We start from the raw sequence: 56,939 nt of genomic DNA on the forward strand, positions 1-56,939 counted from the left end.
CGCCGTCTTGCAATGTGGCGTCAGCCTCCAGCTGCAGGCGGGGTTTCAGAAAGTCGTAATCGCGGCGGGCCACACGGTCCGGGCGGGTAGCAGCAGTCAGGCTGAAGCGTTTGACTACAGGTTGATCGGCCACCAGACCGGTGCCCTGGCTGTAGCCGATCTCGGGCAGGCGCGGGTAGCAGGTCTGGTCATCGCCAAACACCAGGGTATGGCCGTCACGCTGGTGCTCAAAGTGAAAGTGCAGGCCCTCTTCCTCGCACAGGCGCTGGATAAAGTGCAGGTCGCTCTCATCGTACTGAGTGCAGTAGCGCCGCGTGGGCAACGGCGTATTGAGGCTGAAGCGGTAGGCGTCGCTGTGGATGCCGTGCTCCTGCAGTACGGCGGCGATAATCTCGGACGCCGTGCGGTGCTGGAAGATGCGCTGGTTGATGCGGTGCTGCAGGTAGCCCAACTGCGGCTGCAGACGCAGCTGATAGCGTGTCAGCCGGCAACCGGACTCACCCTGGGTGAGCTGATCGATAAAACCGTGAAAACCGCTACCGGCACCGGTATCCAGCCAGACTGGCAGGTGCAACAGGCTTGAGAGGTCAATATCTGGACGTTCGCTGACCAGCGTCAGCAGCACCGCATAGGGCTGGTTAAGCGCTTCATGGGCAGTGAACTCGAGTACCTTGAAATCGTGTTCGGCGCCGTCGATTTCGAGGCTGAAGTGCGCCTGGTTGGCGGGGGAGAACATCCGTTGTTCCTCGGCAGAGACAAATGCGAGAGCCGAGATTACGGATCGAGGGCGAGCTTGGCAGGTGATAATCCGGCAAAAGGCGATGCAGTGCGCATTTTGCCGCGCAATCGGCGCTTGGCTATTGCCAGGTAGCGAACCAGGCAATCAGCAACGAGCACACCGCCGTGATACTAAGCGGCCTGCGCAGGGCCGGGTACCAGACGGGGGCGACGCCGTGATCAACGGCCCAGAGGTCGGCAAAATACAGGGCGGCAAAGGCCAGCAGAATAACCGGCAAGCCCAAGTCATTAGGTAGCGCCAGGGCAAACCAGCCCAGCAGCGGCGGGATAACCGAAAGCCCCAGTTGCACCGGCGCCTTGTCACTGTTCTCTTCCGCGCGCATCGCCAGGCCCCAGTGGATTGCACCGAGAAACGCGAGCGTAATTGCCGCGTAACTCAGCAACTCCTCCAGTACGCGCTCGCGCCAGGCCTCAGGCGTCACCCACAGCCCCAATGCCCCGGAGACAAAAGGCACAAGGCCCGCCAAGCCCAGCGCAAAAGCGAGTTTGGGGGGCTGTGTCGCATTGAATGGATGCATGCAAACTCCGCTGCAAAGTTGTCCCGAGGTGAGTCTGATTATAGGGCGCTGCGGCGGCCAGGCAACAGCGCTAATCCAGGGCCTGGCTAGGCGCCGGCGGGCGCCGTCTGGGCAAGGATCGCAGCAGCGTCTGCAGCGCGGGCTGCAGTTGAGCCTGCGCCTCACCCGGCTGACGCTGCGCATAGCTCTGCTCTATAAAACGATCAAAAAAGCCGTCGATGGCCGCGCGCTGCTGCGGCAACGCCTGTCGCAGACGCGCCTGCCAATCCCGCGGCCCCTCACCGGCGCGTACGCCAAGACCCAGTTTGCCCAGGCGCTGATCCAACCGTTGCCAGGCCAGTTGCGCAGGCGAACCGGCCAGGCGCCGGGGCCGTAGCCAGATCAGTGCCTGCACCACCATGACCAGACCAACCAGCGACAGCACCACTACACCGATGCGCCGCCAGTCAGCGGTGCCCAACCAACGCTTGAACAGCGCCAGCTGCTCTTCGGACTGAAAATTGAGTACGCGCAGCTGCCACTGGTAATTGATGTCGTCCCAGGTCAGACGCAGGTTATTGACCCAACCGATATCGCGGTAGCGTGAGCCGGCCAACGGCGCGTCAGCCAGAAAACTGCCCTCCTCGCGCATGGCCTCTTCCAGCCCGCGCTCAATGCGGCTTGGAGCCACCTGAAAGGTCGGATCAAAGGATTGCCAGCCCTGCCCCGGCAGCCACGCTTCAATCCAGGCGTGGGCATCAAACTGATGGACCAACAGATAACCACCGCGGGGGTTCAGCTCGCCGCCCTGATAGCCGGTCACCACCCGGGCGGGAATGCCGGCGGCGCGGAGCACAAAGGTCATGGCGCCAGCATAGTGCTCGCAAAAGCCGCGCCGGGTATCAAACAGAAACTCATCATTGCTGTGCCTGCCCAGGGTGGGCGGACGCAAGGTGTAATGGTACGGCTGCTGGTTGAAATGCCGCAGCAATGCATTCACCAGCTCAGCGTCAGAGGCGTAGCGCTGGCGCAGCTCCTCGGCCCAGGCGCGGCTGCGCGGGTCACTGTCCTCTGGCAGTTGCAACAGGCGCTGACGCTCATCGTCCGGCAGGCCGTCGCGCTGACGCTGGACGTGCTCAAAGGCAGTAGCCGTATAGCCGAAGGTGCTGCTCAGCGGGCGCTTGGCACGCAGGGTATCGTCACCCATTGCACGTAGTTCAGGACTATCCGAGACACTCCCGGGCAAGCTGTAAAGCCAATTGCGGCCTGTGGGTTGTGCGACGACCTGGTACTCCAGCGCAGCGCCACTGCGCTCCACAGCCAGCGGCTGGCGCCCCTCCAGCAAACGGTCCTGCGACCACACCCTGCCATCAAAGCGGCTGAGGGTCATAGCGCGCCAGTAGAGCTTGCTGGGCGACGGGATATCCCCCTCAAAGCTCGCGCGGAACGCCAGTTCAGGGGACTGCGCCAAATTAGCGATATCCGCCGGCGCCATGGTGTCAGACAGCCCGGTGCGACTCTCGGCGCTGGGCAGGTTGATCGTCCACAGCGGCGCCAGCCGGGGAAAGAACAGAAACATCAGCAGCATCAACGGCAGCGCCTGCAGCAACATGGCTGCCGCGCTGCGCAGCGCGCGCCAAGGGTCATTGCGCTCAGGGCTTTGCTGCAGGCCGATCAGCGCCGCCACCAGCACCACGGCACCAACGCACTGATAGAGCGTCAGAGGAATACCCTGATCAAACAGAAAGGCTGTGGCCAGGATAAAGAAGCCCAGATAGATAACCACCAGCGCATCACGCGGGTTACGCATCTCCAAAAGCTTGAGCATGAACAGCAACAAAAGCAGCATCACGGTGGCGTCGAGGCCGATCAGCGTGCCCTGGGTGAAGAACACCGCAACCCCTGTCAGCAGCAACCCACCGGCCCGCAGGATGCGCCCGGGATACCCCCAGCGCATGCGCTGAATCTGCACGCGCCAGGCCGCACAACCAAGCCAGAGCACGGCTACCCACCAGGGCAGGCGCGGCAAATGCGGCAGCAGCACCACCACTTGGGCACCCAGCAGCCAGGCCAACGCATTACGCGGAATCAATGCCGTGCTCACGCTCGCGCCTCCAGCCCATAGAGTGCCAGCGCTCGCAGACAAACCTCGCGGTGGCTATCGCCCTGGGCCGGCTCGATACGTACACCCGGCAAGCTCAGGCCGTAAGGGCGCTGTTCACGCTCCATCTCCAGCACCCAGCCGGTCAGAACACCCAGACACTCATCCAGGTCGCGGCCGGAAGCGGCGGCCAGATCCAACCACAGGCTTTGCTGCTGTGGCTCGGCAAACACCTTGCTATGCAGCCCCTGACCGCGAGACCAGGCGCGCCAATCGAGGCGTCTGCGCGAGTCACCCGGGCGGTAGGCACGTAGCCCCTGAAAGTCGGCAACCCCTTCCTGCTGTGCAAGGGGCTGGTCGTCCTCCTCGCCATCAGGTGCCGCGCCTACCGGCAGCGGGGCACTGACCGGTTTGGGGTACACCAGTACCTGCCAGTCCAGATCAACCAAACTCCAGGCAACAAACCAGCCGAGCGGGTAACGGGTTTCAATGCGCAAACGCTCCAGCGCCAACCAGCCGCGGCGCTCGGTGGGGTGAAACAGCGTCAGCGCCTGCTCTCCACCCGCCGGTACGTCCACCGACACGGCATCCAGCCCGGGCCACCGCAATTTAAGCGCCTGGTGCTCGCGGCGCTCTGAGCGCAATGTCAGCCCCAGCGGCACCTGCTCACCGGCAAACACGGCGCGCCCGCCGGTGGCTCGCAGCTGCACGGCAGCCAGATTGCGATAGGTGTGGTGCAGGGCAACCCAAAACAGGCTTAGCAAGGTGAAGGTAAGCCCGTAAACCAGACTATTCTGGTAGTTGATGGCGCCGATCAGCATGATCAGCAGCAACAGCAAAAAGGCCATGCCGGCGCGACTGGGCAGGATAAATATCCGCCGATGGTCCAGCCGCAGAGAGCGGGCTGGCGGGATTCTGCGACGCAGCCAGCCCTGGTGCCAGCGCCGTGCCCTGGCGCGGATAGCGGCAGTCACACCGGCGAGACCTCGTTAAGCAGCCAGCGCGCCAGGCTGTCACCGCCATGCCCGGTCGGGTCGTTGGTTGCACGCAAGCGGTGGCTGACAACCGCGGGCAGCACCGCCTGCACGTCTTCAGGAATCACGTAATGGCGCTGCTCCAGCAAGGCCCAGGCCCGCGCAGCCGCCAGCAAGCCCAGGCTGGCGCGTGGAGACAAGCCCCAGGCGCAGCTATCGCTGTTACGGGTGTGGTTGACCAGGCGCAGAATGTAATCGACCAACGCCTCGCTGGCGGTCACCTGCGGCACCTGCGCCTGCAGCGCACGCAACTGCTCATGCCCCAATATCGGCTCAACCGCGTCCAGGCGAGTGCGGCGCTCGGCTCCCATCAGCAGATTCTTTTCAGCTGCCTCGCTCGGATAGCCAAGCGACAGACGCATGAGAAAACGGTCGAGCTGGGACTCAGGCAGCGCAAAGGTGCCGGACTGCGATACCGGGTTCTGCGTGGCAATCACAAAAAACGGATCGGGTAGCTGGCGAGTTGCACCGTCTACCGTTACCTGCCCCTCTTCCATGGCCTCCAGCAGTGCGCTCTGGCTTTTGGGTGTGGCGCGGTTGATCTCGTCAGCGAGAATCAACTCGGCAAAGATGGGCCCCGGATGAAAGACAAACTGGGCGCTGCTGCGATCAAACACCGAGGTGCCCAGGATATCGCCGGGCAGCAGGTCGCTGGTGAACTGAATACGCTGGTAGCTCATGCCCAGCACCCGGGCTAGCGCTTGCGACAGCGTGGTCTTGCCCATGCCCGGCAAATCCTCGATCAGCAAGTGCCCCTTGGCCAGAATGCATGCCAGTGCCAGCTTGATCGAATGGGACTTGCCCAGCAGTACCTTGTCTATCGCGTCCTGCGCCGCGCTTAACGCATCCTTCATGCTCACCTCTTCTCCGGGCTACCATGCCATGGTAGGTGCAAGCGCTCCTGCGCGAAAGACAAACGCAATAGCTTGTAACAGCCTATACGCTGCTCATCATGCGAATGTGAGGGGGTTCCATGCGGTTACTGCGCACTCTGTCGGTGCTGCTCACGATGTTGCTGGGCGGCTGCTCAGCCTTAGCACCGGTCAACTGGCTGGTGCCGAGCAGCGGCTACGACACCCTTGCAGGCCTCAGCTATGGTGAGCTGCCGCGCCAGCAACTGGACGTTTACCTGCCAGTAAAGTTGAAACCGGACGCCCCTGTGGTGGTGTTCTATTACGGTGGCAGTTGGCGCAACGGCGAGCGCGCTGACTATCGGTTTGTCGGGCAGGCGCTGGCCAGTCGCGGCGTGATCGCCGTGATCCCCGACTACCGACTCTACCCCGAGGTGCGTTATCCCGAGTTTCTGCGCGATAGCGCCAAGGCGCTGGCCTGGACGCAGGCACACCGAGGCGAATGGAGCAGCCCGAACGGCCCGCTGTTTGTCATGGGCCACAGCGCCGGCGCCTACAACGCGGCCATGCTCGCGCTGGATGAGCGCTGGCTGGCGCAGCAAAGCCTCTCTCCCGAGGTGATCAACGGCTGGATCGGCCTGGCCGGCCCCTATGATTTTCTGCCGATCATCAACCCCGACGTGCAGCCGGTTTTCTATCACCCGCAAACGCCGGTCGACTCGCAACCGCTAGTCCACGCTAGCGCAAAGAGTCCGCCAGCACTGCTGCTGGCCGGCGCAGACGACGACCTGGTTGACCCGCAGCGCAATACCGAGCAGTTAACCCAGGCGCTGCAAGCGCAGGACGTGAGCGTCCAGAGTGAGGTGCTGGCTGATCTCGGCCACATCAAGATCCTGCTCACCCTGGCCGCTCCCTTTCAGCATTGGGCGCCGGTGATCGAGCAGGTTACCTGCTTTGTTAGCGCTCAGGCCGGCGAAGGTTTCTCGCCGCCCTCTTCCTCGGCCTGCAGCGTCTCCAGCCGGTAAATCATGTAGCGCACGTGCAAGTGCAGGCTGTAGAGCTCGTGGGCATAGGAGAGCGGAACATCAACGTGGTTCAGCTCCGACTCCAGCGCTTTCAGCCCCTGTATCTGCTCGGCGTATTGCTGCTTGATCTTGCCGCTGTAGATCAGCTTGTCGATGCGCCGCAGGTGCTCGTACCAGCGATACACCCGAGCACGCACGCGCCAGCGATACAGCGGCCCCATGGTCTTGAGTAGCGGAAACATGATGGCGATAAAGGGAATGATCAGCACGACATAGCGATCAATCGCCGAGGCCACCTGAAACGGCAGGTAGCGCTGCAAAAAAGGCATCCCCTGGCGGTGGTAGTAGTCTGCCTCCTTGCTCAGCTCAAGCCCCATGGGCTCACCGGCCGGAAAACGCCCCGGTTTGTCGAGCAGGTTGCCCTCGCGCAACACCTTGCGCGCAGCTTCCAGCACCACCGCTGTCAGCGCCGGGTGAAAGTCCTGATTTCCTACCAGCGTGGCAACCGGTGACAACACCTTGGTGTCTTGCTGAGGCATGTTGGTTGCGATGTTCAGCAGCCCCGTGGGCACCTCCAATGCCTCCAGAAAGTGCAAGCGCGCAGCAAAGGCATCGGCTTGGGCGAGATTGACCAGGGAGATGTCCGGGTTAGCCGCCAGGCGCGTTACCAGCCGGTTGTCAGCGGGCAACACCAGAAAAGCCGCGTCGAGCTCACCGGCCAGGAGCGCGTCGGTCGCGGCAGAACTGCCCATCTTGCGCCACAGGCCGTTGTTGAGCAGATCCAGTCGCGAGCCATCCTGACGCTGTTCGAACAAGCCCCTGAGCACCGCCCAGGTGCCGCTGCCTTCACTACCCACCGCCACGCGTTTGTCCTGCAGATCCGACAGGCGGGTGATGTCCACACCCTGACGCTGAAACAGCCACAACGGCTCGTGATACAGCGCCGACAAGCCGATCAACTGGTTACGCTGTCCTGGCTCCAGCAGCAGCTCGGTGCCACTCTGGATCAGCCCAAGTTGTACCTCCCCTGAGCCATCGGTCAGACGCTGCAGGTTATCCAGCGACCCGCGGCTGGGGCGCAGCTGCAATTCCAGATCCTGGTTCGCCAACTCCCGCTGCATGGCCAGGCCAAAGCGGTGATAGCTGCCCCCTTCGCTACCTGTAGTCATGACCAGCACTCGAGGTGGCGCCGGGTCAAGAAAGCGAAACAACAACCACAGCACCAACAGCGCCAACGGGACAATCCACAAGTTAGTGCGAACAAAGAGCCCTATCTGCTTCAGGTTTTGCATCCTGCTACTCCAGAAACGATTCGTGCTGACAGTCTACCCCGCTTGGGCGCAAAGCACCGGCCAGACGCCAAAGAAGCGCCGACCAGCCTTCCTGGATCTGCTGCGGTTCGAGCTGCGCTATTCGACCACTACACCTGCTGAAGGAGCAGTCTGGTAGGCAGCCGTGCCCCACAGCGGCACGGTGGACAGGCTGTGTTTGAAGCTGCCGGTGGTTTCCTTGGTGGAGTAGGACAAATACATCAGCGTCTGGTGCTGCGGATCGTAAATGCGCCGCACCTTCATGGTCTTGAAGAAAATGCTCTTGGACTGCCTGAAGACAATCTCACCCGAGTCACTTTTATCAATCTGGGCAATCATCTGCGGCGTTATCTCGCCGGTCTGACGGCAGGAGATTGCGCTGTCGCTGGGGTCTGAAAAGCTGAGGTTTGCTTCAATAGAGGCGATATGGCAAGTCACACCAGGCACCTCGGGGTCTACCAGCGAGTGCAGCTTGATGTCCTTGAGAGTAAATACCCCGAGTGATACATCTCCGACCTCGTTGTTATCCGAACACCCCGCCAGCAGGCCGACCATAGCTGCCAGTACCAGTACTTTTTTCATTTTCACTCCGTTTCGCCATCCACACTGCATTCAGCCGCTAGTGTACGCGGCGCCTGCAGCCCGAGAGAAACGAGTTTCCCGAAAACGTGTCATGAGTCCGGCATAAAAAAGCGCTGATCCCCCGAAGCCCTTGGCACCGGAGCTGATCAGCGCTTTTAAAATAACTTACTGGCCGACTGCTTCGCTCGGCGGGGCCTTCAGCATGCCTTGGGCGGCGATGAACTCGATGATCTGCTCTACGCCCTGACCGCTCTTGAGGTTGGAGAATACAAACGGACGCTCGCCGCGCATCTTCTTGGCGTCGCGATCCATTACATCCAGATCGGCACCAACCAACGGGGCCAGGTCAGTCTTGTTGATGATCAGCAGGTCAGAACGGGTGATACCCGGGCCGCCCTTGCGTGGAATCTTGTCGCCGGCAGACACGTCGATCACGTAGAGGGTCAGGTCAGACAGCTCCGGGCTGAAGGTCGCAGCCAGGTTGTCACCGCCGCTCTCCACCAGCACCAGTTCCATGTCCGGAAAGCGCTCCTGCAGCTCGGCCACCGCGGCCAGGTTCATGGACGCGTCTTCGCGAATCGCGGTGTGCGGGCAGCCGCCGGTTTCTACCCCCAGAATGCGATCTTCCGGCAGCGCCTGATGGCGCAGCAGAAAATCGGCGTCTTCGCGGGTGTAGATGTCGTTGGTAATCACGCCCAGGTTGTAGTGCGGATACAGGCGCTCGCAAAGGGTGCGCACCAGTGCGGTCTTGCCGGACCCGACCGGTCCGCCGATGCCTACCCGCAGTGCAGGTCTGGAAGTCATGTGTCAGTGCTCCTTAAGATCGAAATAATCGGGTGTATTGATGTTCATGGCGGGCGCTGGCAAAGGCCAGGCCCGGTAATCCTGCGCCGAGATCATCGGCGGACAGTGTGGCGGCGGTATCCACCACCGCAGGCAAATCGGGCAGCATGCGATCCAGCAACCGCTGGGCGTCGGTCTGCCCGAGCGGAATCAGCTTGGTAGCGGCGCCGGTCTGGTTTTCCAGCCAGCTCCAGAGCGCACCCAGCGCCAGCGCGCGAGCGCCGGTCTGCCAATGCTGGCCGGCCATTGCCAGTGCGGTCATCAGCGCAATCGGCTCGCCCTGCGGCCATTCGATCGCCGCCGGCACCGCCAGCGACTTGAGCAGGCGCAGCAGCGCCCCACCCTGCTGGCTGTCTTCCAGATAAAGCTCAGCGGTTTCCCGGTTGGCCAGCAGCCAGTCATTCCAGGAAAACAGCGCGCCTTCGTCGTCGCGCTCCAGCGCGTCGTACTGGCGCAGCAGCAACGGAATATCCAGCTTCGCCAGCGAGTGACCGAGCAAACCGCCCAGCCAGTGGGCGGCACTGTCGATGTCACTCACCCAGTTCTGCTCAATGGCGTACTCCAGCCCTTGCGAGTAGGCGTAGGCACCAATCGGCAGCGCCGGGCTGGCCAGCTGCAGCACACGCAGCAGGGCGAGATCAGCGACCGGGCTCACCTCAGTCATGGGCATGCCCAGCGAGGCGCAGCAGCGGCGCGGCCGGCGTGGCTACGCTGTAGCTGTGGTTGTGATACGCGCCCTTCTCCGGGTTGAACGGCGCGGTGATCTGCTCGACCTCCAGCCCGAAGCCAACCAGCATGGCGTCCAGCACGTGATCGCACTGGTAGCGCAGTTCGGTGACGTGCACTTCCAGCGCCACGTGGCGGTTGCCCATGTGATAGGCAGCGCGGGCCAGTTTGAGGGTGTCGTCACAAACCACCCGCGAGAGTTTTTCCGGCGCGGCGGCGATCATCAGCACACTGCCATCGAGGCACTGCAGACGGTCGCCCTGCGCCAGCACGCGGCCACGCGGCAGAAACAGACCCACTTCATCACCGGCGACCGTCTTGGCGCGCAGGCGGCTGCGGGTGCGCAGTTCGTAGGTCAGCTCCAGTACGTGGTCATGGGGGCCAGACTCATCTTCCAGCCAGGCATGACATTCCAGCATCGTGCTCTCCTTAAAACAGGTAGTAACGCTGCGCCAATGGCAGCTCGTCAGCCGGCTCGCAGAGCAGCTCAACGCCGTCGGCCTTGACCACGTAGGTCTGCGGATCGACGCTGATGTCCGGCTGATAGTCGTTCAGTTTCATGTCGGCCTTGCTGATATTGCGAGTGTTGCGCACCGCTTCGAGGCGACGCTTGAGCCCCAGCTTTTCGGCAACGCCACCGTCAATCGCGGCCTGCGATACGAAGGTCAGGCAGGTGGTGTCCATACCCCGACCGAAGGCGCCAAACATCGGCCGGTAATGCACCGGTTGCGGCGTCGGGATGGAGGCATTCGGATCACCCATGGGCGCAGCCGCAATGGCCCCGCCCTTGAGAATCAGGCTCGGCTTGGTGCCGAAGAAGGCAGGCTTCCACAGCACCAGATCCGCCAGCTTGCCGACCTCAATCGAGCCGACCACATGACCGACGCCCATGGTGATGGCCGGGTTGATGGTGTACTTGGCGATATAGCGTTTGACCCGCGCGTTGTCAGACCAGTCGTCGTCCCCTTCCAGCGGGCCGCGCTGCACTTTCATCTTGTGCGCGGTTTGCCAGGTACGGGTAATTACCTCACCGACGCGGCCCATGGCCTGGGAGTCGGAGGAGATCATGCAGAAGGCGCCCAGGTCATGCAGGATGTCTTCGGCGGCGATGGTCTCGCGGCGAATGCGAGAATCGGCAAAGGCCACATCTTCGGCGATGGCCGGATCAAGGTGGTGGCAGACCATCAGCATGTCGAGGTGCTCGTCGACCGTGTTGATGGTGTAGGGCCGCGTCGGGTTGGTCGAGGACGGCAGCACGTTGGATTCGCCGCAGGCCTTGATGATGTCCGGCGCGTGACCGCCACCAGCGCCTTCGGTGTGGTAGGTGTGAATCACCCGGCCGTTGATGGCCGCCAGGGTGTCTTCCACAAAACCGGATTCGTTCAACGTGTCAGTGTGGATCGCCACCTGCACGTCAAAGGCATCGGCCACGCTCAGACAGCAGTCGATCGCCGCCGGGGTGGTACCCCAGTCTTCGTGTAGCTTCATGCCCATGGCACCGGCCTGGATCTGCTCTTCCAACGGGTCCGGCAGGCTGGCGTTGCCCTTACCGAGAAAACCCAGGTTCATCGGGAAGCATTCGGCCGACTGCAGCATCTTGCCGATGTGCCAGGCACCGGGCGTACAGGTGGTTGCGTTGGTGCCGGTGGCCGGGCCGGTGCCACCACCAATCATGGTGGTGACGCCCGACATCAGCGCCTCATCAATCTGCTGCGGGCAGATGAAGTGAATGTGCGCATCGATACCACCAGCGGTGAGGATCATGCCCTCACCGGCGATGACTTCTGTACTCGGGCCAACGATGATATCGATACCGGGCTGAATGTCCGGGTTGCCCGCCTTGCCGATGGCCTGGATGTTGCCATCCTTGATCGCCACATCGGCCTTGATCACGCCCCACCAATCCACAATCAGGGCGTTGGTGATGACGGTATCCGGCGTCTCGGCGCGGGTGCGCTGGCTTTGGCCCATGCCATCACGGATGACCTTGCCACCACCGAACTTCACTTCTTCACCGTAGCGGGTCAGATCCTTCTCGACGCTGATCCACAACTCGGTATCACCGAGGCGGACGCGGTCGCCGGTGGTCGGGCCGTACATTTCCGCATAGGCCTGTCTGCTGATTTCCATTGCTCGCTTCTCCCAATCTGTTCAGAGACTGCCCATGACGTCGCCACGGAAGCCATAGACCTTGCGCTCACCCGCCAGCGCAACCAGTTCTACCTCGCGGCTCTGGCCCGGCTCGAAGCGCACCGCGGTACCGGCAGCGATGTTGAGACGAAAGCCGCGTGCCGCGTCGCGATCAAACTGCAGCGCCGGGTTGGTCTCGGCAAAGTGATAGTGGGAGCCAACCTGCACCGGGCGGTCGCCCGCGTTGGCAACGCTGATCACCAGCGTTTCGCGGCCTTCGTTCAGTTGCAACACGCCGGGGCGGGTCTGCACTTCTCCTGGAATCATGTTGGGCTCCTCACGGAATCGGGTTGTGAACGGTGACCAGCTTGGTGCCGTCCGGGAAAGTGGCTTCGATCTGCACCTCGGCCAGCAGCTCCGGTACGCCTGGCATGACCTGCTCGCGGGTCAGCAGCGTGCGGCCATAACTCATCATGTCGGCCACACTGCGGCCGTCACGTGCGCCTTCCATGATGGCGGCGCTGATATAGGCCATCGACTCGGGGTAGTTCAGCTTGACGCCACGGGCCAGCCGGCGCTCGGCCAGCAGCGCAGCGGTGAACAGCAGCAGCTTGTCTTTCTCGCGGGGTGTCAGCTCCATGAAGAGGGCTCCGTCTCAAGTGTTCCAGATGCGTGGTGCACAGGGTTCACGGCCGTTGATCAACGGTCGCAGCTGCCGCCACAAACGAATAAAGGTGTTGCGTGCATGCTCGGCATGCACACCCAGATAACGGCCAATCAGCAGCCCGTTACGCTGAGTCAGCGCCAGCTCGGGGCAGTCGGTCAGGCTCTCGCGCAGGTCATCCATCTGCTGTCGGTCCAGCTGCACGGTCGCCAGCCAGGTGCCACTGACGCCACAGCCGCCAAGGCCCCAGCGCGCTTCGAGCAACGGATCGCCGCCGACAAACTGGTTACGTTCAATGTAGATCGGGCGGCCATCGCGCCAGACGTCGAGGCGCTGGTCTACCTGACCATAGCTGAAGCCCTCTCCGGCTGCCGGGCGCCCCAAGCAAAGCAGGTCCCAGGCAACGCAGCGGGCGTCTGCCGCCAGATCGATACGGGTAATCATGCGGGCATTGCAGCCCTCAAAGGCGATGGTGTCCTGCGGGAGGTATTCCAGGCTGCTGCCTTGCGCCAGCGAAAAACGGTTGTGCTGCACCTGCAGCGTGCCGTTGTCGCGAGCGCGGTAAAACTTGCCGGAGGACGGCGTGGTTAGCACCGCGCAGGCATCCTGCTGCATGTCGGCCTGCAGACGCAGATTATCGCCACTGACCATGCCGCCGGGCGGGTGAAGAATATACAGGTGCGGACAGCCCACCCCTTCCGGAGTAAACGGGCGCTGCACGCGCAGCGGGCCGCGGTGACTGGTATGAGCGAGCTGGGTGCGCGCGCCAGAGCGAGCAAAACCAAGCCGTAGCCCTGCCTGCCAGTTTAGTGCGCTGTCGAGCTGCTCAAGGTGCCAGGCGTGTGTCATGCGTACTCGTTTCCAGCCAATAAACGCCGATTATAGAGCAAGTGCCATGCCACTTGAGTGCTCCCGAATTCCGGGAGACGCACGAGGACAGCGCACAGAACAATGCACCAAATTAACGCATTGACCATTTGGACAGCTTTGTATTGCACCGCATTGGCGCACAATTAGACACACTCCCTACCTTGTAAGTAAACGCCAATCTGGTAGGGTCGGGAGGTCGGTGTTCTGCCGACGTTTTCCTATTTATTTTTTACCCAACTCTGCTCAAGGAGTAATGCCGTTCGCCATGAACAAATCCCCTGCAATCGTCATGACACGTCTGGACATTCAACGTCTGGAAAAGGTAATGGCTGACATACCAGCCCCTCTGGAAATGCTCGAAGCGCTGGAAGACGAGATGCTGCGCGCACGGGTCATCGGCCACAAGCAAATTGCCAGCGACGTGGTCACGATGAACTCAACGGTGAGGTTTGTCGATGAAGCCAGTGATCGGGAGTTCGTGCTGACCCTGGTCTACCCGGATCAGGCGGGCCGCCCCGGCACCATTTCCGTGCTGGCGCCGGTGGGTATGGCATTGATCGGGTTAAAGGTCGGCCAGAGCATCAACTGGCAGGGCCCGGCCGGGCGTCCGCTGCGGCTGAAAATCATTGATGTGCTCTATCAGCCGGAAGCCAACGGTGACTTTCACCTCTAATTGATTGCCCCTGCGCGGGGCAATGCACCGTATCAGGGCGTTTCTTCGCTGCGCTCGTGTGACAACTCGAGCGCAGCGCGGTCAGTCCACTCCTCGCTGAGTTCTGCCTTGACCGAGACACCCAGCTCCTTGAACTCGTTAACCTGCTTGACCAGATTCCCGCGCCCATCGACCAGTTGATCCCGCGCCTTGCGATACGCCTGTGAGGCTTTTTCCAGGCTGCCCTCGATGCCATCCATGCTCGCCAGGAACGTACGCAGCTTGTCGTGAATCTTGCCCGCCCGCTCGGCCAGCTCGGCGGTATGGCGGTTCTGGTCTTCAAAGCGCCAGAGCTGACGCACGATGTTCAGACTGGTGAGCAGCGTGGTCGGGGTAGCCACCAGCACGTTCTGCTCAATCGCCTTTTGGAACAGCCCTTCGTCAGCCTTCAGCGCCTCGACAAAGGCTGACTCGATGGGGATAAACATGAACACCATTTCAGGTGCATTGAGCCCCGGCAGCTCGAAGTAGTTACGATCCGACAACTCACGAATGCGGTCGCTGACCGACTGCACGTGCTCGCTCAAAGCGATGCGCCGTTCGGCTTCATCTTCGCTGTTGATGTAGCGGGTGTAGGCGTTGAGCGACACCTTGGCGTCGATGATCAGGTGTTTATCCTGCGGCAGGTAGACCAGCACGTCCGGGCGCTGACGTTTGCCCTCGGCGTTGTTGATGCTGACCTCGCGCTGGAAGTCCTTGCCCGCCCGCAAACCCGATCGTTCCAGCACGTTCTCCAGAATCAGCTCACCCCAGTTACCCTGCGTCTTCTTCTGGCCACGCAGCGCGGTACTCAGGTCATGGGCTTCCTGGGTGATTTGGCGGTTCAGCTCTTTCAGGTGATTCAGCTCAGCCGACAGCGTGGCCTGCTGCTGGGTGTCCTTGTGGTGAATGTCTTCGACCTTGGCGCGGAACTGCTCAATCTGTTCGCGGAACGGTTTGAGCAGCGCGTTGAGCGACTCCTGACTGGTCTGCGAAAACGCCTGCCCCTTGGACTCGAATATCTTGCCAGCCAGCTGCTCAAACTCCATCTTCAGCTGATCGCGGCTGTCCTTGAGCAGTTGCTGCTGTTCAGCAAAGTGCTGCTGGCGTTGCTCCAGCGAGCTCTCCAGGGTGGAGTGGCGCACCTTGAGTTCTTCATATTCGTGCTGCACGGCATCCAAACGCCCCTGCAGCCGCTGACGCTCGCTGCGCAGCTCATCCAGCTGCCGCCCCTGCTCTGTTCCCAGCGTTTGCGCGCGCTCGGCCTGCAGTTGCCAATACTGTTGTTGAGCCTGCTGCTCGCTGAGCCGGGATTGCAGGTTTTGCTGCTGTTCGCGCAACTCGGCCAATGACTCTTGCAAATGCTCGATACGGGTCAGCTGCGCAGCACGCTCACTGCCCTGCTGATGCAGTTCCAGTTGCGCTTGCTGCGCCACCATCTGCGCCTCGCTCTGTTTCAGCTGAGCCTCGGACAGCTGCTCCTGCAAAGCGGCGCTGCGGCGCATCAGCAGCCAGGCAGTGAGCCCCCAGCCAGCCAGCAGGGCAAGTGAAATCAGTGGCAACAACAGAGTCAGATCAAGCGCGGGCATTCAGTTCTCCTTTAACAGCGGCCATTATCCCTGTGCTCGCGGTCGAATGTAACCGCCCTCAGCGACTGCGCAGCGAACCCAGCAACCCGCGGACGATCTGCCGACCAAGCTGCGTGCCAATAGAACGCATGGCACTGCGGCCAAAAGACGTGATCATGTCCGTCAACTCATCAGCCATGCTCTTTTCCTTGCGCGCTCGTCCGCTGCCCTGCGTGCGCGTCTGCGGCTTTTCTTCAGACAACGAGCGTTCGGCCTGCTTCTGCAGCAGCTCGTAGGCGGACTCACGGTCGACCGCTTCGTCATACACGCCCTTGAGTGGCGATGCGGCAATCATCGCAGCGCGCTCCGCATCAGTGAGCGGCCCCATCTGGCTGTCCGGCGGCCGCACCCAAATCTGCTGCACAATGGACGGCGAGCCCTTCTCGTCCAGCACCGACACCAGCGCCTCACCCACGCCCAGCGCGGTAATCACTGCTTCCGTATCCAGTGCAGGGTTGGCGCGGAAGGTCTGCGCTGCTGCACGCACGGCCTTTTGATCACGCGGGGTAAAAGCGCGCAGCGCGTGCTGAACCCGGTTGCCGAGCTGCGCCAGCACGGTGTCGGGCAAGTCCAACGGGCTTTGCGTGACAAAGTAAACACCCACGCCTTTGGAACGAATCAGCCGCACGACCTGTTCAATCCGGTCGAGCAACGCTTTGGGCGTGTCGTTGAACAGCAGGTGCGCTTCATCAAAGAACAGGACGAAGCGCGGTTTGTCCGCATCCCCCACTTCGGGCAGTTGCTCAAATAGTTCGGACAACAACCAAAGCAAGATGCAGGCGTAGCCCAGCGGGCTTTCCCGGTACAGGCGTTCGGCATGCAGGATGTTGACCACGCCCTGGCCGTGTTCATCCACCTGCAAAAAATCATCCAGCGAGACGGCAGGCTCACCAAAGAGCTGCTCACCGCCTTGCTGCTCTAGGCGCAGCAAGGAGCGCTGAATAGCACCGACACTGGCCGGCGAGATGTTGCCGTAGCGCGGGCCAAGCTCAGCACGCTGCTCGTGTACATGATTGAGCATCGCGCGCAGGTCTTTCATATCGAGCAGCAGCCAACCCTGATCGTCGGCAACGCGAAACAGAATGTCGACGATCCCGCTCTGGGTTTCGTTCAGCCCCAGCAGGCGCGACAACAGCTGCGGACCCAGCTCGGAAATGGTCAGGCGCAGCGGGTGCCCTTTCTCGCCGTACACATCCCAAAACACCGCCGGCGCGCCTTTGGGCTCAAGCGCTTCTATGCCCACCCGTTGGGCGCGCTGCTGCAACTTTTCAGACACCACGCCCGGTTTGGCGATCCCGGAAAAGTCGCCCTTGATGTCCGGCACCAGCACGGGCACACCCTGCTGGGAGAAGGCCTGCGCCAGCACCTGCAGGGTGATGGTCTTGCCGGTGCCGGTGGCCCCGGCAATCAGACCATGTCGATTGGCCATACGGGGTTGAATCGCAACAGCGGCAGTGGCGTTGGCGCCAATAAACAACGGGGAAATGGTCATCTGCACCTCTCCTTGAGACCGGGGCTCGTACTCCGTTCGCATTATGTACCAGGGCGCTCACGACGCAAGCACGGCGGGCTTTCAGCTGACTGCACAGTCATTCTCGCGCTCCCCCATTAGGGGGGGATAAACCACCCAGTCATCCGCTTAGAGTCGATCACAGCGATGTTTGATGGACGGCCAGCGCCTGCTGTCAGCCCGCGAGGTTCCTCAATAACAACAAGCGCTCGACGCGAGGACAGACATGAAAAGCATAAAAACAAAAACCAACGTGCAAAGCAGCCTCAAGCCCATGGTCGTCGCCATCGCCATGGCCGCCGCCCTGCCCGCCCACGCCGTACGGTTTGATATTGGCGAGGTCGAGGGGCAATTCGACTCCAGCATTTCAATAGGCTCAAGCTGGGCTACTGCCAGCCCGGACAAAGACTTCATCTGGGCAAACAGCGGCGGGAACGCTAACGCGGCCAACACAGACGACAATAGACTCAACTTCGACAAGGGTGACGCCTTCTCGACCATCTTCAAGGGTATCCATGACCTCTCGCTGCAATACGGCAGCACTGGGGTTTTCCTGCGCGGCAAGTATTGGTACGACTTTGAGCTCAAAGACGGCCACCAAGACCTGTACGACATCAGCGATGACAACCGAAAAACCGCCGCGAAAGGGTCGGGTGTCCAGCTGCTTGATGCCTTCCTATATCACAACTACTCAATTGGCGACATGCCGGGCTCAGTGCGCATCGGCAAGCAGGTAGTGAGCTGGGGTGAAAGCACCTTTATCCAGAACGGCATCAACAGCATCAACCCGATTGACGTAGCTGCTTTCCGCCGTCCAGGTGCCGAAATCAAGGAAGGCCTGATTCCGGTCAACATGCTCTATCTGTCCCAGAGTCTGACAGACAATCTGGGTATGGAAGCCTTCTACCAGCTGGAGTGGGATCAAACCGTTATCGACAACTGCGGCACCTTCTTCTCACCGAGCGACACCCTGGCTGACGGCTGCTATCAGGTCGGCGTTGGTGGCAGTCAAAACGGTGCCAACGGAGACCCGACGTTCGTCTACGTGCCACGCGCTGGAGATGTGGATGCCAAAGACGAGGGTCAGTTTGGCGTCTCCTTTCGTTACTACGCCGAGCAACTGCATCAGACCGAATTCGGTCTGTATTTCATGAACATTCACAGTCGTCTACCAACCTACAACACCATTTCAGGTGGCGGTCAGACGGTGATCGGAGCAGAACCGAATTCTCAGACCGGGCAAGTTGATGTGGCTCTATTGGGCAACTACTTTCTCGCCTATCCCGAGGACATTCGCATCTATGGCATGAGCTTCCAGACCAACCTGGGCGGCACCGCCTTGTCCGGTGAGGTCAGCTACCGCCCTAACCAGCCAGTACAGATCAGCTCAAACGACCTGACCGGCGCCGCGCTGGGCAACAGCGCCACACCACTCACCACCAGCGGTCATGTACCAGGCGCGGTTCTTGGGGTACCGATTCCGGCCGGCACTGTCATTCAAGGGTACAAGCGCCTGCCAGTTACCCAGGCTCAGGTGACCGCTATCCGTATCTTCGACAACGTCTGGGGTGCGCGCAGCATGACGGTCATTGGTGAGGTCGGGTACAACCACGTCAGTGGTATCAAGAAAGGTATTAACGAGCTTCGCTACGGACGCGACTCGCTCTACGGCTCCGGACCACTTGCGGTGCCCGGTGTGTGCGAGGGCCTGAACGCTGCCGATCCGTCCGAGTGTACCTATGACGGCTTCTACACCAGCAGCTCATGGGGTTACCGCGCACTGGTCAACATGGAGTACGACGGCTTCGCAGGCATTGCACTCAAACCCAGCTTCGCGTTCTCCCACGACGTAGATGGTACCGGGCCGAATTTCGTCGAAGGTTCGATGGCTGCCAGTGTCGGCCTGACCGGCGTGTACAACAACAAGTACAACGCCAGCATCAACTACACCAACTTCTTCGGTGGCGATTACAACCCCAACACCGACCGTGACTTCGTCGCCCTCAGCGTCGGCGTTAACTTCTAATAAGAAACGGAGCAAGCGATGAAAATAATGAAAAAACGATCCCTGCACCTGCTTGGCGGTGCCCTGCTCAGCACCCTGGCGCTGTCGGTCAGCGCTGCCGTCTCCCCCGAGGAGGCCGCCAAACTACAAACCACCCTGACGCCCATGGGCGCAGAGCGCGCTGGCAACGCCAGCGGCACCATTCCGGAATGGACCGGTGGCATGGCTACCGACGCTGCAGCCGTTGACGGCGATGGCTTCTTTGCCGACCCCTTTGCCGGCGAGCAGCCGCTGTACACCGTGACAGCGGCCAATATGGATCAGTACGCCGAGCTGCTGACCGCAGGGCAGAAGGCCATGATGCAGCGCTATCCGGACACCTACAAACTGCGTGTATTCCAGAGCAACCGCAGCGCCACCGTACCCCAGGAGGTGTTCGATGCCGTAGCGCGCAACGCGGTCAACACCCGCCTGGCCGAAGGGGGCAACGGCCTGGAGAATTTTGATACCGCCTACCCCTTCCCCATCCCGCAGAGCGGCGTTGAAGTTATCTGGAACCATATCACCCGCTACCGCGGCGGCAGCTTCGAGCGAGTGATTGCCCAGGCCACACCGCAGGCCAACGGCTCCAACACCATGGTCATCCTGCAGGACGCCTTCAGCTTTGCCACCGCGCTGACCGATTACGGCCCGAAGATTTCCGACAACCTGATGTTCTATTTCACCCAGCGTATCCTGTCACCATCGCGTCTGGCCGGTGACGTGCTGCTGGTGCACGAGAACATCAACCAGTTCAAGGAGCCACGTGCCGCCTGGATGTATAACGCGGGCCAGCGCCGCGTACGCCGCGCCCCGCAGGTTGCCTATGACGGCCCGGCGTTCAGTGCCGACGGCACCCGCGTGTCGGATAACTACGATTTGTACAACGGCTCACCTGACCGCTACGACTGGAAACTGGTCGGCAAACGCGAGCTGCTGATCCCGTATAACAACTTCGCCATCGCCTCGCGTGAGCTGAAGTACGATGACATCATCCAGCAGGGCCACATCAATCAGGATCTGGTGCGCTACGAAGTGCATCGCGTGTGGGAGGTGGAAGCCACGCTCAAGGAAGGTCAGCGGCATGTTTATGCCAAGCGCCACTTCTTTATCGATGAAGACAACTGGCAAGCCGGCGAAATTGACCACTACGATGGCCGTGGCGGCCTGTGGCGGGTGGCCGAGGCGATTGCCCTTCAGCGCTTTGACCTCAAGATCCCGGGCTACGCACTGGAAACCCTGTACGACCTGCAGAACGGCCGCTACATGGCGCTGGGCATGACCAACGAAGAACGCAAGAACTACGACTTCAGCTTTGAAGCCTCCTCAGCGGACTTTACCCCGAACGCGCTGCGCGCCGCCGGTATCCGCTAACCCCCTGCGCTCCCCCTGCCGTTTCCGCTGCTCCGGGCGGCACGGGGGAGCCTTCTTTCTAGCGGCAAGCTGCAAGCTTCAAGCGGCAAGCCGATCTCCGCCACTCCCCCGCCCTGCTTTTGGTCTTGGCTTTTGGTCTTGAATTTTGGTCTTGGCTTTTGCTTTTCGCTTGAAGCTTGCGGCTTGCGGCTTGCGGCTTGAAGCTCGCGGCTTGCGGCCGCAAGCCGCTACGCCTGCTGCAACATCACCGCGGCCTGTGCACGGTTATCGACCTTGAGCTTGGCGAAGATGCTTTTCATATGCGATTTGATGGTCTCGGGAGTTACGCTCAGGTCGCGGGCAATCTGCTTGTTCGACTTGCCCTCCGCCACCAGCTGCACAACCTGGCGCTCCTTGACCGTGAGCGCCAGCAGCGCCTCACTGCAGTGCTCGCCCTGTGTCGCAGCATCAATGCCCAGCAGGTTGGCGGCCCGCTGCTGCAGCGTCGGCGGGCACAAACGCGCCAGCAGCGCGCAGGTATCCTGGGTTGGCAGGTCGGTCAGCAGGCTGGTAGCGCCGCTGCGCTCCAGCAAATCCAGCACTGACGAGAGCAACGTAAGCGCCGCGCTGGCGCCTTGTTCGCGGCTGAGCAGCAAGCCGGTGACGGCTCCCAGCTCAAGGTAATGAAGCCAGATGCCCGACGCTTTCAGGCGCTCCAGCAGCGTGGACGCCTGCTCCAGCAGATCCGGCTCGCAGGTGTCCTCATCCAGCGCCAACCAGAGGCGCGCGAGCAGCGCAAAGTACTCGCGGTCGACCCACTGATCCGGCCATTCCAGGCTGGCGAGTTGCTGCAACAAGTTGCAGCACACCTGAGCCTCGCGCGGCTTGCGCTCCAACAGGTGCAAACGCACCCGCTCAAGCAGCGCACGCGCCTGCAGGCGCGGCCAATCCCGCGCCAGCGCAAGCGACTCCAGATCATCCAGCAGGCGCCGGGCCTGAGCAAAACGTCCCTGCTGCGCCAGCAGGCGCACCTGTGCGGTGTAGGCCAGCGCCGTGCATTCGATAAAGCTGCCCGTTTTGATGTAGGGCAGGCACTCCTGCAACAGGTTTTCTGCCTCGGCATAATCACCAAGCAGGTAATGCCCAAACGCGCCCAGGCCTTTAGGTAACGCCGTCAAAACCGGGTTAGGCCGGCGCAAGTCAGCAGCGCGCTGGTTATCCGCCTGCTCCAGCAGCTCATCCAGCGCTGCGATTCCCTGCACGATACGGCCCTGATACATCTCGGCCAGGCCATACAGTGACTGGCGATAGCATTCATGCAGGAAGTAACCGCGATTGCCCTGACTACGGCGCTGGGTGGGCGGCAAGGCGTACAGCTGATCCCACTCGCACGCGCGCATGTGCGCGCCACAAATTACATTGAGCAAAACGTGCGCCGCCCACTGGGTGCAACAGCCTGACTCCACGCACTTGCGGGCCAGCGGCGCCGCCAGGGCATAGCGATCATCCAGCGCCCAGAGCATGGCCTTGATGGCCTGCACTTCCCAATAGATAGCGCTGGACTCTTCGCCAGCGCCCTGCTGCTCGATTTCCGCCTCCAGCTCCCGGGTCAGCCGCATTGCTGGCCCGTGCTCCAGCGCAAGGCCCATAGCCCAGGCGCGGGTGACTTTGAGCGGCAGCGGGCTGTCGCTCGCCTGCATCTGCCAGCGCTTTTCCAGCACAACCAGGGTGCTGAAATCACCCTGTTCGATGAGTGTGGTGGCGCAATCCTGAATCCATTCACGCAGCTGTGCGACATCACCACTGTCCATGCCCAGCCTGATGGCATCAAACCAGAGTTGTCGCTCGGCAAACCAGCACGCGGCCTGCAGCATCAGCTCGCGTGCCGCCGCCTCGTCATGTCGCAGGCAGGCAGTGCGCAAATGCTCACGGAACAGCGGATGCAGACTGAACCAAGTATCGTGATCATCCAGCACATTGATGAACAGCTGGCGTCGGCGCATGAGCAGCAGCAACTCATCGGCCTGCGCTTCGCCGAACAGCACCTGCAGCAAGCCGGCGCTGAACTTGTCGAGCACGCCAACCGCACACAGACAGCGCGCCAAGCGCTCAGGCAACTGGGCCAGAATGTCATCGAACAGGTGGGTGATGCTGCGTGGCAAATGGCGCCCGGTGCCCTGCGCGGGGGTCAGCAGATAGGCCCGCAGGGCCGCGATCCAGCCGTCTGATGCCTGTTGGATGATACAGATATCGCCGCCAAACTCCGGCTGAACACCGCCCTTGCGAAACAGGGCTCGGGTTTCCTCCAGCTCAAAGCGCAGCATGGCGCTGCCGATCTCCAGGCGGTCGTCTGCATACAGGTGCTCGACAATCGCCTCCGGCAGATCCTTGCGCCCCACCAGCACGAGGTGCACGTGCTCAGGCGCGCGCTGCACAAATACGCGCAGCGCCTCCACCAGCACCGCGTCGTCTATGCAGTGGTAGTCATCCAGGAACAGGGTCAATGGCACCGGCTGCCTGGCAAGCTCATCAATCAGCAGACAGCTGAGCGCTTCGGCGCTGAAAAAACCGAGCTCGGCACCCAGATCAAGGCAGCGCCGTCCCACCTCCGGCAAGACTTTATTGATTGCCGCGCAGATGTAGTACAGCAGCCGCTGGGCGCTGTCATCCTCGGCGTCCAGCGACAGCCAGGCGACAGTCTGCCCCAACGCACTCAGGCGCTCTGCCCAGATGGTTGCGAGGGTTGTTTTGCCAAATCCGGGGGGCGCCTCCAGCACCGCGAGGCGACGCTCCAGCAACTGGTCTGCGTAGTGTTCAAGGCGGGGCCGGGGCAGAATGCCTCGACCACGGCGTGGGGGGGATATCTTGGTGGCCAACAGCAAAGGCAGTTCGTTCCCCCAGTTCTGCCCGGGGGCGGATTGCGGCGCAATCCAGGCTACGCGATTCCTGTTCATGAAGTCAGTCCATGCCGAGCACGGGCTGCCTGAGGCAGCCTTTTTATTGTTATTCGCACCAACAACCCTAGCAGGGGATTGGCAAAGCGCCTAGCAGGAACACCGGGCAATCCGGGGGGTGACCTGCCAGCACGGTCACCCCATCATACGAACGCCCTTGTTTAGAGTAAATACTCAATTAGCGCAACCGGTCACGGTCTGACCACCGGCAGCCTATTGGGCCTGCTCCTTCTGCGTGTCCGCCCAGCTCTCGTATTCGCGCTGCATGATGTAGAGCTTGATCTGCTGAGCCTGCTCGGCTGAAAGGCTGTCAGCAAAGGAGGCCATGCCTTTGCCACGGAAGGCGCCCTGCAAAACAATGGCCTCCCAGGCGTCGCGCACCGCATCACTGGAATAGCGCAGATCAGGAATGGTGCCACCGCCGACCGCACCCACACCATGACAGACCGTGCAGTAAATGCCGTAATTCAGCTCGCCCTGCTCAATGTCGCTGGCGGCCGCGACCACCGGCTGCGGCACCCGGTCAGGCGTCTGCAGCGGCGCAGGCGTGGAAAGCTGCGCCTTGCCATCGAGCTTGAACACCAGCATGCGGCTAACGTTGCGCGTGCCTGTGGCCACTGCCGCATCGCCGCCAAACAGCGCCGCCGCACCGCCCCACCCTGCCATCAAGGCCACATATTGCTGACCATTGTGCTGATAGGTCATGGGCGCAGCGATGACCCCGGTCTGGGTCGGGAACTGCCAGAGCAGCTCGCCCTGATCCGCGGTATAGGCCTCCAGCTGACCGGCAGAGGTGCCTTGAAACACCAGGTTGCCGGCTGTCACCAGGGTGCCGCCGTTCCAGTGATTGGGCCGTTCCACACGCCAGGCTGGCGCCTGCTTTTCAGGGTCCCAGGCGATCAGCGCGCCGGTGGCATACTCGCGCGGCAACGAACGGTTTTCCAGGCCCGACCCGGTATTGAAGGCGTTGCGTACGACAAAGTTGCCACCCTCGTTGGCGTAGGTCGCGGGGATTTCCTGATACGGCAGGTAAACCAGCCCGGTCAGCGGGCTATAGGACATCGAGTGCCAGTTGTGCGCACCAAACGGGCTTGGCCAGATAAGCGCAGGCTCATTTTCATAGCGCGCATTGGCGGCCTCAACCGGGCGCCCGGTCGCCATGTCGATACGCTCGGCCCAGGTCACCTTGCCGAACTTTTCGGCCGACAGCAGCTCGCCTGTGGCGCGATCAAGCACATAGAAAAAGCCGTTCTTGGGGGCCTGCATGATGACCTGACGGGGTTTGCCATCGATCTCCAGCTCTGCCAGGGTCAACTGCTGCGTGGCGGTGTAGTCCCAGCTGTCCCCGGGGGTAGTCTGGTAGTGCCAGACCAGCTCTCCGGTTTTCGGTCGCAGCGCCAGAATCGACGACAGATACAGGTTGTCGCCGCCGCCCGGGCTGCGCACTTCGCGGTTCCACGGCGAGCCATTGCCGGTACCGACGTACAACAGATTCAGCTCGGCGTCATAGGCCATGCTGTCCCATGCGGTGCCGCCCCCGCCCAGGTCCCAGCGCGTCTGGTCACTCCAGGTCTTGAGCGCGGTCTCCAGAGCCGGGCTATCCTGCGGACCATCGGCCGGATTCGCCGGCACGGTGTAGAAGCGCCAGCGCAACTCCCCCGTCGCCGCGTCGTAGGCAGAAAAGTACCCTCGCACGCCGAACTCGGCGCCGCCGTTGCCAATCAGTACCAGATCCTTAAGTACCCGGGGCGCGCCAGTAATGGTGTAAGGCTTGCTGTCATCGGTGGTCTGCTGGGTCCACAGCGGCTTGCCGGTTTTGGCGTCCAGCGCGATCAGGCGGCCATCCAGCGTGCCGACATAGACCTTGCCTTGCCAGAGCGCGACACCGCGGTTAACCGCATCGCAACAGGCCGAACGCCCCTTCGCCTTGTCTACGCCCGGGTCAAAGCTCCAGAGAATCTCGCCACTGTCGGCGTCCACCGCCATCACCCGGCTCCATGACAGCGAGGTATAGAGCACGCCCTCGTGATACAGGGGCGTGGCCTCCAGCCCCCGGGTGTTGTCCAGGTCGATTGACCAGGCCAGGCCCAGTTGCTCGACATTCTCGGTGGTGATCTGGTTCAGCGGGCTGAAGCGCTGTTGGGCCCAGGTACGATCGTAGCTGAGCCATTGGCTACCGTCGGTTTCGCTGGCCAGCATGGCTGCGGTATCCACTGGCGCGGCTTGCACGGCGCCAGCAAGGGCAAACAGGGGAAGGATCAGACTATTGCGCAGGGCGCGGGTTGTCGGGTGTGTCATGGGCTACTCGTCTGTGATTGTTTTTATTGTGCAGACCTGATGGCATGCAGTGATCAGGTCGTTTTGCCGACAAAACGGCGAATGGCTTCGGCCACCTGGCCGGGTTGTTCCAGGGCAACCGAGTGTCCTGCGCCAGCAACCACCTGGCAGTCGCCCTGGCCGCTGTACTCGATAATCTGCTGTGACTGGGCAACGCTGTAGGCATGGTCCTGCTCGCCCGCCAACACCAGCAATGGCACCCGCAGGCCGGCAAGCTCCGGCAACACCGAGCGCCGATGAACGACACCGCGCGCCGCCTCGCCAATACCGGGCCCCAGCTCGCGCATGCGTGCCCGCCAGCGAGCACAGAGCGCCGCCTGCGATGGGCTACGTAAGGTGTCGTCACCAAACATGATGAACATCAGGGTGTCGATCTGATCGGCTGCGCCGTCGCGGGCCAACTGCTCAACCAGCGGTTCGAATTCCGCCAGCTGCCGTTCCAGATCGGCGCTGCTGCCCATCACGATGCAGCCGGCCAGTCTCTGCGGATAACGTGCCGCCAGCCGCAAGGCAACAAAGCCCCCCATGGAATTGCCGGCGAAGTAACAGGGCGCGAGCTCCAGCGCGTCGATCAGGGCAAGTGCATCCTCGGTCAGGGTGTCCATGTCCAGATTGCCGGCGCAGCTGCTCAGCCCCTGCCCTCGGTGGTCGTAGACCAGCATCTCGAAGTCCTGGTGCAGCTGTTCGATCAGCGGCTCAAACATCCGCCAGTCAAAGAACAGAGAATGGCTCAGCACCAGAACCGGCTTGCCGGGCTGAGGGTAACGCTCGAAATGCAGGCGGACGTCGTTCACCATCAGGTACGCCATGGGCGCATGCTCCGGTCGGCTAATCAGACCCTGATGCTAGAAGACGTCACCCGAGAGGATTCACCCCCCTGTTGGGGGATATAGGGGAGCTTGATAGGCGGGTACAGAACGCGCTCAGTTAGTCTGGCTGCCGTCCAGGGCAAAGAACTGGCCACAGCTCCAGACGCCGGTGCGGTCAGTGCCCTGCTGCTCATGCTCTACCGCCAGCTCGGCCAGCTCGTAAAACACGTTTCGCCCGATCAGCGCTTCGAGATTGCCGCGCACCAGAATGTAGGGCGCTGGCTCCTGGGTGTCCGGGTCGACCTGCACGCGCAGCGGATGCTCGGCGTCCAGCGTCACGTCATCTTCCAGGTTAGTGGTGAAGTGCAGCCGCTGCTGCTCGCCCTGCCCCTCAACCCGCAGGCGAGTGGCAACAAAGGGCGCATCATCGACCTGAATGCCCCAGCGCTCCACCGGCGTTACCAGATAGTAGCGGCCATCGGCGTCCAGTCGCAGAATGCTGGAAAACAGCTGCGCCAGCGCCTTGCGCTCAATCGCGTCACCTTCGTGATACCAGGTGCCGTCGCGGGCGATACGCATGTCCATTTCGCCACTCAGTGGCGTATCCCACTGCTCTACCGGAGCAGGCTCACGGCGTTGTAGCGCGCCACGCTGCGGAATGCTGTCAAGAAGGGATTGCGGGGGTGGTGCACGACGGGACATGAACTCTCCTGTTGGATTCGCCGGACGGCCCCTGCAAACCGGCAGTGCGCAACGCCCTGCCCAGCCTGTCAGTGCCGACCCAGCAATTGCCGGGTGTAATCCTGCAGCGGTGGCCGCAGCAGGTCATCGGGCGAGGCGTTGTAAAAATGCAGAAAACCGCCACGGATCTCGATGCGGGCATAGTCGACCAGATGACGAGAGCCCACTTCAAGCAGCATCAGCTGCAGCACGCCGCGGTCGCGACCAACATCGCCCCACTGCTCCGAGGTTTCCCACTCCTCCCGGCTACCGACTGCGTCTTCGGCGGCGGCAAATCGGGTGTAGAGCAGGTAGTCGTAGCCAAAACTGCCGGCCTCGGCCAGTGCTTCCTCCAGCCCCAACGGCTGGGGTGAGCGACGTACCACCGGAAAGACCTCAACCGCAGCAGCAAACGCCTCTTCTGCTACGACATTCGGCCGGGCGTAGGGTTCGCCAATCGGCAGAAAATGCCCCTGGGCGATGTAGAGCTTGGAGTCGGACTGCAGCACCCAGGTACTGCTGCGCTCAATGCGATAGTGGTTGAGCAGGCCCGCATCGCCCATGTAATAGCCGGCCTGCTGCTGCATGTCCGATGGCTTCATACAGCCCGCCAGTGACAGCATTCCCAATACAATCAACAACGTGCGCATGTGACCTGCCCTCGGTTATCAACTAGAGACCACGCATCCACTCTGGCCGCAGACCCGCCGATTGCGGACGGGCGATCGCCTGTTCAATCTGCCCCAACAGCTGCGCCTTGTCGCGGCCCAGCTCGCCCTTGAGCACCAGCGCATTGGATGCATGGTCGCTGCGAAAGGTAGTGTTGTCCAGCTCCAGCGCACCGACAAAACGCTGCAGTTCATGGAACAGCTGTTCCTGGGTCAGCGGGGTAAAATCCGGATACCGGGTCTGAAAACGCTCCATGCCCTGAGGGAAGCTGACAACCAGGGTGGAGACAAACTCGGGCTGGGTTTCATTCACCAGACGAGCCGAGTTGTCAGCGTGCTGGTCGCTTAAACTGCTGCCGCCCAAACCGTTAAGAATCATCACCGAGCGCTTCAGTCCCGCTTCGCCAGCCTTGTGCAGAGCGTCAGCGGTGGAGGCATAGCTTTCGCCCTTGTTGACCCGCTCCAGCACCTCGTCATCGCCTGACTCGGCGCCCACATAGAGCATCGCTAACCCGGCATCACGCAACTCGCGCAACTCCTCGACCGACTTGCGCTTGAGATTGCGCGGCAGGCAGTAGGAGGTTACGCGCTCGACGCTGGGAATGTGCTCGGCAATTGCCTGCAGGATGCGCATCAGCCGATGGGTCGGCAGCACCATGGCGTCGCCGTCGGCAAGGAATATGCGCTGCACAATGTAGCGCTCCCCTACCTTGCGAATTTCTTCCAGCACCTCGGCCTCGTCACGGGCACGAAACTTTTTCTGTGGTGCCGTATACATCTCGCAAAAGGTGCACTTGTTCCAGGAGCAGCCGTTGGTCACCGGCAGGATCAGCGAATGCGCCTCACTTGGCGGACGAAAAACCGGCTCTATGTAACTGACAGGAAAGGCTTCTTGCATCATCAGGGCATCTCTTTCTTATGGCACTGCAAACGACAAAACCGCTCATCATAGCGGTCAAACCTGTCGATTCAAACCACCCGGACGTGTTTAGCCCGGCGTGACGCACTTCACATATAGTCTCCGTGCCAGTCGCGGCTTTTGCTCCATCACGACACAACCTGACCAATTGCCCCGACCTTTTCCAAGCACAGGACAACAATAATGAAAGCTGCTTTCCCGCGCCCGGACGGGCTCCCCCTATTCAAGACCCTTAGCCTGGCGATAGCCACCCTATCACTGGCCGGCTGCCTCTCCAGTGGCGGCGGTGGTAGCGATGACACCACGCCCGACCCGCTGGCCGTGAGCACCAGTGAAGGCCAGGTGCTCGGCATCAAGACAGACAACCTGCGTATCTTTCGCGCCATTCCCTACGCCAAGCCCCCGGTCGGCGAGCTGCGCTTTGCACCGCCCGAGCCACCCGAAGCGCGTAACGGTACGCTGACCTTATCCGAGGATTTCGGCAATATCTGTCCGCAGAGCAACATCACCACCGGCGCGGCAGCCGGCGACGAAGACTGCCTGTACCTCAACGTGTACACACCAACCGACGCCAAGGACCTGCCGGTGATGGTGTGGATTCACGGCGGCGCCTTTGTCTTTGGCAACGGCGGTGACGAGTATGATCCGACCCGCCTGGCAGCAGAAGATGTGGTGGTGGTTACCCTCAACTATCGCCTGGGGAACCTGGGCTTTCTTGCCCACCCCTCACTCGCGTCCAATGGCGGCAACTTCGGCCTGATGGACCAGCAGCAAGCGATGCGCTGGGTGAAACAGAACATCGAAGCCTTCGGTGGAGATTCCGACAACGTCACCCTTTTTGGTGAGTCGGCCGGCGGACACAGCGTCATGAGCCACATCGTCTCGCCGCGGGCAGAAACCGAGGGCTTGTTCCAGCGCGCCATCGTACAGAGTGGTTCCTACGCCCCCTTCCAGGTGCCCAAGGCTGCGGCCCAAGCCGGCGGCGTGGGCGTCGCCAACGCTTTGGGCTGTACCGACCCGGATACCGCCGCCGACTGCCTGCGCGCCCTGCCGGTGTCCAGTCTACTGGCCGCCCAGGGGTCACAATCGATGCCCACCGTCGACCCGGACTCCGACCTGCTGCCCAAGTCGATCATGCAGGCACTGAACGATGGCAGCTTCAATGACAGTCTGGATGTGCTGATCGGCAGCAACCAGAATGAAGGCACCCTGTTCGTAGCGCTGGACGAGGTTGGCGGCAACCCGATTGACGACGAAGCCGAGTACCGCAGCCGCGTCGACGCCTTCTTCCAGCCTTACCAGGCCAGCGTGCCCTACGACGCCGATCAGATTGCGACCGACTATCTGGCCCGGGTGGCCGGCAGCGCCAAGCCCTTTGAAGCAGCACTATCGGCGATCTGGACCGACTTCATGTTTGCCTGCAACGCCTACGTGCATGCCGGCACCTTCGCGGGCGCCAGCATGAATACCTTTCAGTACTGGTTCCGCGATGAAGACGCGCCCTGGACACTGGTACCGCCGGTTGCGGTGAGCTTTCCGATGGGTGCAACCCATGCCGGCGAGATTCCGTACCTGCTCTACGGGGATACCGTCATGCAAGCGCGCTATGCCGGCGATACGGCAGACCTGCTGAGCCTGTCCGAGGAAATGGTCGACTACTGGACACAGTTCGCCAAGACCGGCGACCCCAACACCACCGACGGCGTTGCTGCCAGCTGGGCCCAGGCCGCTACCGGCAACCTGCAGGTGCTGGATGTGCCCAACGCCAGCAGCGCCAGCGCGCTCAGCTTCCTGGGCTACCACAACTGCGCCTACTGGCAGGCGCCACCACTGACGTTGCCGGCAGCACGGTAACCCCAACAACGGCCCCGTCACCAGCGGGGCCGTTCAGTCTTCGCTTTGCGCGCGGGGCAACACCGCCAGGAAGTTGTCCAGAGCAACCGCTTGCGCCACGTCCTCGCTTAGAGCATCAAGAAACGGATCAAACCCGCTCATATACTTGCCCAGGCTGTCGAAGCGACCGACCACGTCGGAGCCGAGCATGAAACGACTCGGAAAGTCCTCAACCAATTGCACCCACTCCGGATCCGGCTCGCCCTCTGCGTTCAGCAAATAAGGCTCGCGTACCGTCCAGGACATGTCGATATACAGGTTCGGGTAAGCCGTCAGCATGCGCCGCAACGTGGGCAGCAAGAACTCCAGACGATCCTGATGACGATGAATCTCCATGCTCGTGCCGGCATGGGCCCAGATAATCCGAACGCCTGGGTGATTACGCAGCGGCTCTTCGATCTCCTGCAGATACAGCGGATTGCGCTCACGCCAGGAGGTGACATTGCTGTGCACCATCACCGGCAGATCAAACTCTTCGGCCAGGTCATACACCCGGTTCATCGCCTCGCTGTTGGCACGCGGCGCCTCGCCGTGAATCAGCGCGGTCAGGGTGTCATGACGAGTGAAGACTTCCCCCAACCCTTGCCACACGCCCGGATACAACTCCAGCATGCGGCGGATGTGCGCATCGGCGTTCTTGTCGTTGGGGTTAAAGCCGGAGAGGAAAGGATGGAAACGGTGACGCTGATCGGCCGGCACCTGCTCCAGCGCCTTGGCAATCAGCATGTCGGTGGCGCTAAACCAGTAGGCACTGCCATCGTCACCGGCATAGTAGCGCGGCCGCTTGGGCTCGTTTTCATGCCATTGCTTGGCAACCGGAATCCCGGACAGCATGACATGCTCGACATTGGCCTCATCCATGGCCTCGATCAAGCTGTACAGCCCGGCACTTTCCTGGAAGAAATCAACGAAATGCAGGTGGGCGTCACTGTAGCTGTACTCGCGCGCAGACAGCGACGTCGAAAACAGCAAACCGGCGCAAGCGGCGCCGGTCAAAAAACTGCGGATAAAGGGCACGGGGCGACTCCTGTCGTGGGCTCCGAAAGCTCAGACTGTCGCCCGGGCCGCGAGTTCAGGAGGGGTCGGCGGCCTCGGATTCCTTGCGCCGCTTGAAGCGGTTACCCATACGCACGCCCACATCCATCAGGAACTGCATGTAGCCCTCCTGATCCTTGATGACATCCTGCCAGAACGGCGAGTGATACATGGCCATGGCGCCATGCACCAGCGCCCAGGCTGCACAGTAGTGAAAATAGGCGGGGACGTCTTCGAGCTTACCGTCATCAATACGCGACTGGATCATGCCGGTTACATGATTGAAGTTGGAGGTGCGGATCTGGTGCAGCTCCTCGACCATAGACGGCAGCTGGTTAGACTTGACGACCTTTTCTTCCAGCCGGTCAAACAGGCGATAGCGCTCCGGATCGCTCATGCGAAATTCAAAATAGTCCCGCGGCAGTGCGGCATTATCACGCTCGATAGCTTCGGAATGCATCATCTCGGCAAGGTCGCGCTCGTAATCCAGCATCAGGCGCAGATAAATCTCGGCCTTGGATTTGAAATGCTTGTAGATGGTGCCTTTGCCAATACCGACTTCGTCGGCGATCATCTCCACCGTGACGCTGTCTTCGCCCTGCTCCAAAAACAGGCGCAGGGCACTATCCAGAATTTCCTGTTCGCGACGACGAAATTCGCGGACTTTTCGTGACTCTTTCTGCATTAAGCTACCCGGATTCAATTTGGCAAAGTGCATCATTATGCCAAAGTGATGACCCTGTGCCCATATTTGCTTACAAGCTGACTATCCAGTTCAACTGTGTCTAAATGTGCTCTACAAGGCCATTTGGCGGACCTGGAAAGCCCCTTGGTGCCAAGAGTCCGAACATTGGCAGAAATGACACCCGGAGCCCCGCATGATCGACAACCACCGCTGGCAAGCAGAATTTCCGCAGGCAAACGGCCTTTGCTATCTCAACCATGCCGCCGTCGCGCCTTGGCCCAAACGGGCGGCTGATGCGGTCAGCGCCTTTGCCAGCGAGAACCTGCAACAGGGTGCGCAGGACTATCCGCGCTGGAGCCGCGCCGAAAGGACACTGCGCGACCAGCTGCGTACCCTGCTCAACGCGCTGCACAGCGACGACATTGCACTGGTCAAGAACACCTCCGAGGCACTGTCGTTTGTTGCCCAGGGCGTGGACTGGCAGGTTGGCGATCAGGTCATCATCAGCAATCAGGAGTTCCCGTCCAACCGCCTGCCCTGGGAAGCCCTCGCCGAGCGAGGCGTTGAAGTAGTCGCCGTCGAGCTGGGCGCGGAACCCGAGCAGGCGCTGATCGACGCCATGGGACCAGGCACCCGCCTGCTGAGTATCAGCTCGGTGCAGTACGGCACCGGCCTGCGGCTGGACCTGCCGCGTCTGGGCAACGCCTGCCGGGAACGCGGCGTGCTGTTCTGCGTTGACGCCATTCAGACACTGGGCGCCCAACCTTTTGACGTTCAGCAGATCGATTGCGATTTTGCCATGGCCGACGGCCACAAGTGGCTGCTGGCGCCCGAGGGGCTGGGCGTATTTTTCTGCCATGCCCGCGTACGCGACCAGCTACAGCTCACACAGCATGGCTGGCATATGGTCGATGCTATCGGCGACTACGACCGCGTCGACTGGCGCCCTGCCCGCTCAGCCCGCCGATTTGAGGCTGGCAGCCCGAACACCCTGGCGCAGCAGGCCATGTCGGCCAGCCTGTCGCTACTGCTCGAGGCCGATATGAACTGGGTTGCCGCCCAACTGGACGCGCGCGTCTGTTTGCTGGCTGAGCGCCTGCAGGCCTTGCCTGGGGTCAAGGTGCTGAGCGACCTGCGCGCCGGGCGCCGCTCGGGCATCATCACCTTTGCCGTTGCTGGCCAGGACCACAAGGCGCTGCACAAGGCATTGATGGATCGGGGGGTCGTCTGTGCGCTACGCGGTGGCGGCATTCGCTGGTCGCCGCACTTCTATACGCCCCAGTCGACACTGGAGAGCGCTTTGGCTCAATTGGCCGAGTTGATCACCCAAACAAGCGATAACAACCCTTCACGATAAGCTGAGGCGAGCGTATTCCAAATCAGTTTATAAAAGCGGCAAAGCGCAGTGGAAAGCCAGACAATTTCGACAATACTGAAGCTATCAGGAACGACATACCCCCCAAGTGTCGTTCCTGAGCGGGCGGGCTCTGTCCTGCCTCTGTATCACTCCTAATGGTCTTGGCCCGAATTCATCCCCCAGAATTCGGGTTTTTTTTGCCTTCTCAGGTTACCTGGAAAACTCGACAGGGTGTTACTCAAGGCGCTTTACCGAATGCCCAAACGGCGGACTGTGCACCGGGTTTCGTCCCGTTTACGCGGGCGAGTAGCGCAAGGCTGACGGGAAAAAGAGTCATAGGATGTCTGAGGAGCGTAGCGACGAGTTTTTGAGTGGCCGGCGAGGTCTCCCCGTTAGCCCGAGCAACGCAGCGAACCCGAAGGGCCGCGTAGTCGGGTGCCCGGGGGATCGCTAAGGGGGCCGGGCAAGCGGCCCCCTTAGCTCGCCGTGAAGGCGAAAGACTAGCCCAATAACAGCGCAATGCGGGAAACGCTCACCTAGCGGCGCACGACCTCGCCAATCGAGAATGGGCTTTGCGCTCAACCAACCGCCAGCGGAAACAGCCGATGGAAGTTATCCGTCGTCTGCTGCTGCAGTTGCTCGAGGGTTTCGCCACGCAGTTCGGCGAGAAACGCCGCCACCTCGCAGACGTACTGCGGCTCGTTGGGCTTGCCGCGGTGCGGTACCGGGGCTAGATAGGGGGAGTCGGTTTCAACCAGCAGACGATCCGCCGGCACCTGCCGGGCTACCTCACGCAGCGCCTCGGCATTGCGGAAGGTAACAATGCCCGAGAGTGAAATGTAGTAGCCCATATCCAGCGCGGCTCGGGCCATGGGCCAGTCTTCAGTGAAGCAATGCAGTACACCGGCGTTGGCCAGGTCCGCTTCACGCAGCATGTCCAGGGTATCCTGGCGAGCTGCACGGGTATGAATCACGACCGGCTTGCCGGTCTTGCGAGCAGCCTGCAGGTGAATGGCGAAGGACGCCTTCTGCTGCTCGGCCAGCTCCGGTTCATAGTGGTAATCCAGCCCGGTCTCACCGATGGCGACAGTACGCGGATGCGCCAGCGCATTCAGCAGCCAGTCCAGGTCGGTATGGCGGCCGTCTTTCAGGTCCAGCGGATGCACGCCCACGCTGCAATAGACATCCGCGTGCGTATCGGCGAGCTGCTGTACAGCGGCTGCGTTATTGGCGTCCACACCGATGCACAGAAACTTGCCGACGCCACGCGCTCTGGCGGCATCAAGCAGGGCATCAAGGGATCCGTTGTAGGGGGTCAGGTCCAGACGATCAAGGTGGCAGTGCGAGTCAATCAGCATAACAACTACATGGTGTGGGTCGGGCGGTCGGACTGCAGTGCGCCGGCCAGATAAGTTTCGATCTTGCTGCGGGCAGTGTTGTCCTGATCACTGAACTGCACGCCAATACCGGCAGCGCGGTTGCCCTGGGCGCCCTTGGGGGTAACCCAGATAACCTTACCGGCTACCGGAATCTTCTCCGGCTCTTCCATCAGGTTGAGCAGCATGAAGACTTCGTCGCCCAGGTGATAACTTTTGTTGGTCGGGATAAACAGCCCACCGTGCTTTACAAACGGCATATACGCCGCGTAAAGCACAGACTTGTCCTTGATGGTCAGCGACAGAATGCCGTTACGCGGACCCGGAGCAGCAGGGGTGGTCATCTGTTATTCCTTTTTGGTATCAGGCAATGGCTGGAAGGTTACCGCCTTTCAGCCAGCGTTTTCCACTCTGCGAGCAGCTTTTCCAGAAACAGTTGGCGATTAAGGTTCGCTTTGTTATCGAATTGGCGGCGATGTGCCAGCAACCACTCTTGCCAGTGTAGCAGCGCCAGCGGCTGCACACGTTGCGCCATGTAACCCAGCACCTTATCCATGTCGGCATTGCTGGCGGCGTCCTGAGCCTGCTGCTGCAGCTTGAGCAAATCCAGTGTCCAGTCGGCAAACCAGTCAAGCAACAGCTCCACCGGCACCGCGTTCCACTGCTCGCACAGGCGCGGCCCAGATATCTGGCCCTTGAGCAGCGCCTTGACGCCCTCTACAACCTTGTCACGCAGCGCCAGGGCATCCATCTGCTGCAGCGCCACAGCGCGCAAAGGCGCACCGCCCGCCATCTGCAGCAGCAAGCGTTGCTGTTCGGCACTGCAATCAGGTAACTCTCCGGCAAGCCAGGCCAACGCCTGTTGCTGATCTGGCGCACCCAGCGGCTGTACCCGGCAGCGACTGCGAATGGTCGGCAGCAGGCGGCTGGGCTGATCACTGATCAACAGCAGATAGGTATCAGCCGTCGGCTCCTCCAAGGATTTGAGCAGCGCATTGGCGGCGTTCTGGTTCATTGCCTCGGCAGGATGCAGCAACACCACCTTGCGGCCGCCCTGCTGCGCGGTCTGGGCAATAAAGTCGACCAGCTGGCGAATGGCATCGACGCGAATCGCCTTGCCCTGCTCCTCTGGCGCAATGCTGAGCAAATCGGGGTGGCTGCCGGCCTGGCGCAACAGACAGCTACGGCACTGCTGACAAGCCTGGCCGCCAGCCGGCTGATCACACATCAGCCAGGCAGCAAAAGCAGTCGCAAACGCGCGCTTGCCGGCGCCGGAGGGCCCGGTAAACAGATAGGCATGGGCAAAGTGCGACTGCGTAACCAGCGCCTGCCAGGTGCCCTGATGCCAGGGCATGGCGGTTGTCGAATCAACCACGCCAGCGCTCCAGTACCTGACTGACAAAGGGCTGCAAACGCAGCTGTACCTGCTCAAGCTCCGCGCTGGCGTCCACCACGACATAACGTTCAGGCGCCTGCGCCGCGCGCCCCAGATAGGTACTACGCACAGCCTCGAAAAATGCCTGCTGCTCGCTCTCAAAGCGGTCCAGCGCGCTACGTGCGCGGGCCCGCTGCATGCCAACCTCAACCGGCACATCAAGCACCAGCGTCAGGTCGGGACGCAGCGCACCCTGGGTCCACTGCTCCAGCTCGGCAATGCGCGCCGGATCGATCCCCCGCCCGCCGCCCTGATAGGCATAGGTGGCGTCGGTAAAGCGGTCACTGATGACCACGCGTCCCGCCGCCAGGGCCGGACGAATGACACGATTGAGATGCTGCGCGCGGGCGGCGAACACCAGCAACAGCTCGGCGTCATCGTCCATGGGTTCTTCATGATGGGCCAGCAGCAGCCCGCGCATTTGTTCAGCGATCGGCGTGCCGCCCGGCTCGCGGGTCAGCAGCGGCTCACAGCCTGCCGCGCGCAACGCATCGGCAATATAAGCGAGGTTGGTCGACTTACCGGCGCCCTCAGGACCTTCCAGGGTGACGAAGACACCACTCATTGGGCGGTCTCCGGCGCCGGACTGGAGCGATAGTCGCTGCGACGCTGCAACTGATAGGCACGCACCGCCCGGTTGTGCTCGTTGAGCGAATTGGAAAACACATGGGAGCCGTCGCCCTTGGCGACAAAATAGAGACTCTTGCCGGGCTCCGGGTTAACGGCGGCTTCAAGCGCGCCGCGTCCGGGCATGGCAATCGGCGTCGGCGGCAGGCCGTCGATGACATAGGTGTTGTAGGGCGTAGCTTGCTGCAGATGGCGACGGCGGATCTTGCCCTGATAGTCAGCCCCCATGCCGTAGATCACGGTAGGATCGGTTTGCAGGCGCATGCCAATTTGCAAGCGACGGGTGAACACCCCGGCAATCTGGCCGCGCTCGGAAGGAACGCCGGTTTCCCTTTCAACAATGGAAGCCAGAATCAGCGCCTCATAGGGAGAGTTGATCGGCAGATTGTCGGCGCGCGCCTCCCAGACCTCGGCAAGCACTGACGCCATGCGCTCGTGGGCACGACGCAGAATATCCTGGTCGCTCATACCCAGTGTGTACTGATAGGTGTCAGGGAAAAAGCGGCCTTCCGGGTGCTCACCCTCAAAACCCAGGGAGGTCATCACCTCTGCATCGCTGAGCTCGGCATCAAGGCTTTGTTCCAGCTTGTCGGCAGCCCGCAGTGCGGCACGTACCTGACGGAAGTTCCAGCCTTCGACCAGCGTCACCGAACGCTGCAGCACCTCGCCGCGCTCCATCATGTGCAGCAGCTCTGCTGCAGTCATTTCCGGCTGCAGCTGATATTCGCCAACATGCAGCACAGCGCCTTCCATCTGCCACTGCCAGTAACGCCGCAACCAGGCGGCGTCGTGCAGCACACCCTGCTGCTGAAGTTCGCTAAAGACCCGGGCCGGACTGCTGCCCGGCTGCACCACCAGCGTCTCGGGCTCGCTCAATTGCAGCGGCTGATGCAGCGCACGTTGCAGGGTCACAAACCCCCAGACACCACCACACAGCGCCGTAACCACGCCCAGAAACAGCACTACGACTAAAAATTTGCCAATACTCTTCACTGATAAACCTGTTCTGCCAGGGTTTGCAGGAGGCGGGTCTGTGGCCCTGCCGGCCAACTCCGCTCGCCCAGCCGCACCACCGGCCAGACTCCAATCAGACTGTTGCAGCAGCAGACTTCCTGCGCACTGTACAGCATATCCATATCCATCATCCGCTCCTCGACCGGCACGCCCTGCGCCGCCAGGGTATCGAGCAGATAGTCACGCATCACGCCGCGCACCCCGCAATGGGTCAGCAATGGGGTGATCCAGCTACCGTCGCGCCAGACCAGCAGATTACTCATGGTGCACTCAACCGGGCGCCCCTGCTGATCACACACCAACCCTTCGGCAAACTCGCTGCTCTGCCACTCGCTGCGCGCCAACACCTGATCCAGCCGGTTCAGGTGCTTGAGCCCCGCCAGCAAAGGCTGTTCGGACAAACGGGTGCGGCAGGGAAACAACGCGATACCATCGCGGCGACGGGGGTCAGCCGGCGCCAGCGGCGCGGCGAAGAGAATACGACTGGGCGTCGGCTGCGCTGGCGCTGCATAACCGCGCGGGCCGGAGCCGCGTGTCAGCGTCAGCTTCAACACGCCCTCGCCCAGCCGTTCCGCCGCATCCACCAATTCCGCCTCGATCAACGCTCGATCGCAAGGTAGCGACAGCGCCTCGCAGCCACGCGCCAGGCGTTGCAGATGACGGGCCAGCAACGGCATACGACCGCCAACCACCCGCAATGTCTCGAACAGGCCATCACCGTAGGCCAGCCCCCGATCGCTCAGGGGCAGGCTGTCAGTCAACTTACCGTTGACCTGGGTCCAACCCGCTACCTTGCCGTCACCAGTCATTCGCAGCGACGGAATACCAAGCTGCCGTTGGTGCCACCAAAACCGAAGGAGTTGGACAGCACCACGTTCAGCTCGCGCTGCTGCGCCTGATTCGGAACATAGTTCAGGTCACAATCCTCGCCGGGGTTGTCCAGATTGATGGTCGGCGGGGCAACCTGATCACGCAGCGCCAGCACACTGAATACCGCCTCGACGGCCCCGGCGGCACCCAACAGATGGCCGGTCATGGATTTTGTCGAACTGATCGCCAGCTCACTGGCATGCGCACCGAAAACGCTCTTGACCGCGCGGGTCTCGGCTACATCGCCAGCGGGTGTCGACGTTCCGTGGGCGTTGATGTAATCGACCTCGTCCGGGTTCAGGCCGGCATCCTTGAGGGCGTTATCCATGCACTTGGCACCGCCACGGCCGTCTTCCGGCGGCGCAGTCATGTGATAGGCATCACCGCTCATACCAAAGCCGACCAATTCGGCGTAAATGGTCGCGCCGCGAGCCTTGGCATGCTCATACTCTTCCAGCAGCATGGCACCGGCACCGTCGGACAGAACAAAGCCATCGCGGTCACGATCCCAGGGGCGACTGGCGCCTTGCGGGTCATCATTGCGGGTGGACATGGCACGCGCCGCGCTGAAGCCGCCCAGGCCCAGGCCAGTGGTGGCCATTTCAGAACCGCCGGCGACCATCATGTCGGCCTCGCCATAGGCGATATTGCGCGCGGCCATGCCGATGCTGTGCGTGCCCGTGGTACATGCCGTGGTCAACGCGTAGTTGGGCCCCTGCAGACCATACTGAATGGAGAGGTAGCCAGCGACCATGTTGATGATTGAACCCGGTACGAAGAACGGCGAAATCCGGCGCGGGCCGCTGTTCAACAACTGCTCATGGTTCTTCTCGATATTGGTCAAACCGCCAATGCCCGAGCCCATCACCACACCGATTCGATCACGATTCTGGTCGGTAATTTCCAGACCGGAATCCTTGATTGCCTGGATGCAGGCAGCCAGACCGAACTGAATGAACAGGTCCAGCTTGCGCGCTTCCTTGGCCGCCATGTACAGCTCAACCTCGAAGTCGCGTACCGAACCGCCAATACGGGTGCTAAAGGCACTGACATCCATATGCTCGATCGGGCCGATACCGCTCTTGCCCGCCAGCGCGGCCTGCCAACTGCTTTCGACCGTATTACCCAGGGGAGACAGCATTCCCAGACCAGTTACTACCACGCGTCTGCGCGACACGGCACACTCCTTATTAAACGCTTGAACACCAAGGCAGCCGGCAACGGCCGCAAAACTGCCCTATTGTCGACGCAAACGGCGACAGCGGCAAGACAGGCCATTATCCGTGAGCCCGCTCGGCAACCCTTACCTGCGCGACAAAAACACGCAGACACAAAAAAGCCGCAGGCCCGTGAGGCCCTGCGGCTTTTTCTGTCAGCAAGCGACTTGATTACTTCTGGTGAGCATTCACGTAGTTGATAGCTTCCTGAACGGTGGTGATCTTCTCGGCTTCTTCATCCGGAATCTCGGTCTCGAACTCTTCTTCGAGAGCCATCACCAGCTCAACGGTGTCCAGGGAGTCAGCGCCAAGATCTTCAACGAAAGAAGCGCTGTTGGTCACTTCTTCTTCTTTGACACCGAGCTGCTCGGCAACGATTTTCTTGACGCGTTCTTCGATGGTACTCATACCTTGTTCTCACTCCTATTTGCAGTTCCGAGAAGCCGGACTGCGGGTAGTTTATAGAAACAATTCTCTTGGTTTCAAGCGTGAATCGTATCTGACGCAAATGAGGTCAAAGCCTGCGGCTTCCACCTGTTGAAACTCGTCACCGCCGACAGCAACGCCACCGGCGGCAGCCAGTTACATATACATGCCACCGTTGACCGGCAGTGTAGCACCGGTAATGTAGCCCGCACTCTCGCTGGCCAGGAAAGCAACCGCCGCAGCGATTTCCTCAGCCTGCCCCAGGCGCGCCAGTGGAATCTGCTCCAGCATGACCGAACGCTGGCTGTCATTAAGCGCACGCGTCATGTCGGTGTCAATAAAGCCAGGTGCAACCGCGTTCACAGTAATGGCGCGCGATCCGACTTCACGGGCCAGTGCACGGGTAAAACCTTCCATACCCGCCTTGGCTGCCGCGTAGTTGGACTGACCGGCATTACCCATGCCAGCGACTACCGAACTGATATTGATGATACGCCCCCAGCGACCCTTGGTCATGCCCCGCAGGACAGCCTTGGACAAACGGTAGACCGAGCTGAGGTTGGTGCCGATGACGTCATCCCACTCATCATCCTTCATGCGCATCAACAGGTTATCGGCAGTAATACCCGCGTTGTTGACCAGGATCGCCGGCGCACCATAGCTCTCGGTGATCGCAGCCAATACTGCAGCAACCGAGTCGGGGTCACGTACATCCAGCTTCATGCCGGCGCCCTTGTAGCCCGCAGCAGCCAGTTTTTCGCCGATTGCCTGGGCGCCCTGATCACTGGTTGCTGTCCCTACAACGACGGCACCCTGCGCTGCCAGCGCGTGGGCGATCGCCTGCCCAATGCCTCTGCTCGCGCCGGTGACCAGCGCTACCTTTCCTTCCAGACTCATGCCATGCTCCTCAAGCAAACTGTGCGCGGCAGGCCTCAAAACCCGCAGCACTTTCCAGGCTGTGATTGTTGACACCCTTGGCGCAACGCTTGTTCAGCCCACCGAGCACCTTGCCCGGACCACATTCGACCAGATCAGTCACACCCTGATCGGCCATATATACCACCGACTCAACCCAACGCACCGGGCTGTAGAGCTGCTCAACCAGCAACTGACGCAGCGCCGCCTGATCAGCCGCCGGGCGCGCGGTAACGTTCTGCACCAGGGTAATCTCAGGTGCCTGCCAGTTCAGCGCAGCAAAATCATTCGCCAGTTGCTCGGCGGCCGGCTGCATCAAGGCGCAATGCGACGGCACACTGACCGGCAGAGGCAGCGCACGCTTGGCGCCAGCGGCCTTGCAACCTTCGATAGCGCGCTCAACCGCTGCCACCTGACCGGCAATAACGACCTGGCCGGGGGCATTAAAGTTCACTGCACTGACCACCTCGCCCTGAGACGCTGCCGCGCACAGATCGATGATCTGCTGATCTTCCAGACCCAGAATGGCGGCCATGCTGCCCTGCCCTTCGGGTACGGCCTGCTGCATCAGTTGACCACGGCGCTCAACCAGACGCACGGCGTCGGCAAACTGCAGCACACCTGCGGCAACCAGCGCGGAGTACTCACCCAGGCTGTGGCCGGCAACAAAGTCAGGGCGCGCGGCGGACTGCTCACACCACAGGCGCCAGAGCGCTACCGATGCAGTCAGGATAGCCGGCTGCGTACGGTCAGTGCGATTCAGATCTGCCTCGGGGCCATTCTGGCTCAGCGCCCACAGATCATAGCCCAACGCATCGGAGGCTTCGGCAAAGGTGTTCTTGATGACGGCGTGCTGTTCAGCCAGCTCACCAAGCATGCCAACCGACTGCGAACCCTGACCGGGAAAAACAAAGCCGAGGGAATACGTCATATCATCATCCTGTTATCAAAAGATTGCAGAGCTAAGGGGCTGGACCACGCTGCACAGCTTGCTGCCTGACCAGCGACCTTGCAGGCTACAACAGGCGGACGCACGACACAGCAACAGACCCCAACTGGTTTTTTGGATGCCCTGCTCCCGGTCAAGGTCACAGCGCAGCCCGATATTCCTGCACGCAACCGGCAATACGTTCCGGCAGTCGCACCTCGCAGGCACGCATCGTGTGCCCAATGGCCGCCACCATCGCCGCCTCGTCTGCGGCGCCATGGCTTTTCATCACAACACCACGCAAGCCAAGCAAGCTGGCGCCGTTGTAGCGCGCCGGATCGTGCCGCTCACGCACGGCGCGTGTTGCATGCAACACCAGCGGCGCCAGCCAGCGTAGCAAACGACTATCTGCTACCGCCGCACGCAACTCGGCCTGCAGATAGCCAGCCAGGCCTTCGCTGGCCTTGAGCAGCACATTGCCGACAAAGCCGTCGCACACCACCACATCAGCCTCACCACGAAACAGGCCATCACCTTCTATGTGCCCGATGTAATTGAGCTGAGCACAGGAGGCCAGAAGGCCGGCAGCATCACGTACCTGACGATTACCCTTGTGGGTTTCACTGCCGATATTGAGCAAGGCGACGCGCGGCGCCGGATTACCGCTCAGCTGCGCCGCGGCAGCCGAGCCCATGAGCGCAAACTCAAACAGCTGCTCGGCCGGGCAATCGACATTGGCACCCAGATCCAGCACATGGCAAAGCTTGCCGGACACCGGCAAGGCCGCCATGATCGCCGGCCGCCGCACGCCATCGAGCGTGCCCAGCACGGACCGCGCCAGCACCATCAGTGCACCGGTATTGCCGGCACTCAGACAGCCATCCACCTCACCATCGCGCACCAACTGCAACGCAACGCGCATGGACGCATCGCGCTTGCCACGCAGCACGCTGGCAGGCGGGTCATCAGCAAGGATCTGTTCGCGGGCAGGCCGCAAGGCAATTCGCCCGGAGGCAAGATCGGCAGGTGTCAGCAACGGCTCGACGCTATCGGCAGCGCCAACCAGAGTGATATGCAGGGAGGGATACAAGGAGAGGCTGCGCAGGGCAGCGGAGACAATGCAGCGGGGACCGCGGTCCCCGCCCATCACATCAATCGCTATGCGGATTGACGCGGACAAAACTTATTCGTCGTTGTCCTTGTTCACTACCTGACGACCACGGTAGAAACCGTCAGGAGAAACGTGGTGACGAAGATGAGTTTCACCAGTGGTCTTGTCGACAGACAAGGCAGCGGAGGACAGCGCATCGTGGGAACGACGCATGCCGCGTGCGGAACGGGACTTTTTGTTCTGCTGAACAGCCATGACTAATAAGCTCCTAAGCTCAGGTATCGCGTTTTAAATTGGCCAGCACGCTGAAAGGATTAGGCTTCTCAGACTTTTCCTCCAGCTCCGCCGTCTCAGGGCGATACCCTGGCGGATGCTGACATGTTTGTGGCGGATGCATCGGCACTGCTGGCAGCGCCAACAGCAGCTCGTCTTCGATCAGCGCAAACAGATCGAGAGGCTCCTCACCCACAAAAACCGGTTCATATCGACGCGGCAGCTGTTTGGCGGCCTCGTCGCTTTTTACAAACCCCACATCACATTCACTGTCGATCGGCACCACGACCTGTTCCAGGCAACGCTGACACACCAGAGGTGCATCTACCTGATACCGGCCATGCATGGTGGCGATACCCTGTTCGTCGCGAGAGAAGTACAGCTCGACCTGTACATCACCCGTCGGCGCATCCAGCAGCGCAGCTAAACGCCCAAGACTGGCCGTCTTCACCACGCCTTCCAGCGTGATTCTGCGGTCTACCAGCCGGAGCGGCTCGATGTGCGGGGGTATGGTTCCAGACATAAGCGCGCAATTCTAGGGGGACATGCCCCGCCTGTCAAAACTATTTAGACTCGATTGTCCTGCCGTTCGGCGGCTCGCAAAGCGTCCATAGATGCCGCTACCATGGGCGCCCAGCCAACCGGAGAGTCACCATGCTGCCACTTGTCCTTGCCTCGAGCTCAATCTACCGCAAAGCCCTGCTCGAACGCCTGCAACTCCCCTTCGAGTGCGCAGCGCCAGACATTGACGAGACAGCGCAGCCCTTCGAGTCCGCAGCCAGCCTGACCGAGCGCCTGGCCCGCAGCAAGGCTGAGGCCCTGGCCGAGCGCTACCCCGCCCACCTGATCATCGGCTCCGACCAGGTTGTCCTGCTGGACGGAGAGCCCGTCAGCAAGCCGCTCGACCACGCCGGCGCAGTTGATCAGCTCACCCGCAGCAGCGGACGCACCCTAACCTTTTCTACCGCACTGTATCTCTACAACAGCGCCAGCAAACAAGGCCAGGGCATCGTCGAGCCCTACCATGTCACCTTTCGCTCACTGACCGGCGACGAAATCGAACGTTACCTGCGCAGTGAGCAGCCCTACGACTGTGCCGGCAGCTTCAAGTCCGAAGGCCTGGGCATCACCCTGATCGAACGCATGCAGGGCGACGACCCAAATAGCCTGATCGGCCTGCCGCTCATCCGCCTGCGCGCCATGCTGGCAAAAGAAGGCGTTCAGCTCCCCTGATCAGCGCAGCTGCGGACCACCCAGACCGGCACGGGTAGCCAATTCAGCCCCCATACTGGCGCCCAACTGACGAGTGAAACGCTGCAGCGGCGACTCCTGACGGGTAAAGTCCACCAACTCCTCCGCACCAATCACGTCACGCGCAACCGCAGAGGTGCTGGACAACCCGTCAATCAGGCCAAGCTCCAGCGCCTGCTCACCCGACCACACCAGACCGCTGAACAGATCCGGGTTTTCCTTCAGGCGATCACCACGCCCCGCCTTCACGCTATCAATGAATTGCTGATGGGTGGTATTGAGCACCTGCTGCCAGAACGCCTTCTCCTCCGGCTTCTCCGGCTGGAAAGGATCAAGAAACGCTTTATGCTCGCCGGCCGTGTAAGTGCGGCGCTCCACCCCGAGCTTCTCCATGGTATCGACAAAGCCGAAGCTGGCAGCCGTTACACCAATCGAGCCCACCAAGCTGGCCTTGTCCGCGTAAATATCATCAGCCGCCGATGCAATGTAGTAGGCACCGGAGGCACCGAGATCGGTAATCACGGCATACACCTTGATATCCGGGTGCAGAGCGCGCAGGCGCTTGATCTCGTCATAGACGTAGCCCGACTGCACCGGACTACCACCAGGGCTATTGATACGCAGCACCACACCCTGGGTGTTTTCGTCCTCGAACGCCTCGCGCAGCGCCCCTACCAGGTTGTCGGCACTGGCCTCCTCCTGGTCAGCGATCACGCCGCGCACCTCGACCACTGCCGTGTGCGGCCCGACGCTGGTTGCCGCGCCCATCCTGCCAAACGGCGAGATAAGCAAGAGTGCGACGAACAGATATACAAAGGTCAGCGTCTTGAAAAAGATGCCCCAACGACGCGAGCGACGCTGCTCCTGCAGCGAAGCGGTCAGCGTTTTTTCCAGCAACTTCCAGGCCTTGGCATCTTCCTTGGCCTCACGACGTTGCTCACCCGACACCATATTGCCTTCCGTCCAACGATCCTGATCCATCAAACTCTCTCCAACCCGATGCCACGAGAATCTGCCCGCTGCCCGGACAACCAGGGCGCAAGCTCGACAAACCTGTCCATACACGCCACCGGCGTCAGCCTCTCAAGCTGATCGCGCGACTGCGCACCGTAACTGACCGCCACCGCACGCATACCGGCGTTGTGCGCCATCTGAATATCAAAGCTGCTGTCACCCACCATCACAGCTGCGCCCGAGCCACGCCCCAGCTCCCGCAAGATCTGATGCAGCATGGCCGGATCGGGCTTACTGACAGTCTCGTCAGCGCAACGCGTGGCGTCAAAATAATCCAGCAGATCATGCTGACCGAGCACTCGGCTCAGACCACGGCGCCCTTTACCCGTTGCGACAGCGAGCAGATAACCCTGTTCACGCCAGTCATCCAGCGCCTGCCGAACACCGGCAAACAAGGGCACCGCCTGCTGATCATCGCTCAGGTAAATGTCGCGATAGGCATCAACCACAGGCACTGCCAGATCAGGGCGCTGCGGAAACAGCACCGCAGCCGCCTCCGGCAGACCAAGCCCGATAATGCCCTTGACCGCCTCGTCACTGGGCACCGGCAGACCGACAGCCACCGCAGCGCTCTGCATGGTGCTGACGATGTGACCTATCGAGTCGGCCAGAGTGCCGTCCCAGTCAAAAATCAGCGTATCAATCGACATGGGCGGCCAACCTGCGCAGCGTCTCATCCCACATAGAGCCCGGCTCAGCCTGCACTTGCAGCGCTTCGCCATCGGCCAGCGTCACCGCCAGCGAGCGCGCATGCAAGAACAGCCGCTTGCCGCCCAGCTCGCGCAGCTCCCGGGAAAAGTCATCGTCACCGTATTTAGGATCACCCCCAATCGGGTGACCGGCGTACTTTGCGTGCACACGAATCTGATGGGTGCGCCCGGTAATGGGCCGCGCCTCAACCAGGGTGGCGCGCTCACCAAAGCGCTGCAGCACACTGAACTCGGTCAGGCTTTCCTTACCGGCCGGATCAACCTCTACCATGCGCTCACCGGAGCGCAGGTTGTTTTTCTGCAATGGCGCATGCACTTTCTTCGTCGCCCCCGGCCAGCGCCCGCGCACCAGCGCCCAGTAGCGCTTATTCACCCCGTCACCGCGCAGCGCAGCATGCAGGTGACGCAACACGCTGCGCTTCTTGGCGATCATCAGGCAGCCGGAGGTATCGCGATCAAGCCGGTGCACCAGCTCCAACTGAGGGCAATCAGGACGCAACTGACGCATCGCCTCAATCACCCCAAAATGCAGACCACTGCCACCGTGCACTGCCAGCCCGGCCGGCTTGTTGACCACGATCAAGCCCTTGTCCTCGAACAGAATATTCTGCTCAAGCGCATTCAAAATGCCCTGCCCCACCAGCACCGGCTCATCCGGCGCCGGCAGACGAACCGGGGGAATGCGCAACTGATCACCCGCCTGCAAGCGGTAATCGGGCTTGACTCGCCCCTTGTTCACCCGCACCTCGCCCTTGCGCAGAATGCGGTAGACGAGGGTTTTGGGCGCGCCCTTGAGGCGCGTAATCAAGTAATTATCGATCCGCTGCCCCGCCTGATCGGCGGAGATGTGATCGAACTGAACCTGGGCGGGAAGGTCTGGAGCGGTGTTTTTCATCGGCGCATCATACAATTTTTCATGCAATTGAAGCACTTAAAAAATGCTGCTATAGTCCGGCGAGCTGCCGATTCTGCAGCCGGGGAACTCAGGCTAGACAACGGCCTGCCACCCCCAGAAACAACCACACGGCGGCCTGACGCAGCAAGCAGAACTCAAAACGTCGACAGGCCCTGTGTTTGACCGACTGGGCGCCCACGGGCGACCAGAACATTAACCCGCTCCCGTTCAATGTACGGAGCGGCACCCGATTCAGATGGGTAAGTGTTTAGGTGGAGATGCACAGCTTCAGGATCATGTGACGAGCGTAGACACTTGCCAACAAGCATGTCCCCGTCCCCAGTCCAGCTGATTCCTCCCCAAGGATTCCCTGCAATAGCGCCACGGCGCGCAGGCAATACGGCCCGACGGCCTCCGCAGACCTTGCGTAGACGCCCCAGGACCCATCCGGCAGCTCATCCGCTGCCGCGCCCCGCCAGACCGCACGGCAGGGAGTCCCGAAGCAGTTTCTCTGTATGCAGTAGCAGTAACAGACAGAACTGTCGCCACTCAGGTGGCGATGTGAACTCTGCATCTCGGCTTGGCCGATGACAGAAACACACCTGACACCTAACTGAAGAGTCGCAGGTGCCGTGCCCGTGTAGACCGGATAGCTCTGGAAACACAACGGTACTTCATGAAAAGAATGCTCATTAACGCAACTCAACCCGAAGAGTTGCGTGTCGCCCTGGTAGACGGTCAACGCCTCTACGATCTGGACATCGAGTCCGGCGCCCGCGAGCAAAAAAAGGCCAACATCTATAAAGGCCGTATCACCCGCGTCGAACCCAGCCTGGAAGCCGCCTTTGTCGACTTCGGCTCCGAACGCCACGGTTTTCTCCCCCTCAAGGAAATCTCCCGCGAATACTTCTCCAAGCAGGTTGAAGGCCGCGTCAACATCAAGGACGTTCTAAAAGAAGGCCAGGAAGTCATTGTCCAGGTCGACAAGGAAGAACGTGGCAACAAGGGCGCAGCCCTGACCACCTTTATCAGCCTGGCCGGTCGCTATCTGGTACTGATGCCGAACAACCCCCGTGCCGGCGGCATTTCTCGCCGCATCGAGGGCGAAGAGCGTAACGAGCTGCGCGAAGCCCTGAACAGCCTGAACGTACCGGCCGACATGGGCATGATCGTGCGCACCGCCGGCCTTGGCCGTAGCGCAGAAGAACTGCAATGGGACCTCGACTACCTGCTGCAACTCTGGGAAGCCATCAAGGGCGCCTCGGAAGAGCGCAAGGCCCCGTTCCTGATCTACCAGGAAAGCAACGTCATCATCCGCGCCATCCGCGATTACCTGCGCCAGGACATCGGTGAAGTACTGATCGACAGCGAAGAGGTCAAGGAAGAAGCCCTGAGCTTCATCAGCCAGGTCATGCCGCAGTATGCGAGCAAGGTGAAGCTGTACGAAGACAGCGTACCGCTGTTCAACCGCTTCCAGATCGAGAGCCAGATCGAAACCGCCTTCGAGCGCGAAGTGAAACTGCCGTCCGGCGGCTCCATCGTGATCGACCACACTGAAGCCCTGGTTTCCATCGACATCAACTCCGCCCGCGCAACCAAGGGTGGCGATATCGAAGAAACTGCGCTGCAGACCAACCTGGAAGCAGCCGAAGAGATAGCTCGCCAACTGCGCCTGCGCGACATCGGCGGCCTGATCGTCATCGACTTTATCGACATGACACCGGCCAAGAACCAGCGAGCCGTCGAAGAACGCGTACGTGAAAGCCTGGAAGCCGACCGCGCCCGCGTACAGGTTGGCCGCATCTCGCGCTTCGGCCTGCTGGAGATGTCCCGTCAGCGTCTGCGCCCGTCTCTGGGTGAGACCAGCGGTATCGTCTGCCCGCGCTGTAATGGCCGCGGCACCATCCGCGACGTCGAGTCCCTGTCCCTGTCCGTGCTGCGCCTGATCGAAGAAGAAGCCCTGAAGGACCGCACCGCCGAAGTACGTGCCCACGTACCCGTACCGGTCGCCACCTTCTTGCTCAACGAAAAGCGCGACGCCCTGGCCAAGACCGAAGCCCGCACCCGCGTACGCGTGCTGGTCCTGCCCAACCCGCATATGGACACCCCGCACTTTGACGTGCAGCGCCTGCGTGACGATCACGAATCGGTCCTCAACGGCGAGTCCAGCTACACCGCCACCGCTGCTGTCGAAGTGGAAGAACCCGCTCCGGTCAGCCAGACCCGCGCCATCGTGCGTCAGGAAGCAGCCGTCAAGGCACTCTCCCCTGCCCGCCCGGCACCGACTCCGCCGGCACCGGTCGAAGCTGTGCAAGCCGCTCAACCGAACCTGTTCAAGGGTCTGATCAAGAGCCTGGTAGGCCTGTTCGCCAGCGAACAGCCGGCTGCAGAGCAAGCCGAGAAGCCGGAACAAAGCGACAGCAACGAGCGCAAGCGTGAGCGCAATCCGCGTAACGCCGACGAGCGCCGCAACAACCGCAACCGTCGCCAGCGCGGTGAGCGCGGTGAGCGCAACGATCGTGGCAACCGCCAGGAAGGTGACCGCAAGGCACAAGGCGCCAAGCCCGAACAGCGCAGCGAGAACGACGCCAGCGAAGCCCGCAAGAACGAAGCCGGCAACACTCGCCGCCGTCGTCGCCCGGCTGACGCCGAACAGCGCGCCAACCGCGAGGACGATAGCCAGAACCGTCAGCCACGTGAGCAACGCGAGCGCCGCGCCCCGCAACCGCGCGCAGAAGAAGCCGAGCAAAACGATGAGCTGAACAACCTGCAGGCCACCGCTGACGAAGCCCAAGACAACGCAGCCGAGGGTAACGAAGGCGAGCGTCCCAAGCGCCGTTCACGCAGCAGCCAGCGTCGTCGCAACAACCGTCGTCGTCCGCAGGCCGAAGGCGCTCAGCAAGAAGGTGACAACAGCGAAGCCGGCACCACCGCCGTCGCCGCAGCCGTTGCCACCGCTGCCGACGCCCCCAGCAGCGATGCAGCAGTAACCACTGCAGTCGACGCCGATGCTGAGACCGTCACCGACGTGCAAACACCGGTTGAAGCGGGCCTGACCGAAGCTGCCAGCAAGCTGGAAGCCTCCATCGAGACCGCCGTCGAGGCCTTCACCCAAGCCCAGCCGGTTGACAAGTCCGACAGCGAAGAGCAGCCGCAGGCCGCTACCGAGGCAGCGACTGACGATGCTCAAGGCGAAGCGTCTGGCGAGCAAACCGAGCAGGCAGAAGCCCGCCCGTCCCGCCGTGAGCGTGGCGAGCGCAACCGCCGTCCGCGCCGCGAGCGCAATGGCAACCGCGCCGAGGACACTGCAGAGCAGTCCGAGCAGCCTGCAGAGACACCTGCTACTGCAGCTGTAGCAGAGCAAAGCGCCGAAGCAGCGACCGATAGCGCGCAAGCCGAGCCAGCTCCGGCAGAGCAAGCGCCCGCAGAAGCAGCGCCTGCTGCCGCGCCCGTCGCAGAAGCCGCTGTAGCCGCAGCCGAGCCAGCTCCAGAGCAGCCCGCCGCAGCGCCTGAGGCAGAGCAGCCTGCGCCGGCTGAAGCGCAAGACGCCGCCATTCCGGCACTGACTGAAAGCGGCCGCGCCTATAACGACCCGCGCGAAATCCGCAAACGTCAGCTTGAGGCCAAGCGCCAGGCCGAAGAAGCCGCCCTGGCAGCACAAAGCGAGACAGCTCCGGCCGCCGAGCCTGCTGCAGCCGAGTCGGTCGTAGCGCAAGCAACTGCAGCCGAAGCTGAGCCCGCCAAGGCAGCAGAGACTGAAGCTCAGGTAGAGGTTGCACCTGCCACCCAACCGCAGCAGGCAGACCTGCTGACGGAGCCGGCGGCAAGCGCAGAGCAGTCCATTGCCGAACCAGCCGCAGCTGAAGCCAAGGTCGAGGCTAGCACCGAGTCCGACACCGAAGCAGAAGCAGAGGCCACCGACGCCAAGGCAGAAAGCGAAGACAGCGAGCAGACCCGCAAGGAAACGCCCGCAGTCGACAGCGAAAAGCCCTGACGGGTAGCAACTAAAAAGGGGATGCCGATCGGCATCCCCTTTTTTGTACCCACGCCCCACAAAAAAGAGCGGCGCATGCGCCGGGCTTTTACCTTCAGTCCACCCACACCCTATGGCAGAGCGGCAGCCCCAACCACCGGCGGCTCCTGCTCCAGCTCAACACCATAACGTGTCAGCACATCGGCACGAATGCGCGCTGCAAGCGCCAGAATCTGCGCACCGGTTGCGCCACCATGGTTGACCAGCACCAGTGCCTGCTCGCTATGCACGCCGGCTGCACCATCGCGAAAGCCCTTCCAGCCAGCCTGATCAATTAGCCAGGCCGCTGCCAACTTCACCCCACCGCCCGCCTGAGCGTATTGCGGCATGGATGGAAACCGCTCCGCGAGCCGCTGCGCCTGATCAACCGGCACCACCGGGTTTTTGAAAAAGCTGCCCGCATTGGGCAATGTCAACGGATCGGGCAGCTTGCTTTGCCGAATGCGCATAACCAGCGCGGCTACCACGCGCGCATCGGCGGCCTGCAGGCCCGTCGCTCGCCAGGCCTCAGCCAGCGGCGCGTAGTCCACAGCCAGGCGCGGCCGCCGCCATAACCGCAGGCGTACCCGCAGAATGACGTAGCGACCAGCCTCGCGTTTGAAGCGGCTATCACGATAAGCAAAGTCGCATTGCCCGCGATCAAACCAGCACAGCTCGCCGGTCTGCCGATCCAGCGCCTGCACACTATCAAGACAGTCACAGAGCTCGACGCCGTAAGCACCAATGTTCTGCACTGGCGCCGCGCCGACAGTGCCGGGGATCAGAGCCAGGTTTTCAATCCCGCTCAACCCCAAGTCCAGCGCCCAACAAACCAGCTGGTGCCAGCTCTCGCCTGCTTCAGCCTCGATCAGCACCTGCTCGCGGCCACGCGACAGCACTCGCCGCCCGCGACTGGCGACGCGCACAACCAGGCCGGTCACGGGCCCGGCCAGGATCATATTGCTGCCACCACCGAGCAGCGTCACCTGCCAGCCCTCACGCTCGGCCAGCAATAGCGCCTCACGCAGCTGCGCATCAGTCTCGGCTTGCACAAAATGCGCTGCCGGGGCAGCCAACGCCATCGTGTTGAAGGGCTTCAGATCGACCCCGTTTCGCAGCAGCATCAGTGCCCGTGCTCCGCGAGCAGGGCATCGGAGGCAGCCTCAAGCATATCCAGCACCTGCTCAAAGCCTTGCTCACCACCAAAATACGGGTCGGGCACTTCCTGCGGCCAGCCCTCGACTCCAGCCATAAACAAACGCACCTGCGCCCGGCAATTGGCCGGCGCACGCTGCAGCAGATTCGCCAGGTTGCTGCGATCCATGGCCAGGATCAGATCGTACTCATGGAAGTCACCATCACGGACCGCGCGAGCACGCTGGCCACTGATATCGTAGCCGCGCCGGCGGGCTGCAGCCTGCGCCCGTCGATCCGGCGGCTCACCGGCGTGGTAGCCGCCTGTACCGGCCGAGTCGACCTGATAGGCGCGCTGCAGACCACGCTCGGCCAAACGCGCCTCGAACACACCCTGCGCACTGGGCGAACGGCAAATGTTACCCAGACAGACAAACAGCACCTGCTTCATGCCGACTCCAGCAGCGCCCGTACACGGGCCAGATCCTCAGCGGTATCGACCCCTGCCGGCAGGCTCTCGCACGCGTCGGCAACACGAATGCGGGTACCAAACCAGAGAGCGCGCAGCTGCTCAAGACACTCGGCCGTTTCCAGCGGGCTCGCCGGCCAGCCGACGTAGGCATGCAGAAAGCTGACCTTGTACGCATAGATGCCGACGTGACGCCGAAAGGGAATCTGCTCAGGCAGCGGCGCCGGCCCATTGGCGAACTGATCGCGACACCAGGGCATCGGCGCACGACTGAAGTACAGGGCATAACCCTGATGATCGGTCACCACCTTGACGGCATTCGGGTTGAACAGCGTTTCGCTGTCAGTGATCGGCTCAGCGAGTGTCGCGATGCCGGCATCACTGGCAGCCAGCAAATTGGCCGCCACCTGGTCGATGACCGCTGGCGGAATCAGCGGCTCATCACCCTGCACGTTGACCACGCAGGCGTCATCGGCCAGGCCGAGCTGACTGACCACTTCCTGCAGGCGATCCGTACCGGAGGGGTGATCCTCACGCGTCAGCACCACTGCCGCACCAAAAGCCTGACAGGCCTCGACGATACGCGGGTCGTCGGTAGCCACGGTAACGCTGGCCGCCCCGCTCTTGCGCGCCTGCTCCCAGACGTGCTGAACCATCGGCTTGCCGGCAATCTGCTGCAGCGGCTTGCCTGGCAGGCGCGTGGAGGCGTAGCGGGCCGGAATAATCACATGGAACATGGCTTAGCCACCCAGCTTTTCGTCAGCATCCAGTGCGCGCGCTTCGGACTCCAGCATCACCGGGATACCGTCGCGCACCGGAAAGGCCAGCCCGTCTGCGCGGCACCAGAGTTCCTGTTTGTCATTGCTCAACACCAGCGGCCCCTTGCACAGAGGGCAAGCCAGTACGTCCATCAGTTTGGGATCCATCGATCACTCCTGGATTGATTCGCAAGCCCTTTCGGGCGCAGGCAACAGCGCCAGCAGCGCTGTTGCAAAGTCATCGCTAAGCTGCGCATCGACACTCAGATACCACCAATTGTCGCGCGCAATCGCGGCACATTTGACCGCATCTTTCTCGGTCATCAGCAACGGCTTGTTGGCTGGCAAAGGCGCCAGCACCTGCTCATCATAGCGGGCATGATCAGCAAAGATGTAGGTCTCGCATTCGAAGGCCAGCGTCTGCAGGGTGGCGAAAAAACGCTCGGGATTGCCAATGCCCGCCATCGCGGCCACCTGACGAGAGCCCGACCAGCGGTTAGCGGCAACCCGCTCACCGCTCACAAGGTTGACCAGCACGCCAGGCGCCAGTTGCATCGCGTAGCCCTTGGGGCCGTCAGCGGTAGCGCCGTTACGCACTACCAGATCAACCGATTGCAGGCGCTCAGCCGGCTCACGCAGCGGCCCTTCGGGCAGACAGCGCCGGTTACCCAGGCCACGCTGCTGATCGAGCAAAACCAGCTCAACACTGCGGCCCAGGGCGTAATGCTGCAGACCATCGTCACTGATAATCAGGTCTACCCCTTCTTCCAGCAGCCGACGAGCGGCCGCCGGCCGGTCCGGGTCAATGACCAACGGCACCTGGCAGCGCTGCACAATCAGCAGCGGCTCGTCACCGGCAATAGCCGGCGCATCAGCTGGGGAGACAAACCAGGGGAATGAAGGTGGCGCGGCTCCGTAACCGCGACTGACCACGCCGGGCCGGTAACCCTGACGTCGCAAAAACTCGACCAGCCAGACCACCATCGGCGTCTTGCCAGTCCCGCCGACGGTGATATTGCCCACCACAATCAGCGGCACCGGCGGCTGCCATTGGGCACGCTGTCCATCCAGATACTGCTGGCGACGCCGCACCACAACGCGGCGATACAGCGCAGACAGCGGACGCAGCAGCTTCAGCCAGCCAGCCCGACTGTACCAGGCGCGCAGCAGCCGCTGCTCCAGGGACGAACCGCTCACTGCGTGGCGTCCGCCTCGATTTCACTGGTGGTCAGACGCAGCTTACTGAAGCCGAGCTGGCCGGCGGCGTCCATCGCGATGATGACGTACTGGTGCGGCGTTTGTGCGTCAGCGGTAATAATTACCGGCAACAGGGTATCCCCGCCGGATTCTCTGCGCAGCGCAGCTGTCAGGGTTTCCAGGTCCGAGCGCATCAGGGTTCGATCGTTCAGCGCCATCTCGCCGTTGGCGGCGATGGTCAGCTCCAGTTGCTGGATGCTGCGATCTTCAACCCGCTGACCGGAAGCAGCCTGCGGCAGCTCCAGCTTGAGTTGAGTTTCTCGGGTAAAGGTGGTCGACACCATAAAGAAGATCAGCAGCAGAAACACCACATCAATCAACGGTGTCAGGTTGACGCTGACCTCTTCGATCTTCTGCCGGCGAAAGTTCACGCTCAGGCTCCCTTGCCACCGGCGGCAGCCAGCTTGCGGCCGTTGCCATTGCCGTTGAAGTCCACCTCACGGTTGCCCAGCACGACCTCTACCAGCTTAGTCGCCTCCTGCTCCATGGTGACCACCAGTTCATCAACACGGCGCACAAAGAAGCGATGGAAGAAGACCGCCGGAATGGCCACGGTCAGACCCGCAGCCGTGGTGATCAACGCCTTGGAAATACCACCGGCCAGTACGCCCGTGTTGCCGGTGCCCTGCACCATGATGGCGCCGAACACGTCAATCATGCCGATGACGGTACCCAGCAGACCCAGCAAAGGCGTGATCGCAGCGATGGTACCCAGGGTGTTGAGGTAGCGCTCCAGCTCATGCACCACCTTGCCGGCGGCTTCCTGGATGCACTCTTTCATGATGTCGCGGCCATGGCGCGAATTGGCCAGGCCTGCGGCGAGAATCTCGCCCAGTGGCGAATCGGCACGCAGCGACTTGAGTTTGGCTGCGTCCAGTTGACCATCCTTGACCCATTGCCAGACCTGACCGAGCAAACCTGCCGGTGCGACCCGCGCCGCGCGCAAGACCCACAAACGCTCAAAGACGATAGCCACAGCAATGACTGACGACAGGATGATGGGCGCCATCAACCAACCGCCAGAACTGATCAATTCCCACACAAGCGATCCCTCCCCAAAATGGTTGCCTACTCTAGCACAGGCTGCCGCCCTGTCGGCCGGCGAATAACCCTTCTTTATCATTGATGCCAGAAACGACGTGCGGCCTCCCGCCAGCGCCATTCGGGGCTAATCGGCCCCGAGCGGCCAAGGATAAAACCGACCGCCCCCGAG

General features: G+C 61.7%; 56 protein-coding genes (1 of these 56 running past the window's edge). 8 read left to right on the forward strand and 48 right to left on the reverse strand.

Annotated features, from left to right (window positions below; genetic code table 11):
* From tssI to BM116_RS14035, 5 genes are all read right to left on the reverse strand, one after another.
* Positions 1-736, reverse strand: a 736-nt coding sequence (tssI, locus tag BM116_RS14015) for a type VI secretion system tip protein TssI/VgrG (protein WP_139222366.1), incomplete at its 3' end; no start/stop codon positions are given.
* A gap of 121 nt (positions 737-857) precedes the next feature.
* Positions 858-1,316, reverse strand: coding sequence for a DUF3429 domain-containing protein (locus BM116_RS14020; protein WP_083729439.1), 459 nt, complete (start codon positions 1,314-1,316; stop codon positions 858-860).
* A 70-nt stretch (positions 1,317-1,386) separates the two neighbouring features.
* On the reverse strand, positions 1,387-3,399 hold the full coding sequence (locus BM116_RS14025; RefSeq protein ID WP_083729441.1) for a transglutaminase TgpA family protein: 2,013 nt from the start codon (positions 3,397-3,399) through the stop codon (positions 1,387-1,389).
* Entirely contained in the window at positions 3,396-4,370 is a 975-nt protein-coding gene (locus BM116_RS14030; protein ID WP_235846768.1) for a DUF58 domain-containing protein, read from the reverse strand. Before BM116_RS14030 ends, BM116_RS14025 begins: the two co-directional genes overlap by 4 nt.
* On the reverse strand, positions 4,367-5,284 hold the full coding sequence (locus BM116_RS14035; RefSeq protein ID WP_090475222.1) for an AAA family ATPase: 918 nt from the start codon (positions 5,282-5,284) through the stop codon (positions 4,367-4,369). The genes BM116_RS14030 and BM116_RS14035 overlap by 4 nt, the downstream gene beginning before the upstream one ends.
* 119 nt (positions 5,285-5,403) lie before the next feature.
* On the opposite strand from BM116_RS14035, the gene BM116_RS14040 reads away from it, so the two are divergent.
* The gene (locus BM116_RS14040; protein WP_083725862.1) at positions 5,404-6,306 is read left to right on the forward strand and encodes an alpha/beta hydrolase; all 903 of its coding nucleotides are present in this window, start codon (positions 5,404-5,406) and stop codon (positions 6,304-6,306) included.
* Here the strand turns inward: BM116_RS14040 and BM116_RS14045 are convergent.
* The 9 genes from BM116_RS14045 to BM116_RS14085 all read right to left on the reverse strand — a co-directional run bounded on the left by BM116_RS14045 (position 6,246) and on the right by BM116_RS14085 (position 13,410).
* Entirely contained in the window at positions 6,246-7,598 is a 1,353-nt protein-coding gene (locus BM116_RS14045) for a TAXI family TRAP transporter solute-binding subunit (protein WP_083725864.1), read from the reverse strand. The genes BM116_RS14040 and BM116_RS14045 overlap by 61 nt on opposite strands.
* Positions 7,599-7,715: 117 nt before the next feature.
* A complete protein-coding gene (locus tag BM116_RS14050; protein WP_083725866.1) occupies positions 7,716-8,198 on the reverse strand; it encodes a CreA family protein in 483 nt (160 codons plus the stop codon).
* A gap of 165 nt (positions 8,199-8,363) precedes the next feature.
* Positions 8,364-9,002, reverse strand: coding sequence for an urease accessory protein UreG (gene ureG, locus BM116_RS14055; protein ID WP_083725868.1), 639 nt, complete (start codon positions 9,000-9,002; stop codon positions 8,364-8,366).
* A gap of 13 nt (positions 9,003-9,015) precedes the next feature.
* Positions 9,016-9,705, reverse strand: coding sequence for an urease accessory protein UreF (locus BM116_RS14060; RefSeq protein ID WP_235846769.1), 690 nt, complete (start codon positions 9,703-9,705; stop codon positions 9,016-9,018).
* Positions 9,698-10,186 carry an urease accessory protein UreE gene (ureE, locus tag BM116_RS14065; protein WP_083725872.1) on the reverse strand — a complete coding sequence of 163 codons (489 nt, stop codon included), beginning with the start codon at positions 10,184-10,186 and terminating at the stop codon, positions 9,698-9,700. The genes BM116_RS14060 and ureE overlap by 8 nt, the downstream gene beginning before the upstream one ends.
* A gap of 10 nt (positions 10,187-10,196) precedes the next feature.
* Positions 10,197-11,897 carry an urease subunit alpha gene (gene ureC / locus BM116_RS14070; protein ID WP_083725874.1) on the reverse strand — a complete coding sequence of 567 codons (1,701 nt, stop codon included), beginning with the start codon at positions 11,895-11,897 and terminating at the stop codon, positions 10,197-10,199.
* Positions 11,898-11,918: 21 nt separating this feature from the next.
* Positions 11,919-12,224: an urease subunit beta gene (locus BM116_RS14075; protein ID WP_083725876.1), complete on the reverse strand. Its 306-nt coding sequence runs from the start codon at positions 12,222-12,224 to the stop codon at positions 11,919-11,921.
* 10 nt (positions 12,225-12,234) lie between these two features.
* On the reverse strand, positions 12,235-12,537 hold the full coding sequence (ureA, locus tag BM116_RS14080) for an urease subunit gamma (RefSeq protein WP_083725878.1): 303 nt from the start codon (positions 12,535-12,537) through the stop codon (positions 12,235-12,237).
* A 15-nt stretch (positions 12,538-12,552) separates the two neighbouring features.
* Complete coding sequence (locus BM116_RS14085) at positions 12,553-13,410, reverse strand: urease accessory protein UreD (RefSeq protein ID WP_083725880.1); 858 nt, start codon at positions 13,408-13,410, stop codon at positions 12,553-12,555.
* 286 nt (positions 13,411-13,696) lie between these two features.
* Between BM116_RS14085 and rnk the strand changes: the two genes are divergently transcribed.
* Positions 13,697-14,104, forward strand: a complete 408-nt coding sequence (gene rnk / locus BM116_RS14090) for a nucleoside diphosphate kinase regulator (RefSeq protein ID WP_083726024.1) — start codon at positions 13,697-13,699, stop codon at positions 14,102-14,104.
* A gap of 32 nt (positions 14,105-14,136) precedes the next feature.
* Here rnk and rmuC read toward each other — a convergent pair whose 3' ends face one another.
* A complete protein-coding gene (rmuC, locus tag BM116_RS14095; RefSeq protein WP_083725882.1) occupies positions 14,137-15,711 on the reverse strand; it encodes a DNA recombination protein RmuC in 1,575 nt (524 codons plus the stop codon).
* A 58-nt stretch (positions 15,712-15,769) separates the two neighbouring features.
* Positions 15,770-17,242, reverse strand: coding sequence for a helicase HerA-like domain-containing protein (locus BM116_RS14100; protein WP_083725884.1), 1,473 nt, complete (start codon positions 17,240-17,242; stop codon positions 15,770-15,772).
* Between the two features lie 244 nt (positions 17,243-17,486).
* Here BM116_RS14100 and BM116_RS14105 point away from each other — a divergent pair, with 244 nt between their 5' ends.
* Together BM116_RS14105 and BM116_RS14110 are read left to right on the forward strand one after the other, a co-directional pair.
* On the forward strand, positions 17,487-19,286 hold the full coding sequence (locus BM116_RS14105) for a DUF1302 domain-containing protein (RefSeq protein WP_083725886.1): 1,800 nt from the start codon (positions 17,487-17,489) through the stop codon (positions 19,284-19,286).
* A gap of 27 nt (positions 19,287-19,313) precedes the next feature.
* A complete protein-coding gene (locus tag BM116_RS14110; RefSeq protein WP_083726026.1) occupies positions 19,314-20,678 on the forward strand; it encodes a DUF1329 domain-containing protein in 1,365 nt (454 codons plus the stop codon).
* Positions 20,679-20,905: 227 nt separating this feature from the next.
* Here BM116_RS14110 and BM116_RS14115 read toward each other — a convergent pair whose 3' ends face one another.
* The 6 genes from BM116_RS14115 to BM116_RS14140 form a co-directional block, all read right to left on the reverse strand.
* Positions 20,906-23,611 carry a winged helix-turn-helix domain-containing protein gene (locus tag BM116_RS14115; RefSeq protein ID WP_083725888.1) on the reverse strand — a complete coding sequence of 902 codons (2,706 nt, stop codon included), beginning with the start codon at positions 23,609-23,611 and terminating at the stop codon, positions 20,906-20,908.
* A gap of 213 nt (positions 23,612-23,824) precedes the next feature.
* Positions 23,825-25,909 carry a PQQ-dependent dehydrogenase, methanol/ethanol family gene (locus tag BM116_RS14120; RefSeq protein WP_083725890.1) on the reverse strand — a complete coding sequence of 695 codons (2,085 nt, stop codon included), beginning with the start codon at positions 25,907-25,909 and terminating at the stop codon, positions 23,825-23,827.
* Between the two features lie 53 nt (positions 25,910-25,962).
* Positions 25,963-26,757, reverse strand: coding sequence for an alpha/beta fold hydrolase (locus BM116_RS14125; RefSeq protein WP_083725892.1), 795 nt, complete (start codon positions 26,755-26,757; stop codon positions 25,963-25,965).
* Between the two features lie 114 nt (positions 26,758-26,871).
* Positions 26,872-27,459: a DUF1285 domain-containing protein gene (locus BM116_RS14130; protein ID WP_083725894.1), complete on the reverse strand. Its 588-nt coding sequence runs from the start codon at positions 27,457-27,459 to the stop codon at positions 26,872-26,874.
* Between the two features lie 68 nt (positions 27,460-27,527).
* Positions 27,528-28,127, reverse strand: a complete 600-nt coding sequence (locus BM116_RS14135; RefSeq protein ID WP_083725896.1) for a DUF4823 domain-containing protein — start codon at positions 28,125-28,127, stop codon at positions 27,528-27,530.
* A gap of 22 nt (positions 28,128-28,149) precedes the next feature.
* Complete coding sequence (locus BM116_RS14140; RefSeq protein WP_407920318.1) at positions 28,150-29,046, reverse strand: radical SAM protein; 897 nt, start codon at positions 29,044-29,046, stop codon at positions 28,150-28,152.
* Positions 29,047-29,247: 201 nt separating this feature from the next.
* On the opposite strand from BM116_RS14140, the gene BM116_RS14145 reads away from it, so the two are divergent.
* Complete coding sequence (locus BM116_RS14145; protein WP_083725898.1) at positions 29,248-30,918, forward strand: carboxylesterase/lipase family protein; 1,671 nt, start codon at positions 29,248-29,250, stop codon at positions 30,916-30,918.
* A gap of 33 nt (positions 30,919-30,951) precedes the next feature.
* On the opposite strand, the gene BM116_RS14150 is transcribed toward BM116_RS14145, so the two are convergent.
* Together BM116_RS14150 and BM116_RS14155 are read right to left on the reverse strand one after the other, a co-directional pair.
* Entirely contained in the window at positions 30,952-31,965 is a 1,014-nt protein-coding gene (locus BM116_RS14150; RefSeq protein ID WP_235846772.1) for an amidohydrolase family protein, read from the reverse strand.
* A gap of 64 nt (positions 31,966-32,029) precedes the next feature.
* Positions 32,030-32,677, reverse strand: coding sequence for a TetR/AcrR family transcriptional regulator (locus tag BM116_RS14155; protein ID WP_083726032.1), 648 nt, complete (start codon positions 32,675-32,677; stop codon positions 32,030-32,032).
* A 193-nt stretch (positions 32,678-32,870) separates the two neighbouring features.
* On the opposite strand from BM116_RS14155, the gene BM116_RS14160 reads away from it, so the two are divergent.
* Positions 32,871-34,034 carry an aminotransferase class V-fold PLP-dependent enzyme gene (locus tag BM116_RS14160; protein ID WP_083725900.1) on the forward strand — a complete coding sequence of 388 codons (1,164 nt, stop codon included), beginning with the start codon at positions 32,871-32,873 and terminating at the stop codon, positions 34,032-34,034.
* Positions 34,035-34,612: 578 nt separating this feature from the next.
* Here the strand turns inward: BM116_RS14160 and BM116_RS14165 are convergent.
* From BM116_RS14165 to BM116_RS14225, 13 genes are all read right to left on the reverse strand, one after another.
* Entirely contained in the window at positions 34,613-35,392 is a 780-nt protein-coding gene (locus tag BM116_RS14165; protein WP_083725902.1) for a TatD family hydrolase, read from the reverse strand.
* 5 nt (positions 35,393-35,397) lie between these two features.
* Positions 35,398-35,754 carry a PilZ domain-containing protein gene (locus tag BM116_RS14170; RefSeq protein WP_083725904.1) on the reverse strand — a complete coding sequence of 119 codons (357 nt, stop codon included), beginning with the start codon at positions 35,752-35,754 and terminating at the stop codon, positions 35,398-35,400.
* Between the two features lie 38 nt (positions 35,755-35,792).
* A complete protein-coding gene (locus BM116_RS14175) occupies positions 35,793-36,764 on the reverse strand; it encodes a DNA polymerase III subunit delta' (RefSeq protein ID WP_083726034.1) in 972 nt (323 codons plus the stop codon).
* Between the two features lie 13 nt (positions 36,765-36,777).
* A complete protein-coding gene (gene tmk / locus BM116_RS14180; RefSeq protein WP_083725906.1) occupies positions 36,778-37,410 on the reverse strand; it encodes a dTMP kinase in 633 nt (210 codons plus the stop codon).
* The gene (mltG, locus tag BM116_RS14185; protein ID WP_083726037.1) at positions 37,407-38,456 is read right to left on the reverse strand and encodes an endolytic transglycosylase MltG; all 1,050 of its coding nucleotides are present in this window, start codon (positions 38,454-38,456) and stop codon (positions 37,407-37,409) included. The genes tmk and mltG overlap by 4 nt, the downstream gene beginning before the upstream one ends.
* Before the next feature lie 5 nt (positions 38,457-38,461).
* Positions 38,462-39,295, reverse strand: coding sequence for an aminodeoxychorismate lyase (pabC, locus tag BM116_RS14190; RefSeq protein ID WP_083725908.1), 834 nt, complete (start codon positions 39,293-39,295; stop codon positions 38,462-38,464).
* Entirely contained in the window at positions 39,292-40,533 is a 1,242-nt protein-coding gene (gene fabF / locus BM116_RS14195) for a beta-ketoacyl-ACP synthase II (RefSeq protein ID WP_083725910.1), read from the reverse strand. The genes pabC and fabF overlap by 4 nt, the downstream gene beginning before the upstream one ends.
* A gap of 211 nt (positions 40,534-40,744) precedes the next feature.
* On the reverse strand, positions 40,745-40,981 hold the full coding sequence (acpP, locus tag BM116_RS14200) for an acyl carrier protein (protein ID WP_044499790.1): 237 nt from the start codon (positions 40,979-40,981) through the stop codon (positions 40,745-40,747).
* A 174-nt stretch (positions 40,982-41,155) separates the two neighbouring features.
* Positions 41,156-41,896 carry a 3-oxoacyl-ACP reductase FabG gene (fabG, locus tag BM116_RS14205; RefSeq protein WP_083725912.1) on the reverse strand — a complete coding sequence of 247 codons (741 nt, stop codon included), beginning with the start codon at positions 41,894-41,896 and terminating at the stop codon, positions 41,156-41,158.
* 10 nt (positions 41,897-41,906) lie between these two features.
* Positions 41,907-42,845: an ACP S-malonyltransferase gene (gene fabD, locus BM116_RS14210; RefSeq protein ID WP_083725914.1), complete on the reverse strand. Its 939-nt coding sequence runs from the start codon at positions 42,843-42,845 to the stop codon at positions 41,907-41,909.
* 157 nt (positions 42,846-43,002) lie between these two features.
* Positions 43,003-44,022 carry a phosphate acyltransferase PlsX gene (plsX, locus tag BM116_RS14215; protein ID WP_083725916.1) on the reverse strand — a complete coding sequence of 340 codons (1,020 nt, stop codon included), beginning with the start codon at positions 44,020-44,022 and terminating at the stop codon, positions 43,003-43,005.
* 3 nt (positions 44,023-44,025) lie between these two features.
* Positions 44,026-44,208 carry a 50S ribosomal protein L32 gene (rpmF, locus tag BM116_RS14220; RefSeq protein WP_065335934.1) on the reverse strand — a complete coding sequence of 61 codons (183 nt, stop codon included), beginning with the start codon at positions 44,206-44,208 and terminating at the stop codon, positions 44,026-44,028.
* A 19-nt stretch (positions 44,209-44,227) separates the two neighbouring features.
* A complete protein-coding gene (locus BM116_RS14225; RefSeq protein WP_083725918.1) occupies positions 44,228-44,749 on the reverse strand; it encodes a YceD family protein in 522 nt (173 codons plus the stop codon).
* A 131-nt stretch (positions 44,750-44,880) separates the two neighbouring features.
* Between BM116_RS14225 and BM116_RS14230 the strand changes: the two genes are divergently transcribed.
* On the forward strand, positions 44,881-45,459 hold the full coding sequence (locus BM116_RS14230; RefSeq protein ID WP_083725920.1) for a Maf family protein: 579 nt from the start codon (positions 44,881-44,883) through the stop codon (positions 45,457-45,459).
* Here the strand turns inward: BM116_RS14230 and sppA are convergent, their stop codons facing one another.
* The 3 genes from sppA to rluC are packed head-to-tail and all read right to left on the reverse strand — an operon-like array spanning position 45,460 to position 48,096.
* Positions 45,460-46,428 (reverse strand): signal peptide peptidase SppA, encoded by a 969-nt coding sequence (gene sppA, locus BM116_RS14235; RefSeq protein ID WP_090475231.1) that lies wholly within the window; start codon positions 46,426-46,428, stop codon positions 45,460-45,462. It abuts the gene before it with no gap.
* Positions 46,429-46,457: 29 nt separating this feature from the next.
* Positions 46,458-47,141 carry an HAD-IA family hydrolase gene (locus tag BM116_RS14240; RefSeq protein WP_083725922.1) on the reverse strand — a complete coding sequence of 228 codons (684 nt, stop codon included), beginning with the start codon at positions 47,139-47,141 and terminating at the stop codon, positions 46,458-46,460.
* Positions 47,131-48,096 (reverse strand): 23S rRNA pseudouridine(955/2504/2580) synthase RluC, encoded by a 966-nt coding sequence (gene rluC, locus BM116_RS14245; RefSeq protein ID WP_083725924.1) that lies wholly within the window; start codon positions 48,094-48,096, stop codon positions 47,131-47,133. The genes BM116_RS14240 and rluC overlap by 11 nt, the downstream gene beginning before the upstream one ends.
* 676 nt (positions 48,097-48,772) lie before the next feature.
* Between rluC and rne the strand changes: the two genes are divergently transcribed.
* Positions 48,773-52,090, forward strand: coding sequence for a ribonuclease E (rne, locus tag BM116_RS14250; RefSeq protein WP_083725926.1), 3,318 nt, complete (start codon positions 48,773-48,775; stop codon positions 52,088-52,090).
* Between the two features lie 110 nt (positions 52,091-52,200).
* Here the strand turns inward: rne and murB are convergent, their stop codons facing one another.
* The 8 genes from murB to BM116_RS14290 all read right to left on the reverse strand — a co-directional run.
* The gene (gene murB / locus BM116_RS14255; protein WP_083725928.1) at positions 52,201-53,232 is read right to left on the reverse strand and encodes a UDP-N-acetylmuramate dehydrogenase; all 1,032 of its coding nucleotides are present in this window, start codon (positions 53,230-53,232) and stop codon (positions 52,201-52,203) included.
* Positions 53,232-53,693 (reverse strand): low molecular weight protein-tyrosine-phosphatase, encoded by a 462-nt coding sequence (locus tag BM116_RS14260; protein ID WP_083725930.1) that lies wholly within the window; start codon positions 53,691-53,693, stop codon positions 53,232-53,234. The genes murB and BM116_RS14260 overlap by 1 nt, the downstream gene beginning before the upstream one ends.
* Complete coding sequence (kdsB, locus tag BM116_RS14265; RefSeq protein WP_083725932.1) at positions 53,690-54,448, reverse strand: 3-deoxy-manno-octulosonate cytidylyltransferase; 759 nt, start codon at positions 54,446-54,448, stop codon at positions 53,690-53,692. Before kdsB ends, BM116_RS14260 begins: the two co-directional genes overlap by 4 nt.
* 3 nt (positions 54,449-54,451) lie before the next feature.
* A complete protein-coding gene (locus BM116_RS14270) occupies positions 54,452-54,637 on the reverse strand; it encodes a Trm112 family protein (RefSeq protein WP_083725934.1) in 186 nt (61 codons plus the stop codon).
* A 3-nt stretch (positions 54,638-54,640) separates the two neighbouring features.
* The gene (gene lpxK, locus BM116_RS14275) at positions 54,641-55,666 is read right to left on the reverse strand and encodes a tetraacyldisaccharide 4'-kinase (protein ID WP_235846770.1); all 1,026 of its coding nucleotides are present in this window, start codon (positions 55,664-55,666) and stop codon (positions 54,641-54,643) included.
* On the reverse strand, positions 55,663-56,097 hold the full coding sequence (locus tag BM116_RS14280; protein ID WP_083725936.1) for an ExbD/TolR family protein: 435 nt from the start codon (positions 56,095-56,097) through the stop codon (positions 55,663-55,665). Before BM116_RS14280 ends, lpxK begins: the two co-directional genes overlap by 4 nt.
* Before the next feature lie 2 nt (positions 56,098-56,099).
* Positions 56,100-56,768 carry a MotA/TolQ/ExbB proton channel family protein gene (locus BM116_RS14285; protein WP_083725938.1) on the reverse strand — a complete coding sequence of 223 codons (669 nt, stop codon included), beginning with the start codon at positions 56,766-56,768 and terminating at the stop codon, positions 56,100-56,102.
* A 77-nt stretch (positions 56,769-56,845) separates the two neighbouring features.
* Positions 56,846-56,939, reverse strand: partial view of a DNA internalization-related competence protein ComEC/Rec2 gene (locus tag BM116_RS14290; protein ID WP_169847247.1) — the final stretch only. It continues 2,153 nt past the right edge of the window; 94 of the gene's 2,247 nt are visible here — the last part of the coding sequence; its start codon lies off the right edge, out of view; it ends in the stop codon at positions 56,846-56,848.

The sequence above is a fragment of the Halopseudomonas pachastrellae genome (genome assembly GCF_900114765.1).
Taxonomy (GTDB): domain Bacteria; phylum Pseudomonadota; class Gammaproteobacteria; order Pseudomonadales; family Pseudomonadaceae; genus Halopseudomonas; species Halopseudomonas pachastrellae.

Excerpts from the sequence above, each read along its gene's own strand:
- rnk (WP_083726024.1), top strand. The coding sequence starts at position 13,697 with ATGAACAAATCCCCTGCAATCGTCATGACACGTCTGGACATTCAACGT.
- BM116_RS14270 (WP_083725934.1), bottom strand. The coding sequence starts at position 54,637 with ATGGATCCCAAACTGATGGACGTACTGGCTTGCCCTCTGTGCAAGGGG.
- BM116_RS14040 (WP_083725862.1), top strand. The coding sequence starts at position 5,404 with ATGCGGTTACTGCGCACTCTGTCGGTGCTGCTCACGATGTTGCTGGGC.
- BM116_RS14155 (WP_083726032.1), bottom strand. The coding sequence starts at position 32,677 with ATGCAGAAAGAGTCACGAAAAGTCCGCGAATTTCGTCGTCGCGAACAG.
- BM116_RS14130 (WP_083725894.1), bottom strand. The coding sequence starts at position 27,459 with ATGTCCCGTCGTGCACCACCCCCGCAATCCCTTCTTGACAGCATTCCG.
- BM116_RS14045 (WP_083725864.1), bottom strand. The coding sequence starts at position 7,598 with ATGCAAAACCTGAAGCAGATAGGGCTCTTTGTTCGCACTAACTTGTGG.
- rpmF (WP_065335934.1), bottom strand. The coding sequence starts at position 44,208 with ATGGCTGTTCAGCAGAACAAAAAGTCCCGTTCCGCACGCGGCATGCGT.
- BM116_RS14175 (WP_083726034.1), bottom strand. The coding sequence starts at position 36,764 with ATGCCCTGGCATCAGGGCACCTGGCAGGCGCTGGTTACGCAGTCGCAC.
- BM116_RS14115 (WP_083725888.1), bottom strand. The coding sequence starts at position 23,611 with ATGAACAGGAATCGCGTAGCCTGGATTGCGCCGCAATCCGCCCCCGGG.
- BM116_RS14225 (WP_083725918.1), bottom strand. The coding sequence starts at position 44,749 with ATGTCTGGAACCATACCCCCGCACATCGAGCCGCTCCGGCTGGTAGAC.
- BM116_RS14135 (WP_083725896.1), bottom strand. The coding sequence starts at position 28,127 with ATGCGCACGTTGTTGATTGTATTGGGAATGCTGTCACTGGCGGGCTGT.
- BM116_RS14230 (WP_083725920.1), top strand. The coding sequence starts at position 44,881 with ATGCTGCCACTTGTCCTTGCCTCGAGCTCAATCTACCGCAAAGCCCTG.
- BM116_RS14120 (WP_083725890.1), bottom strand. The coding sequence starts at position 25,909 with ATGACACACCCGACAACCCGCGCCCTGCGCAATAGTCTGATCCTTCCC.
- BM116_RS14100 (WP_083725884.1), bottom strand. The coding sequence starts at position 17,242 with ATGACCATTTCCCCGTTGTTTATTGGCGCCAACGCCACTGCCGCTGTT.
- BM116_RS14110 (WP_083726026.1), top strand. The coding sequence starts at position 19,314 with ATGAAAAAACGATCCCTGCACCTGCTTGGCGGTGCCCTGCTCAGCACC.
- acpP (WP_044499790.1), bottom strand. The coding sequence starts at position 40,981 with ATGAGTACCATCGAAGAACGCGTCAAGAAAATCGTTGCCGAGCAGCTC.
- BM116_RS14260 (WP_083725930.1), bottom strand. The coding sequence starts at position 53,693 with ATGAAGCAGGTGCTGTTTGTCTGTCTGGGTAACATTTGCCGTTCGCCC.
- tmk (WP_083725906.1), bottom strand. The coding sequence starts at position 37,410 with ATGAGTGGTGTCTTCGTCACCCTGGAAGGTCCTGAGGGCGCCGGTAAG.
- BM116_RS14085 (WP_083725880.1), bottom strand. The coding sequence starts at position 13,410 with ATGACACACGCCTGGCACCTTGAGCAGCTCGACAGCGCACTAAACTGG.
- BM116_RS14050 (WP_083725866.1), bottom strand. The coding sequence starts at position 8,198 with ATGAAAAAAGTACTGGTACTGGCAGCTATGGTCGGCCTGCTGGCGGGG.
- fabG (WP_083725912.1), bottom strand. The coding sequence starts at position 41,896 with ATGAGTCTGGAAGGAAAGGTAGCGCTGGTCACCGGCGCGAGCAGAGGC.
- BM116_RS14020 (WP_083729439.1), bottom strand. The coding sequence starts at position 1,316 with ATGCATCCATTCAATGCGACACAGCCCCCCAAACTCGCTTTTGCGCTG.
- ureG (WP_083725868.1), bottom strand. The coding sequence starts at position 9,002 with ATGACTTCCAGACCTGCACTGCGGGTAGGCATCGGCGGACCGGTCGGG.
- ureA (WP_083725878.1), bottom strand. The coding sequence starts at position 12,537 with ATGGAGCTGACACCCCGCGAGAAAGACAAGCTGCTGCTGTTCACCGCT.
- ureC (WP_083725874.1), bottom strand. The coding sequence starts at position 11,897 with ATGGAAATCAGCAGACAGGCCTATGCGGAAATGTACGGCCCGACCACC.
- BM116_RS14160 (WP_083725900.1), top strand. The coding sequence starts at position 32,871 with ATGATCGACAACCACCGCTGGCAAGCAGAATTTCCGCAGGCAAACGGC.
- BM116_RS14075 (WP_083725876.1), bottom strand. The coding sequence starts at position 12,224 with ATGATTCCAGGAGAAGTGCAGACCCGCCCCGGCGTGTTGCAACTGAAC.
- BM116_RS14145 (WP_083725898.1), top strand. The coding sequence starts at position 29,248 with ATGAAAGCTGCTTTCCCGCGCCCGGACGGGCTCCCCCTATTCAAGACC.
- BM116_RS14105 (WP_083725886.1), top strand. The coding sequence starts at position 17,487 with ATGAAAAGCATAAAAACAAAAACCAACGTGCAAAGCAGCCTCAAGCCC.
- BM116_RS14140 (WP_407920318.1), bottom strand. The coding sequence starts at position 29,046 with ATGATGCAAGAAGCCTTTCCTGTCAGTTACATAGAGCCGGTTTTTCGT.
- rne (WP_083725926.1), top strand. The coding sequence starts at position 48,773 with ATGAAAAGAATGCTCATTAACGCAACTCAACCCGAAGAGTTGCGTGTC.
- ureE (WP_083725872.1), bottom strand. The coding sequence starts at position 10,186 with ATGCTGGAATGTCATGCCTGGCTGGAAGATGAGTCTGGCCCCCATGAC.
- BM116_RS14125 (WP_083725892.1), bottom strand. The coding sequence starts at position 26,757 with ATGGCGTACCTGATGGTGAACGACGTCCGCCTGCATTTCGAGCGTTAC.
- rmuC (WP_083725882.1), bottom strand. The coding sequence starts at position 15,711 with ATGCCCGCGCTTGATCTGACTCTGTTGTTGCCACTGATTTCACTTGCC.
- BM116_RS14035 (WP_090475222.1), bottom strand. The coding sequence starts at position 5,284 with ATGAAGGATGCGTTAAGCGCGGCGCAGGACGCGATAGACAAGGTACTG.
- rluC (WP_083725924.1), bottom strand. The coding sequence starts at position 48,096 with ATGAAAAACACCGCTCCAGACCTTCCCGCCCAGGTTCAGTTCGATCAC.
- BM116_RS14240 (WP_083725922.1), bottom strand. The coding sequence starts at position 47,141 with ATGTCGATTGATACGCTGATTTTTGACTGGGACGGCACTCTGGCCGAC.
- sppA (WP_090475231.1), bottom strand. The coding sequence starts at position 46,428 with ATGGTGTCGGGTGAGCAACGTCGTGAGGCCAAGGAAGATGCCAAGGCC.
- pabC (WP_083725908.1), bottom strand. The coding sequence starts at position 39,295 with ATGACTGGTGACGGCAAGGTAGCGGGTTGGACCCAGGTCAACGGTAAG.
- BM116_RS14165 (WP_083725902.1), bottom strand. The coding sequence starts at position 35,392 with ATGCTGATTGACTCGCACTGCCACCTTGATCGTCTGGACCTGACCCCC.
- fabD (WP_083725914.1), bottom strand. The coding sequence starts at position 42,845 with ATGACGTATTCCCTCGGCTTTGTTTTTCCCGGTCAGGGTTCGCAGTCG.
- kdsB (WP_083725932.1), bottom strand. The coding sequence starts at position 54,448 with ATGTTCCATGTGATTATTCCGGCCCGCTACGCCTCCACGCGCCTGCCA.
- BM116_RS14060 (WP_235846769.1), bottom strand. The coding sequence starts at position 9,705 with ATGACTGAGGTGAGCCCGGTCGCTGATCTCGCCCTGCTGCGTGTGCTG.
- BM116_RS14170 (WP_083725904.1), bottom strand. The coding sequence starts at position 35,754 with ATGACCACCCCTGCTGCTCCGGGTCCGCGTAACGGCATTCTGTCGCTG.
- murB (WP_083725928.1), bottom strand. The coding sequence starts at position 53,232 with ATGCTGCTGCGAAACGGGGTCGATCTGAAGCCCTTCAACACGATGGCG.